Origin of the sequence: Pseudomonas serboccidentalis (assembly GCF_028830055.1) — a bacterium.
Taxonomy (GTDB): Bacteria; Pseudomonadota; Gammaproteobacteria; order Pseudomonadales; family Pseudomonadaceae; genus Aquipseudomonas; species Aquipseudomonas serboccidentalis.
Map to the genome: position 1 here is coordinate 2828302 of NZ_CP101655.1, position 57671 is coordinate 2885972.

The 57671-nt window shown below is 61.7% G+C and carries 50 protein-coding genes and 1 tRNA gene (2 of these 51 only partly in view); 27 read left to right on the forward strand and 24 right to left on the reverse strand.

What is annotated here, in order from left to right:
- Both mpl and NN484_RS12905 read right to left on the reverse strand, forming a co-directional pair.
- Positions 1 to 222, reverse strand: the start of a protein-coding gene (gene mpl, locus NN484_RS12900; RefSeq protein ID WP_274659231.1) for a UDP-N-acetylmuramate:L-alanyl-gamma-D-glutamyl-meso-diaminopimelate ligase. The gene continues 1128 nt to the left of window position 1, outside the view; the window shows 222 of its 1350 coding nt (coding positions 1-222); its start codon is at positions 220 to 222; its stop codon lies off the left edge, out of view.
- Positions 223 to 417: 195 nt separating this feature from the next.
- Entirely contained in the window at positions 418 to 2328 is a 1911-nt protein-coding gene (locus NN484_RS12905; RefSeq protein WP_274659232.1) for a sigma-54-dependent Fis family transcriptional regulator, read from the reverse strand.
- 392 nt (positions 2329 to 2720) lie between these two features.
- Here NN484_RS12905 and exaC point away from each other — a divergent pair, with 392 nt between their 5' ends.
- The 10 genes from exaC (at position 2721) to NN484_RS12955 (ending at position 15061) form a co-directional block, all read left to right on the forward strand.
- A complete protein-coding gene (gene exaC, locus NN484_RS12910) occupies positions 2721 to 4241 on the forward strand; it encodes an acetaldehyde dehydrogenase ExaC (protein WP_123448265.1) in 1521 nt (506 codons plus the stop codon).
- Between the two features lie 278 nt (positions 4242 to 4519).
- Entirely contained in the window at positions 4520 to 5890 is a 1371-nt protein-coding gene (gene eat, locus NN484_RS12915) for an ethanolamine permease (protein WP_127651217.1), read from the forward strand.
- 177 nt (positions 5891 to 6067) lie between these two features.
- The gene (locus tag NN484_RS12920) at positions 6068 to 7462 is read left to right on the forward strand and encodes an ethanolamine ammonia-lyase subunit EutB (RefSeq protein WP_274659233.1); all 1395 of its coding nucleotides are present in this window, start codon (positions 6068 to 6070) and stop codon (positions 7460 to 7462) included.
- A gap of 5 nt (positions 7463 to 7467) precedes the next feature.
- Positions 7468 to 8292, forward strand: a complete 825-nt coding sequence (eutC, locus tag NN484_RS12925; RefSeq protein WP_274659234.1) for an ethanolamine ammonia-lyase subunit EutC — start codon at positions 7468 to 7470, stop codon at positions 8290 to 8292.
- 115 nt (positions 8293 to 8407) lie between these two features.
- A complete protein-coding gene (locus NN484_RS12930; protein ID WP_127651220.1) occupies positions 8408 to 8869 on the forward strand; it encodes a GNAT family N-acetyltransferase in 462 nt (153 codons plus the stop codon).
- A gap of 310 nt (positions 8870 to 9179) precedes the next feature.
- The gene (locus tag NN484_RS12935; protein WP_215502223.1) at positions 9180 to 9830 is read left to right on the forward strand and encodes a DedA family protein; all 651 of its coding nucleotides are present in this window, start codon (positions 9180 to 9182) and stop codon (positions 9828 to 9830) included.
- Positions 9831 to 9834: 4 nt separating this feature from the next.
- Positions 9835 to 10647 (forward strand): M90 family metallopeptidase, encoded by an 813-nt coding sequence (locus tag NN484_RS12940; RefSeq protein WP_274659235.1) that lies wholly within the window; start codon positions 9835 to 9837, stop codon positions 10645 to 10647.
- Positions 10648 to 10759: 112 nt separating this feature from the next.
- Entirely contained in the window at positions 10760 to 11287 is a 528-nt protein-coding gene (gene ppa / locus NN484_RS12945) for an inorganic diphosphatase (protein ID WP_008052339.1), read from the forward strand.
- Positions 11288 to 11506: 219 nt separating this feature from the next.
- Positions 11507 to 12253 carry a S24 family peptidase gene (locus NN484_RS12950; RefSeq protein WP_127651222.1) on the forward strand — a complete coding sequence of 249 codons (747 nt, stop codon included), beginning with the start codon at positions 11507 to 11509 and terminating at the stop codon, positions 12251 to 12253.
- Between the two features lie 1251 nt (positions 12254 to 13504).
- Positions 13505 to 15061, forward strand: coding sequence for a methyl-accepting chemotaxis protein (locus tag NN484_RS12955; RefSeq protein ID WP_127651223.1), 1557 nt, complete (start codon positions 13505 to 13507; stop codon positions 15059 to 15061).
- Between the two features lie 60 nt (positions 15062 to 15121).
- On the opposite strand, the gene NN484_RS12960 is transcribed toward NN484_RS12955, so the two are convergent.
- The 5 genes from NN484_RS12960 to NN484_RS12980 are packed head-to-tail and all read right to left on the reverse strand — an operon-like array spanning position 15122 to position 23919.
- On the reverse strand, positions 15122 to 15934 hold the full coding sequence (locus NN484_RS12960) for a YfaP family protein (protein ID WP_274659236.1): 813 nt from the start codon (positions 15932 to 15934) through the stop codon (positions 15122 to 15124).
- Between the two features lie 3 nt (positions 15935 to 15937).
- Complete coding sequence (locus NN484_RS12965; protein WP_274659237.1) at positions 15938 to 17557, reverse strand: DUF2300 domain-containing protein; 1620 nt, start codon at positions 17555 to 17557, stop codon at positions 15938 to 15940.
- 1 nt (position 17558) lies between these two features.
- Positions 17559 to 22133, reverse strand: a complete 4575-nt coding sequence (locus NN484_RS12970; RefSeq protein ID WP_274659238.1) for an alpha-2-macroglobulin family protein — start codon at positions 22131 to 22133, stop codon at positions 17559 to 17561.
- Positions 22130 to 22780 (reverse strand): DUF1175 domain-containing protein, encoded by a 651-nt coding sequence (locus tag NN484_RS12975; RefSeq protein ID WP_095122135.1) that lies wholly within the window; start codon positions 22778 to 22780, stop codon positions 22130 to 22132. The genes NN484_RS12970 and NN484_RS12975 overlap by 4 nt, the downstream gene beginning before the upstream one ends.
- Complete coding sequence (locus NN484_RS12980) at positions 22765 to 23919, reverse strand: DUF2138 family protein (RefSeq protein ID WP_274659239.1); 1155 nt, start codon at positions 23917 to 23919, stop codon at positions 22765 to 22767. The genes NN484_RS12975 and NN484_RS12980 overlap by 16 nt, the downstream gene beginning before the upstream one ends.
- Here NN484_RS12980 and NN484_RS12985 point away from each other — a divergent pair.
- Together NN484_RS12985 and NN484_RS12990 are read left to right on the forward strand one after the other, a co-directional pair.
- A tRNA-OTHER gene (locus NN484_RS12985) sits at positions 23890 to 23978 on the forward strand. The genes NN484_RS12980 and NN484_RS12985 overlap by 30 nt on opposite strands.
- Before the next feature lie 151 nt (positions 23979 to 24129).
- Positions 24130 to 24327 (forward strand): hypothetical protein, encoded by a 198-nt coding sequence (locus NN484_RS12990; RefSeq protein WP_215502230.1) that lies wholly within the window; start codon positions 24130 to 24132, stop codon positions 24325 to 24327.
- Between the two features lie 188 nt (positions 24328 to 24515).
- Here the strand turns inward: NN484_RS12990 and NN484_RS12995 are convergent, their stop codons facing one another.
- Positions 24516 to 25307, reverse strand: coding sequence for a YfaP family protein (locus NN484_RS12995; RefSeq protein WP_215502231.1), 792 nt, complete (start codon positions 25305 to 25307; stop codon positions 24516 to 24518).
- 278 nt (positions 25308 to 25585) lie between these two features.
- Here NN484_RS12995 and NN484_RS13000 point away from each other — a divergent pair, with 278 nt between their 5' ends.
- From NN484_RS13000 to NN484_RS13020, 5 genes are all read left to right on the forward strand, one after another.
- Positions 25586 to 26731 carry a Fic family protein gene (locus tag NN484_RS13000; protein ID WP_274659240.1) on the forward strand — a complete coding sequence of 382 codons (1146 nt, stop codon included), beginning with the start codon at positions 25586 to 25588 and terminating at the stop codon, positions 26729 to 26731.
- Positions 26732 to 26843: 112 nt separating this feature from the next.
- Positions 26844 to 27086: an exodeoxyribonuclease VII small subunit gene (locus tag NN484_RS13005; RefSeq protein ID WP_003228627.1), complete on the forward strand. Its 243-nt coding sequence runs from the start codon at positions 26844 to 26846 to the stop codon at positions 27084 to 27086.
- The gene (gene ispA / locus NN484_RS13010; protein WP_215502233.1) at positions 27083 to 27970 is read left to right on the forward strand and encodes a (2E,6E)-farnesyl diphosphate synthase; all 888 of its coding nucleotides are present in this window, start codon (positions 27083 to 27085) and stop codon (positions 27968 to 27970) included. Before NN484_RS13005 ends, ispA begins: the two co-directional genes overlap by 4 nt.
- 91 nt (positions 27971 to 28061) lie before the next feature.
- Positions 28062 to 29960, forward strand: coding sequence for a 1-deoxy-D-xylulose-5-phosphate synthase (gene dxs / locus NN484_RS13015; protein ID WP_215502234.1), 1899 nt, complete (start codon positions 28062 to 28064; stop codon positions 29958 to 29960).
- Positions 29961 to 30102: 142 nt separating this feature from the next.
- Positions 30103 to 31989, forward strand: a complete 1887-nt coding sequence (locus NN484_RS13020) for a TonB-dependent receptor domain-containing protein (protein WP_215502235.1) — start codon at positions 30103 to 30105, stop codon at positions 31987 to 31989.
- A 114-nt stretch (positions 31990 to 32103) separates the two neighbouring features.
- Here NN484_RS13020 and NN484_RS13025 read toward each other — a convergent pair whose 3' ends face one another.
- The 12 genes from NN484_RS13025 to nrdR form a co-directional block, all read right to left on the reverse strand.
- On the reverse strand, positions 32104 to 32904 hold the full coding sequence (locus NN484_RS13025; protein WP_215502236.1) for a cobalamin-binding protein: 801 nt from the start codon (positions 32902 to 32904) through the stop codon (positions 32104 to 32106).
- Positions 32904 to 33323 carry an MFS transporter gene (locus tag NN484_RS13030; protein WP_127651235.1) on the reverse strand — a complete coding sequence of 140 codons (420 nt, stop codon included), beginning with the start codon at positions 33321 to 33323 and terminating at the stop codon, positions 32904 to 32906. Before NN484_RS13030 ends, NN484_RS13025 begins: the two co-directional genes overlap by 1 nt.
- Complete coding sequence (gene ribA / locus NN484_RS13035; RefSeq protein ID WP_127651236.1) at positions 33320 to 33937, reverse strand: GTP cyclohydrolase II; 618 nt, start codon at positions 33935 to 33937, stop codon at positions 33320 to 33322. Before ribA ends, NN484_RS13030 begins: the two co-directional genes overlap by 4 nt.
- 222 nt (positions 33938 to 34159) lie before the next feature.
- Entirely contained in the window at positions 34160 to 34912 is a 753-nt protein-coding gene (locus tag NN484_RS13040; protein WP_215502237.1) for a substrate-binding periplasmic protein, read from the reverse strand.
- Positions 34913 to 34946: 34 nt separating this feature from the next.
- On the reverse strand, positions 34947 to 35450 hold the full coding sequence (locus tag NN484_RS13045; protein ID WP_003228639.1) for a phosphatidylglycerophosphatase A family protein: 504 nt from the start codon (positions 35448 to 35450) through the stop codon (positions 34947 to 34949).
- Positions 35447 to 36412 (reverse strand): thiamine-phosphate kinase, encoded by a 966-nt coding sequence (gene thiL, locus NN484_RS13050; protein ID WP_215502238.1) that lies wholly within the window; start codon positions 36410 to 36412, stop codon positions 35447 to 35449. Before thiL ends, NN484_RS13045 begins: the two co-directional genes overlap by 4 nt.
- Before the next feature lie 26 nt (positions 36413 to 36438).
- Positions 36439 to 36939, reverse strand: a complete 501-nt coding sequence (nusB, locus tag NN484_RS13055; protein ID WP_102354581.1) for a transcription antitermination factor NusB — start codon at positions 36937 to 36939, stop codon at positions 36439 to 36441.
- Positions 36936 to 37412, reverse strand: coding sequence for a 6,7-dimethyl-8-ribityllumazine synthase (gene ribH, locus NN484_RS13060; protein WP_003228649.1), 477 nt, complete (start codon positions 37410 to 37412; stop codon positions 36936 to 36938). The genes nusB and ribH overlap by 4 nt, the downstream gene beginning before the upstream one ends.
- A 234-nt stretch (positions 37413 to 37646) precedes the next feature.
- Positions 37647 to 38738, reverse strand: a complete 1092-nt coding sequence (ribBA, locus tag NN484_RS13065; RefSeq protein WP_007966103.1) for a bifunctional 3,4-dihydroxy-2-butanone-4-phosphate synthase/GTP cyclohydrolase II — start codon at positions 38736 to 38738, stop codon at positions 37647 to 37649.
- Between the two features lie 31 nt (positions 38739 to 38769).
- Positions 38770 to 39435, reverse strand: coding sequence for a riboflavin synthase (locus tag NN484_RS13070; protein WP_127651240.1), 666 nt, complete (start codon positions 39433 to 39435; stop codon positions 38770 to 38772).
- 47 nt (positions 39436 to 39482) lie between these two features.
- On the reverse strand, positions 39483 to 40616 hold the full coding sequence (ribD, locus tag NN484_RS13075) for a bifunctional diaminohydroxyphosphoribosylaminopyrimidine deaminase/5-amino-6-(5-phosphoribosylamino)uracil reductase RibD (protein WP_215502239.1): 1134 nt from the start codon (positions 40614 to 40616) through the stop codon (positions 39483 to 39485).
- Positions 40613 to 41077: a transcriptional regulator NrdR gene (gene nrdR, locus NN484_RS13080; RefSeq protein WP_007910946.1), complete on the reverse strand. Its 465-nt coding sequence runs from the start codon at positions 41075 to 41077 to the stop codon at positions 40613 to 40615. Before nrdR ends, ribD begins: the two co-directional genes overlap by 4 nt.
- Before the next feature lie 127 nt (positions 41078 to 41204).
- On the opposite strand from nrdR, the gene NN484_RS13085 reads away from it, so the two are divergent.
- From NN484_RS13085 to trxA, 3 genes are all read left to right on the forward strand, one after another.
- Positions 41205 to 41669 (forward strand): YbaY family lipoprotein, encoded by a 465-nt coding sequence (locus NN484_RS13085; RefSeq protein WP_127651242.1) that lies wholly within the window; start codon positions 41205 to 41207, stop codon positions 41667 to 41669.
- On the forward strand, positions 41666 to 42322 hold the full coding sequence (locus NN484_RS13090) for a class I SAM-dependent methyltransferase (RefSeq protein WP_215502240.1): 657 nt from the start codon (positions 41666 to 41668) through the stop codon (positions 42320 to 42322). The genes NN484_RS13085 and NN484_RS13090 overlap by 4 nt, the downstream gene beginning before the upstream one ends.
- Positions 42323 to 42424: 102 nt before the next feature.
- Positions 42425 to 43297: a thioredoxin gene (gene trxA / locus NN484_RS13095; protein ID WP_215502241.1), complete on the forward strand. Its 873-nt coding sequence runs from the start codon at positions 42425 to 42427 to the stop codon at positions 43295 to 43297.
- A gap of 110 nt (positions 43298 to 43407) precedes the next feature.
- Here trxA and NN484_RS13100 read toward each other — a convergent pair whose 3' ends face one another.
- Positions 43408 to 43767 carry a hypothetical protein gene (locus NN484_RS13100; RefSeq protein WP_215502242.1) on the reverse strand — a complete coding sequence of 120 codons (360 nt, stop codon included), beginning with the start codon at positions 43765 to 43767 and terminating at the stop codon, positions 43408 to 43410.
- A gap of 135 nt (positions 43768 to 43902) precedes the next feature.
- Here NN484_RS13100 and NN484_RS13105 point away from each other — a divergent pair, with 135 nt between their 5' ends.
- The 5 genes from NN484_RS13105 (at position 43903) to NN484_RS13125 (ending at position 48045) form a co-directional block, all read left to right on the forward strand.
- Complete coding sequence (locus NN484_RS13105; protein ID WP_215502243.1) at positions 43903 to 44505, forward strand: DUF2796 domain-containing protein; 603 nt, start codon at positions 43903 to 43905, stop codon at positions 44503 to 44505.
- 136 nt (positions 44506 to 44641) lie between these two features.
- The gene (locus tag NN484_RS13110) at positions 44642 to 45352 is read left to right on the forward strand and encodes an ABC transporter ATP-binding protein (RefSeq protein WP_127651247.1); all 711 of its coding nucleotides are present in this window, start codon (positions 44642 to 44644) and stop codon (positions 45350 to 45352) included.
- Between the two features lies 1 nt (position 45353).
- Positions 45354 to 46619: an ABC transporter permease gene (locus NN484_RS13115; protein ID WP_215502244.1), complete on the forward strand. Its 1266-nt coding sequence runs from the start codon at positions 45354 to 45356 to the stop codon at positions 46617 to 46619.
- A gap of 11 nt (positions 46620 to 46630) precedes the next feature.
- Positions 46631 to 47149 (forward strand): DUF3299 domain-containing protein, encoded by a 519-nt coding sequence (locus NN484_RS13120; protein ID WP_047296927.1) that lies wholly within the window; start codon positions 46631 to 46633, stop codon positions 47147 to 47149.
- 197 nt (positions 47150 to 47346) lie between these two features.
- Positions 47347 to 48045, forward strand: coding sequence for an OmpW/AlkL family protein (locus tag NN484_RS13125; RefSeq protein ID WP_127651249.1), 699 nt, complete (start codon positions 47347 to 47349; stop codon positions 48043 to 48045).
- Positions 48046 to 48235: 190 nt separating this feature from the next.
- Here NN484_RS13125 and NN484_RS13130 read toward each other — a convergent pair whose 3' ends face one another.
- Together NN484_RS13130 and NN484_RS13135 are read right to left on the reverse strand one after the other, a co-directional pair.
- Positions 48236 to 49165, reverse strand: coding sequence for an NAD-dependent epimerase/dehydratase family protein (locus tag NN484_RS13130; RefSeq protein WP_215502246.1), 930 nt, complete (start codon positions 49163 to 49165; stop codon positions 48236 to 48238).
- On the reverse strand, positions 49158 to 50042 hold the full coding sequence (locus NN484_RS13135) for a sugar nucleotide-binding protein (protein ID WP_127651251.1): 885 nt from the start codon (positions 50040 to 50042) through the stop codon (positions 49158 to 49160). Before NN484_RS13135 ends, NN484_RS13130 begins: the two co-directional genes overlap by 8 nt.
- Before the next feature lie 326 nt (positions 50043 to 50368).
- Here NN484_RS13135 and NN484_RS13140 point away from each other — a divergent pair, with 326 nt between their 5' ends.
- A complete protein-coding gene (locus NN484_RS13140; protein WP_274659241.1) occupies positions 50369 to 54670 on the forward strand; it encodes a DEAD/DEAH box helicase in 4302 nt (1433 codons plus the stop codon).
- 116 nt (positions 54671 to 54786) lie between these two features.
- Here the strand turns inward: NN484_RS13140 and NN484_RS13145 are convergent, their stop codons facing one another.
- Entirely contained in the window at positions 54787 to 56886 is a 2100-nt protein-coding gene (locus tag NN484_RS13145) for a mechanosensitive ion channel family protein (RefSeq protein ID WP_274659242.1), read from the reverse strand.
- 277 nt (positions 56887 to 57163) lie between these two features.
- Here NN484_RS13145 and NN484_RS13150 point away from each other — a divergent pair, with 277 nt between their 5' ends.
- Positions 57164 to 57671 carry the start of an MFS transporter gene (locus NN484_RS13150; protein ID WP_274659243.1) on the forward strand. The gene runs 695 nt beyond the window's last position, so only the first 508 of its 1203 coding nucleotides appear in the window; it begins with the start codon at positions 57164 to 57166; the stop codon falls past the right edge of the window.

Consider the following 57671-nt stretch of genomic DNA (forward strand, 5'->3'; position numbering starts at 1 on the left):
GCCGCGGGACATGGCGTTGCCGATCACCACCAGATCCGGCGCCGGATCGAGCTGGGCCGGGTCGTAGCCTTGGGTCAGTTGAATGCCCTGGGCCTCAAGCTGCGTGCTCATCGGCGGATAGACGTTGGCGTCGGAACCGGTCACGTGATGGCCCAACTCTTTGGCCAGAACCGCCATCGAGCCCATGAAAGTCCCGCAGATACCCAGAATATGAATGTGCATAGTCGACCTCGTAAAACATGGCCGCAGGTTAGCGTAGGGAGGGGAAAATCGCACTCTTTAGCTGACACCATCACCCACCACCACGATCACTACCCCACCTGTAGGAGCTGACGAGTGCAACGAGGCTGCGATCTTTTGATCCTATAAAGAACAAGATCAAAAGATCGCAGCCTTCGGCAGCTCCTACAGGGGGATTTATCCGGTTCGGGCGATGCCGTGTTTGCGCAGCTTTCTGTAGAGGGTGTTGCGGCTCACGCCCAGTTGCTCGGCGGTGTGAGTCATGTGCCAGCGCGTGCGTTCAAGAGTATTGAGCAACGCCAATCGTTCGGCATCCTCGAGAGGTTGCTCGCAGGGAATGGATTCCACCGCTGGCGGCCGCACCTGACGAATCATCGCTGGCAGATCCTCCAGCCCGATCCGCCCGTCATCGCACAACGCCGCCAGCGTACGCAGGACATTGCGCAACTGCCGCACGTTGCCCGGCCAACTGAAGGCCAGCAACGCCTGGCGCGCCGGTTCGTCGATGACGATCACCTCCCCGCCCGCCTCTTCGGCCAGCAGGAAATCCAGCAACTGCGATTTGTCACTGCGCTCGCGCAACGCCGGTAGCGCGACTTCGAGACCGTTGAGCCGGTAATACAGATCTTCGCGGAAGCTGCCGTCTTCGACCCGCTCCAGCAGATTGCGGTGCGTGGCGCTGATGATCCGCACGTTGACCGCCTCCGGCTCGCCGCCGATCGGCACCACTTGTCGGTCTTCCAGCACCCGCAACAAACGGGTCTGCAGCGCCAGCGGCATGTCACCGATTTCATCGAGGAACAAGGTGCCGCCATCGGCCTGCTGCAACTTGCCGCGCATGCCGTCCTTGCGCGCGCCGGTGAAACTGCCGCCGCGATAACCGAACAGTTCGCTCTCGATCAGGCTCTCGGGAATCGCCGCGCAGTTGAGGGCGACGAAGGCTTTGTTGGCGCGCTGGCTGGCGTGATGCACAGCCTTGGCGAAGGCTTCCTTACCGGAGCCGGTCTCGCCGTTGATCAGCAGCGGCACGTCGCGCTCGAACACACGCAACGCCTTGCGAAAATCCGCTTGCAGCGCCGCGTCACCGAGGCAAATGCCCGCCAATGGTTGCGCCCGAGCCACAACCGGGGCCGGCGTAATCGGCAGCGGTTTGCGCGATTCACCACGCAGCAAGGCAAACAGATGCCGCCCGTCGCGGGTGCGCAACGGCCAACTGGCGCTGGCATTGGCGCTGGCGCGGCCGAGCAGTTCGTCCAGCGAGCAATCGAAAAACGCTTCCACCGGTTTGCCCAGCAAGCCACCGCGAATATGCCCCAGCAGGTTCAGCGCACTCTGGTTGACCGCGCTGATCCGCCCTTCTCCGTCAAACGCCAGCAGCCCTTCGCTGAACAGGCCGACGGATTCGGCCTGCAAGTGAAAACGCAGCAACCACTGGTTATCGAAGCAACGCAGGAAATAGCAGCTCTCGATCATCTTCGCCGACAGGTTGACCAGCGCCATGGTGTGGAACTGGCTCTGCCGCGAGACATCGTGGCGCGCCGAGGACACGTCGAGCACCGCGAGCAATTCGCCGTGCGGGTCGAACACCGGACTCGCCGAGCAGGTCAGGCCGGTGTGACGGCCGCGAAAGTGTTCGTCCTGGTGAATGGTCAGCGCCTGGCGCTCGACCAGGCAGGTGCCGATGCCATTGGTGCCTTCGCAGGCTTCGCTCCAGTCGGCGCCGAGCCAGAGGCCGGCACGTTCGAAAATCTTGCGTTCGGCTGGTGCGGTGACGCAGTTGAGAATCACCCCGCGCGCGTCAGTCAGCAGCACCGCGTGGCCGGCGCCGGACAGTTGTTGATGCAGGCTGCTCATTTCATTGCCGGCAATCTGCAACACCTGTTGCAGGCGCTCGCGGCTTTCGAGGACGCGCCCGTGTTCGAGCACGGTGGGCGCCATGGCAAGCGCCGGGTCGAGGTGATAGTCCTCAAGACAACGCAGCCACGAACGGGCAATCGACGGATCGGCACCGGGCCCGTGCAGGTGCGGCTTGCCCTGGGTCACGGTGAGCACCTGTTGGGCATGGCGACTCAAATGGTTGTCGTGCATTTCTTATTATTCTCCCCGAAAGGTCGACGCAAACCTCGTGTAGGAGCTGCCGCAGGCTGCGATCTTTTGATCTTGATCTGCAAGAAAGCAAAATCAAAAGATCGCAGCCTGCGGCAGCTCCTACAGGGTTTCTGTTGGCTGAGGATCCTCCAGGCCGGCCGGCATTGCAATGCTGGCAAGACCGGCCGGTCACAGGCTGTGCCAAAAGCGGTACAAACTGTCACCCCCTCTGTACCGAAACCATCACAGGCATCACCCGCCCGTCCGACAAAAAATCCGCAAGGCCTTGATTTGCCTGACCTGCACGGCAGTGGCCCGACCTTTGCTCTACGCTTATAGCAAGCGCACTTGCGCGTTTCTCTAATAAGTACAAAGCCAAGGAGAACATCATCATGCGTTACGCTCACCCCGGTACTGAAGGCGCCAAAGTCTCGTTCAAGAGCAAGTACGGTAACTACATCGGCGGCGAGTTCGTCGCGCCTGTCAAAGGTCAGTACTTCACCAATACCTCGCCAGTGAATGGCCAACCGATTGCCGAATTCCCCCGTTCCACTGCCGAAGACATCGACAAGGCACTGGACGCCGCCCACGCCGCCGCCGACGCGTGGGGCGCGACCTCTGTGCAGGCGCGCTCGCTGATCCTGCTGAAAATCGCCGACCGCATCGAAGAAAACCTCGAACTGCTGGCGATCACCGAAACCTGGGACAACGGCAAAGCCATCCGCGAAACCCTCAACGCCGACATCCCGCTGGCCGCCGACCATTTCCGCTACTTCGCCGGCTGCCTGCGCGCCCAGGAAGGCAGCGCTGCCGAAATCGACGGCAACACCGTGGCCTATCACATCCATGAACCACTGGGCGTGGTCGGTCAGATCATCCCGTGGAACTTCCCGCTGCTGATGGCCGCGTGGAAACTCGCCCCGGCGCTGGCTGCCGGCAACTGCGTGGTGCTCAAACCTGCCGAGCAAACCCCGCTGGGCATCTGCGTCCTGATGGAGCTGATCGGTGATCTGCTGCCACCGGGCGTGCTCAACGTGGTGCAGGGCTTCGGCAAAGAAGCCGGCGAAGCGCTGGCCACCAGCAAACGCATCGCCAAGATCGCTTTCACCGGCTCGACCCCGGTCGGCTCGCACATCATGAAATGCGCGGCCGAGAACATCATTCCGTCCACCGTGGAGCTGGGCGGCAAGTCGCCGAACATCTTCTTCGAAGACATCATGCAGGCCGAACCGAGCTTCATCGAGAAAGCGGCCGAAGGTCTCGTGCTGGCGTTCTTCAACCAGGGCGAAGTGTGCACCTGCCCGTCCCGCGCACTGGTGCAGGAGTCGATCTACGACGAATTCATGCAAGCGGTGATGAAGAAAGTCAGCCAGATCAAACGCGGCGATCCGCTAGACACCGACACCATGGTCGGCGCCCAGGCGTCCGAGCAGCAGTTCGACAAGATCCTGTCGTACCTGGAAATCGCCAAGGGCGAAGGTGCCGAACTGCTGACCGGCGGCAAGGTGGAAAAACTCGAGGGCAGTCTGGCGACCGGCTATTACATCCAGCCGACCCTGCTCAAGGGCACCAACAAAATGCGCGTGTTCCAGGAAGAAATCTTCGGCCCGGTGGTGAGCATCACCACCTTCAAGGACGAAGCCGAAGCCCTGGCGATTGCCAACGACACCGAGTTCGGTCTCGGTGCCGGCCTGTGGACCCGCGACATCAACCGCGCCTACCGCATGGGTCGCGCGATCAAGGCCGGTCGCGTGTGGACCAACTGCTACCACCTGTACCCGGCGCATGCCGCGTTCGGCGGGTACAAGAAGTCCGGCGTCGGCCGTGAAACCCACAAGATGATGCTCGACCACTATCAGCAAACCAAAAACCTGCTGGTGAGCTACGACATCAATCCGTTGGGCTTCTTCTAAAACCCTGGGGCGACACTGATGTTTCGGTGTTGCCCTATCGACCGCTATCGCGAGCAGGCTCGCTCCTGCAATTGCACCGCATCCCTCCTGTAGGAGTGAGCCTGCTCGCGATTGGCGTCCTCAATGACACAACACAAGGCCTGGCCGCGCTGGCACGGCCCTTGCGTACCCGTCATTCAGGTTTGCGCGAAAACTGCCGCTGCGTGAACAGCATCCATCCACCCAACCACTGCACCCGAAAGTCCAACAGATCGAACAATAAAAAACAGAGAGGACTTATGACTTCCACCACACAGCTCAAACCCACACTCGGCACCCTGCACCTCTGGGGCATTGCCGTCGGCCTGGTGATTTCCGGCGAATACTTCGGCTGGAGTTACGGCTGGGGCACGGCGGGTACCCTCGGCTTTCTGGTCACGGCGCTGATGGTCGCGACCATGTACACCTGTTTCATCTTCAGCTTTACCGAACTGACCACCGCGATTCCCCACGCGGGCGGGCCGTTTGCCTACAGCCGTCGGGCGTTCGGCGAGAAAGGCGGGTTGATCGCCGGCATCGCCACCCTGATCGAATTCGTTTTCGCCCCACCGGCCATCGCCATGGCGATCGGCGCCTACCTCAACGTGCAGTACCCGGAGCTTGATCCGAAGGTGGCAGCGGTCGGCGCGTACTTCGTGTTCATGACCCTGAACATCCTCGGCGTCAGCATTGCTGCGACCTTTGAGTTGGTGGTCACCGTGCTGGCGGTCGCCGAGCTGCTGGTGTTCATGGGCGTGGTCGCACCGGGCTTCAGCTTCAGCAATTTCGTGCTCAATGGCTGGTCGGGTTCCAACGAGTTCACCCTGGGTTCGATCCCCGGAATCTTTGCGGCGATCCCGTTCGCGATCTGGTTCTTCCTCGCCATCGAAGGCGCGGCCATGGCGGCCGAAGAAGCCAAGGACCCGAAACGCACGATTCCCAAGGCTTACGTCAGCGGCATCCTGACCCTGGTGTTCCTCGCCATCGGCGTGATGGTGATGGCCGGCGGCGTCGGCGACTGGCGCCAACTGTCGAACATCAACGATCCGCTGCCGCAGGCCATGAAAGCGGTGGTCGGCAACAACTCATCATGGATGCACATGCTGGTGTGGATCGGCCTGTTCGGCCTGGTGGCGAGTTTCCACGGGATCATCCTCGGCTATTCGCGCCAATTCTTCGCCCTCGCCCGCGCCGGTTATCTGCCGAAGAGCCTGGCCAAGTTGTCGCGTTTCCAGACCCCGCATCGGGCGATTCTGGCCGGTGGCGTGATCGGCATCGCGGCGATCTACAGCGATGGTCTGGTCAATCTTCAGGGCATGACCCTGACCGCCGCGATGATCACCATGTCGGTGTTCGGCGCGATCGTGATGTACATCATCAGCATGCTCAGCCTGTTCAAACTGCGCAAAACCGAACCGAACCTGGAACGCACCTTCCGCGCCCCGGGCTACCCGGTGGTGCCGGCAATTGCGCTGTTCCTGGCGGTGGTGTGCCTGGTGGCGATGGCGTGGTTCAACACGCTGATCGGTTGTGTGTTCCTGGGCTTCATGGCCGCTGGCTATCTGTACTTCCAGCTGACCGCCAAGCAACGCGCCGAAGCCCCGGCAGACGCTATGCTCGAAGGTATCTAGTTGCACCGGCACCGGGCCTTTCGCCCGGTGCCCGCTATATAGAAGTGCACGCTGCCTCCTGTAGGAGCTGCCGAAGGCTGCGATCTTTTGATCCTGCATTTTCAAGATCAAGATCAAAAGATCGCAGCCTTCGGCAGCTCCTGCGAGGATGTATCAATTATTGGAGGACACCGCCCCATGGCCGCATTTGCCCATTCCGTCGGCGCCCAGACCTACCGCTTCGACAGCCTCAAGGACGTCATGGCCAAGGCCAGCCCGGCGCGCTCCGGGGACTTCCTGGCCGGCGTCGCCGCGCTCAATGACGGCGAGCGCGTGGCCGCACAAATGGCGCTGGCCGACATCCCGCTCACGCATTTCTTGCAGGAAGCGCTGATTCCCTACGAAGCCGATGAAGTCACCCGACTGATCATCGACACCCATGACAAACAAGCCTTTGCCGTGGTCAGCCACCTCACTGTCGGCGGTTTTCGCGACTGGCTGCTCAGTGATGCGGCCGACGAAACCAGCCTGCGCGCGCTCGCCCCCGGCCTGACCCCGGAAATGGTCGCCGCCGTGTCGAAGATCATGCGCGTGCAGGATCTGGTGCTGGTGGCGCAGAAGATCCGCGTGGTCACCAAATTTCGCGGCACCCTTGGCCTGCGCGGACGCCTGTCGACCCGCCTGCAACCGAATCACCCCACCGACGAGCCATCCGGCATCGCCGCGAGCATTCTCGACGGACTGCTGTACGGCAACGGCGACGCGATGATCGGCATCAACCCGGCCACCGACAGCATTGCCTCGATCTGCGCGATGCTGGAAATGCTCGACGCGATCATTCAGCGCTACGACATCCCGACCCAGGCCTGCGTGCTGACCCACGTCACCACCTCGATCGAGGCAATCAACCGCGGCGTGCCGCTGGATCTGGTGTTTCAGTCGATTGCCGGCACCGAAGCGGCCAACGCCAGTTTCGGCATCAACCTGAATGTCTTGCAGGAAGGTTATGACGCAGGGCTGAGCCTCAAACGCGGCACCCTCGGGCAGAATTTGATGTATTTCGAGACGGGTCAGGGCAGCGCGCTGTCGGCCAACGCGCATCACGGTGTCGACCAGCAGACCTGCGAAACCCGGGCCTACGCCGTGGCGCGGCATTTCAAGCCGTTCCTGGTGAACACCGTGGTCGGTTTCATCGGCCCGGAATATTTATACAACGGCAAACAGATCATCCGCGCCGGCCTCGAAGACCATTTCTGCGGCAAGTTGCTCGGCGTGCCGATGGGTTGCGACATCTGTTACACCAACCATGCCGAAGCCGACCAGGATGACATGGACACCCTGCTGACGTTGCTCGGTGTAGCCGGGATCAACTTCATCATGGGCATCCCCGGCTCCGACGACATCATGCTCAATTACCAGACCACCTCGTTCCACGACGCGCTCTATGCGCGCCAGACCCTGGGCCTGAAACCGGGGCCGGAGTTCGAGCAATGGCTGGCGAACATGGGCATCTTCACCCAGGCGGACGGCAAGGTTCGCTTTGGCAACAACCTGCCGCCGGCCTTCCGCCAGGCGTTGGCGCAACTGGGATGAATGTTATGGAAAAACCGCCTGTCGATCCGCAAAACCCGTGGCTGGAGCTGCGCCGCCTGACGCCGGCGCGCATCGCCCTCGGCCGCACCGGCACCAGCCTGCCGACCCGCGCCCAACTGGATTTCCAGTTCGCCCACGCCCAGGCACGGGACGCGGTGCATCTGCCGTTCGATCATGCCGGGCTGAGCGCGCAACTGAGCGAACGCGGGCGCCAGAGCCTGTTGCTGCATAGCGCGGCGACGGATCGCAACAGCTACCTGCAACGGCCGGATCTGGGGCGCAAGCTCAGCGAAGACTCCGCGAAAATCCTTCGGGATTACGCAACAGCACATCCGGGCGGCGTCGATCTGGCGATTGTGGTGGCGGACGGTCTGTCGGCGCTGGCGGTGCATCGGCATACCTTGCCGTTTCTGACCCGTCTGGAGGAGCAGATGAGCGCCGACGGCTGGTCGCTTGCCCCCGTGGTACTGGTGGAACAGGGGCGGGTCGCCGTCGGTGACGAAATCGGCCAGTTGCTTGGCGCAAAAATGGTGGTGATGCTGATCGGAGAGCGTCCGGGCCTCAGCTCGCCCGACAGCCTGGGTTTATATTTCACCTACAATCCAAAGGTCGGACTGACCGATGCCTACCGCAATTGCATTTCCAACGTACGGCTTGAGGGCTTGAGTTACGGCATGGCGGCGCATCGCTTGCTGTATCTGATGCGCGAAGCCTGCCGGCGGCAGTTGTCGGGGGTCAATCTGAAGGACGAAGCACAGGTTCAGACGCTGGAGTCGGACGCAGGTGCGGACATGAAGGGAAACTTCCTACTCGATCCGCCCACAACCTGAACCGTTTCCGCATTGCGTTTCTGCGCTGCTTTCAGGCAGGATCGATGCACGGCCGCCAGGGTTTCCCATCGCCGTCAGAGCAGTTGAAGACAGCCACTTGAAGACGAGACCTATCATGCGGATTATTCAAGCGACCCTCGAACACCTGGATTTGCTGACCCCGTTGTTCGTCAAATATCGCGAGTTCTACGGTTCCCTGCCTTACCCGGATTCCTCCCGCGCGTTTCTCGAAAAACGCCTGCGACGCAAGGAATCGGTGATTTATCTGGCCCTGCCCGACGATGACGACAAGAAGCTGATGGGCTTCTGCCAGCTGTACCCAAGCTTTTCCTCGCTGTCGCTCAAACGCGTGTGGATCCTCAACGACATCTATGTCGCCGAAGACGCCCGCCGCCAGCTGGTGGCTGACAACCTGATCCGCACCGCAAAGAAAATGGCCAAGGAAACCCAGGCCGTGCGCATGCGCGTCTCCACCAGCAGCAACAACGAAGTGGCGCAGAAAACCTACGAATCCATCGGCTTCAGGGAAGACACCGAGTTCAAGAACTACGTGTTGCCGATCAGCGACGAGCTCTGAACCCAAAGATCGCAGCCTTCGGCAGCTCCTACATCGGAATGCGTTGCCCTGTAGGAGCTGCCGAAGGCTGCGATCTTTTTGCTTTTGCTTGGCGCTCGACCGAGTGTTGCCTCCCTCATCAAGCTCAACGCCCGCCTGACAAATACTCACACCCCGACATTCCCCGCTACAAAACCAACGCGCTTTTCACCTCTCAGACCGTATAATCCCGAGCTTTCCGGCTTGTAAGAAAAACTACACCCAGCTGTAGGCTTACACTCGAATCATCCGCACAGGCCTGCCGAGTCGGGCCGTCACCACAGGTGCCCCCATGGATTTCAACCCGCTCGACCTTATCCTGCATCTCGACGTGTACCTCGATTTGCTGGTGACCAACTACGGGCCGTGGATCTACGCGATTCTGTTCGCTGTCATCTTCTGTGAAACCGGGCTGGTGGTGATGCCGTTCCTGCCGGGCGATTCGCTGTTGTTCATTGCCGGTGCCGTGGCGGCGGGCGGTGGCATGGATCCGGTGCTGTTGGCCGGTCTGTTGATGCTCGCGGCCATCCTCGGCGACAGCACCAACTATGTGATTGGTCGAACGGCGGGCGAAAAACTCTTCAGCAATCCGAACTCGAAAATCTTCCGTCGCGACTACCTGCAAAAAACTCACGATTTCTACGACAAGCACGGCGGCAAAACCGTGACCCTGGCGCGTTTCCTGCCGATCATCCGCACGTTTGCACCGTTCGTCGCCGGCGTCGGGAAGATGCCGTACCCGCGTTTCTTCGCGTTTAGCGTGTTCGGCACCGTCCTGTGGGTTGGCGGTCTGGTGACGTTGGGGTACTTCTTTGGCAACGTGCCATTCATCAAGAAGAACCTGTCGCTGCTGGTCGTCGGCATCATCCTGCTGTCGCTGGTGCCGATGATCATCGGCGTGGTGCGCAGCCGTTTTGGCGGCGCCAAAGCCGAAACCCACTGAGCCGATGTGGTCACTGAGCGCCTGGCGTCGCCGGCGCATCCTGGCCAGGCACCCGATTGCCGACGAACTGTGGCAACGGGTGCGCCACCATCTGAGTTTCCTTGACGGCATCAGCGTCGCCGAAGACCTGTGGCTGCGTGAAGCCTGTGTGCTGTTTCTCGATGACAAACACCTGACCGCCCTGCCCGGCGTCGAACTGCACCAGGAACAACGCCTGCTGCTCGCCGCGCAGGCCCAGTTGCCGCTGCTCAATCTGGGCGACTTGAACTGGTATCAGGGCTTTCACGAAATCATCCTCTACCCTGACGACTTCCTCAGCCCGCAACGCCATCGCGATGCCAGCGGGGTCGAGCACGAATGGGACGGCGAACACAGCGGCGAAGCCTGGCAACAGGGGCCGATCATCCTCGCCTGGCCGGGGGTGATGGCCAGTGGTGGCTGGGAAGGCTACAACCTGGTGATCCACGAACTGGCACACAAGCTCGACATGCTCAACGGCGACGCCAACGGCCTGCCACCGCTGCACGCCGACATGCGCGTCAGCGACTGGGCCGCGGTCATGCAACACGCCTACGACGACCTCAACCGCCAGCTCGACCGCGATCCCGACGTCGAAACCGCCATCGACCCGTACGCCGCCGAAAACCCGGCCGAGTTCTTCGCGGTCACCAGCGAATACTTCTTCAGTGCCCCGGATCTGCTGCACGAGGCTTATCCACAGGTCTACTTGCAACTGAAGCTTTTCTACCGGCAGGATCCGTTGGGCAGGCTGCGGCAACTTCAGGCCACAGACCCGGTCTATCAGGCGCAGGAGTAAGCGCTGCACGACTTCTGGTACGTGGCGTCGGCGTAGGAATGTGCCTATAATCGCCGCCACTTTTTGGTCAATCCGGCCAAGTGTTTTTGGTCAACTACGGGGGCAACGCCCAATGAGCTACAGCAAGATTCCGGCTGGCAAAGACCTGCCGAACGACATCTACGTCGCGATCGAGATCCCGGCCAACCACGCGCCGATCAAATACGAAATCGACAAAGACAGCGATTGCCTGTTCGTTGACCGTTTCATGGCCACCCCAATGTTCTACCCGGCCAACTACGGTTACATCCCGAACACTCTGGCTGACGACGGTGATCCCCTCGACGTGCTGGTTGTGACCCCTTACCCGGTTGCTCCAGGCTCGGTGATCCGCGCGCGTCCAGTCGGCATCCTGAACATGACCGACGACGGCGGCGGCGATGCCAAAGTCATCGCAGTCCCACACGACAAGCTGTCCCAGCTGTACGTCGACGTGAAGGAATACACCGACCTGCCGCCACTGCTGATTCAGCAGATCGAGCACTTCTTCGCGAACTACAAAGATCTCGAAAAAGGCAAGTGGGTCAAGATCGAAGGCTGGGCTGGCGCTGACGCCGCTCGCGACGCGATCACCAAGTCGGTTGCTGCCTACAAGGGCTAAGCTGCACGACCTGCGATACGCTTGAAAAAACCCGGTTGATCCGGGTTTTTTTTCGCCCCGGAAAAGCGGCTTAAACAGCGTGTTTACGACGGACTACAGAAAAGTTTGAAGGTGTGTAATTTCCCACAAGCACGTCTTACATCCAGTCGCAAAATACAGCCGTTTTTTGAACACCCAGTTTATTCAAACCGCTCTAGCGCGCCCGTAGACTCCGTGTTTATGAGAAAGAACACTAGCGGTCCAAGATTCAAGGCACTCCTGGAAGCAGCGAACATCACCACCACCGGATTCGCAAAGTTCTGGGGCACGGAAGCCCAAAACATTCATAACTGGTACACCCGGGGTGTCCCGGCGTATCGCATGGAGGAAGTCTCGCGCCTGCTGTCGGTCAACAGCGACTGGCTGAAAACCGGCGAAGGCACCAAAGAGTCACCCCGCCTGCAAACCCCTGCCAGCAACGGCGACACCTTCGACGCCCAGGCCATCCGTGGCGTCTACACGGTCATCGATCCCAACGACATCGAACTGCCGTTCTTCAAGGAAACACCGCTCACCACCGGCGCCGGCAAAACCCACGTCATCCTCGACCCCGAGCACACCATCCGCCTGCCCCGCGCCCACCTCGACCAACTGGAAATCCGCCACACCGACGCCATCTGCGCGCACATGATCGGCAACAGCATGGGCGAACGCATCGAAGACGGTTCCATCGTCGGCATCGACCGCGGCCTGACCCAAGTGGTCGACGGCGAAATCTACGCCATCGAACACGACGGCATGCTGCGCATCAAATACCTGCACCGCATGCCCGGCAACGCCCTGCGCCTGCGCAGCCACAACAGCGCCGAACACCCGGACGAAATCTTCCGCGCGGCGCAGATCGATGAGCAGCGAATACATATTCTGGGCTGGGTATTCTGGTGGTCTACCCTGGGCAAACGCCGACCGGTGGTTCCGTTTCTTTGACCCCCTCCCGAGCCGCGCCCTCCCCTGTAGGAGTGAGCCTGCTTGCGATGAGGCCCTCATAATCGGTACAAATCTCGAATTTGTTCGACTGAGATCGCTCTAAACCGCACTTCAGGCTGGGAATCCCCAACAAAACTCAGTATCCTGCGCCCCACATTTGCGCATCGACCCGCTCTCGCGGCTCAGATGACGCCTGACGCGGCAGACCAACATCTGACCAAGTCCCACAGCCGGACGCAGATCCGGGTGTACGTTTTGAAGGCTGACGCGGTTTACCAAAAATAAACCAAGCCAGTCCCCGAGAAGCCGGCCACAAGCCGGCTTTTTAATGCCCGCAGAAAACCAGGCCAGATGCTTCTGACGATCAAAATCTGCTGGCGTACCCCCCCGATCCGTCGCATCGATAAATTAACGCGAAGTACAACCAGCATGGGTTTGTTACTTGGCTGACCGCGCTGAAACGAATCAGGCAAATCCCCATCGCGGGTCAACTTTTAAAAAGTCACCGCCCATCCAGATTGCCCGCAAACAAGAATAAGTCCTGTGAATAACCGAAACTAAAAACACTCAATATTTATAAACCCTCTTAGCCATTAGTCGAATACTGGCCCGTTGACACCAGCGATTATAGTACCCACCACAAAAGCCAATCCGACCACCAGTTAGTTTTGGAACTAAAATGTCTTTGAGCCAATACCCGCTGGGTACGATACCAATAGATGAGAAACTACTGCAATTACTCCACGCCATAGACAGTGCGCGCATCGCTTGGAAAACTACAGTCAATCAAATAAATGCAGCATGTGATGACGTGTGGCTAGCTCGAATGTGGGAAGTGGAAAAGCTCGAAGGCCACTACAGAGCCTGTCAGGATCAACTGTTTTTTTACCTGAAGCAGCTGGTTCACATCTAATCGTTACAGCAGCTGATTCCGCAGGAAAGTCCGCGAATCCGGGCTATCCAGATCACGACAACTCTGCCTATTCGACTAAAGAATGAGGCATGTTGTTTTATCTTCCTTTGATGTCTTTGGCCAACCGCCGAAGAGCGCTCACAACTCAGGCGGGCTTTAAGCTGTAACCTTTCAGTTACCCGACATCATGTAGCAGCGACGCTGAATATTTTTCTGACCAACAGATTAAAAATTACTCGCCCCACAATTAATAGCAGCCGCAAAGTTAAAGATTCACGACTCAGGGTCGACATCAGAACACCAAGATCAATCTAAACCCATCATTACCTGGAGTCCTTATGTTCGGCTGGATCAGCGATATCCGTGTCAGCGCTAAACTTAGTCTGGGGTTTGGACTGGTATTAGGACTTACGTTGTTAATCGCAGCCTCCGGCTGGTATGCGGTTAACGCACTGACCGAGCGTGGCATCAAGATCGAAAAGATTGCTCAAGTCAGTAATTACACGAAAGACTTGCGAATCATTCGTTTACGCATAGGTGGCAATCCTCAACCGGATGCCTATCGCCCCTTGCAGCAAACGCTGGATAGCCTGCTGGCCCACCTGACCAGTATCAAAGGAGAATTCATCGTACCGGTAGATCACGAGCTGATTCAGCAACAGATCAGCGCAGCGACGGAATATGGACAACTGCTGCAAGAACTGGTCAGGCCCAACATTGATCAGGCCCCCATGTTCAAACGAATGGGGCAGTTGGGCGATCAGTTGCTCGACACCACGCAAAAACTCATTGATTCGCAAAACGCCAAGCGCGCGACCGATGCCGAGTCCGCCAAAACCCTGCTGAGCCTTGTAGCCGCCCTGGCTTTGCTGCTCGGCACACTGGCGGCATGGGTGATTACTCGACAGATCGTCACCCCGCTACGCGGCACACTTGAGGCGGTCAATCGCATTGCCGAAGGTGATTTAAGCCACCAGGTTCAGGTTGATCGGCGTGATGAGTTGGGCCTGTTGCAATCGGGTCTACACCGGATGACGCTCAACCTGCATGAACTGATCGACGGTATTCGGGCCGGTGTCATCCAGGTAGCAAGCGCTGCCGAACAGCTATCGGCCATTACCGAGCAAACGAATACAGGCGTGAACAATCAGAAAGTCGAGACTGATCACGTTGCCACTGCAATGAACGAAATGACCGCCACCGTGCAAAACGTCGCACGCAATGCCGAAGAGGCGTCGGCTGCCGCCACTGTCGCAGATCAGCAAGCCTGCGAGGGGGAGCAGATCGTCGGTGATGCCATCGCTCAGATCAAACGTCTGGCGGAAGAACTCAACCGCTCGGCAGAGGCTGTACGCCACCTTCAGGAACAAAGCGACAAAATTGGCGGTGTGCTGGATGTGATCAAGGCCGTAGCCCAGCAAACCAACTTGCTGGCGCTCAATGCCGCCATTGAAGCGGCTCGCGCAGGAGAGGCAGGTCGCGGTTTCGCAGTGGTTGCCGATGAGGTGCGTAATCTGGCCTTGCGCACCCAGCGCTCCACTGAAGAAATTGAAAATCTGGTCGCCGGTGTGCAAAGCGGCACTCACGCCGTCGCTTCAGGCATGGACAGCAGCCTGCTGCTGAGCGAAAGCAGCGTGGACTTTACCCATCGCGCCGTCAACGCCTTGGAAAACATCACCGCCAAGGTATCCATTATCCAGTCGATGAATCAGCAGATCGCCACCGCGGCGGATCAGCAAAGTGCCGTAACCGAGGAAATCAATCGCAGCGTAATCAACGTTCGCGACATTTCAGATCAGACGGCAAGTACCTGTGAAGAAACCGCGTCGTCGAGTATTGAACTGGCGCGGCTGGGGCATGAGCTGGAAGGTCTGGTTGGCCGTTTCAAAGTATGAGCCCTAGGCAGGCGCTGCCCGCTCCTGGCGGCGCCCGACCTCACTCCGTCGAGAGTAAATTCACGGATAGCTGAACGACTTCACCAACGTCAACTCCCCCACCGCCCGCATCGGCACGATAAACGTCTCCATCTTCTCGCTTGGCGTACCTTCCTCGGTAATCACCGTCACCTGCGCCGTGGTCAGCGGCTGCACAGCCTCATCGTCGCCCTCGTCATCCCCGCGATACCCACCGCCGAAGTAGTTCACATACACCAGATACTGGCCCTTGATCGGCGCCGGCATGGCGAAGATTTCCGGGCCGTAGCCGGTGGTGACGTCGACGTCGAGCGCTGCGCCGTTGGGGGCGGTGCGGTCGCCGTACCAGATGTGGGCGCCGTCGGGGGTAATCAGGTGCAGGTCGAGATCGGTGCCGTCGCTGTCCCAGGCCAGCAGTACGCGCAGTTTCGCCGGGGTGGCGCCGCCGCTGGCGTTGAGGAACTGGGTGCGGTGGCGCTGCTGGCCGTCGGGGCTACGCACTTCGACGCTGTTGCTGCCGTTGGGGAAGGAGAACGGGCGGTCGAAACGGCCGCTGTCATCGATTTTCAGCGGCATGCTGACGCCATTGACGATCAGTCGGCCGGGTTCCTTGCTCTTGGGGGTGGCTTTGATTTCGCCGCTGATGCGCGCGGTGTTGGCCTGGCCGACCGGGGTGTTCACCGAGGAGGCCGGGTAGTTGACGGTCTGGCGGAAGTTTTCGCCTTCGCCCTGGGCCGCGCCGGTGCGCCAGCCGCCGACCGGGGTGTCGAGTTTGACGCTGTCGGCGGCCATTGCCATCGGCAATGCATTGAACGCGCAGAGCAACAGCAAGACCTGTGGATAACGGAGTGTCATGGTCTATTCCAGCAAGAGGTGACGGGCGAGCCCTTCGATGTAGGTTTCATCCTGGCCATTGGGATGTGCTTCAAAGGCCAGGTGCAGGTATTCATGAGTCAGGTCGAGGCGATCCTGCAGCGTCAGCACGCCGCGCACGTATATACGCTGGCGTTCGCGATCGACAAACGGACGGCCGAAAGCCAGTTTGCACACGGCGAACGTGCTGACTTCGTTGTAGCCGGTTTCGCTTTCCAGCGTCGGACGCCAGCCGCGACGCTGCTTTTGCAGCCAGTCCTGGGCAGCGGGCAGCGCTTCGCAGGAGGCCACCGGGTTGTCCCAGCGACTGAGGCTCGCGCGTGGATAGGCGTGCAGCAGAATCGCGTCGTAGCGCTGGCCGGCGTTGGCTTGTTCAACGGCTTGTTGCCAGGCAAGTTTGTCCGGGCCGGGTTGATCGGAGTGATAGGTGACCGTGCTACCGGCCAGCACCAGATCCGCCGTCCACGCCGCGATGCTGCGCGACTCCGCCGAGGCCGGGCGCGGGGCGACACGCTGACGGTTGCTGCTGTCGTCGATGCTCAGGCAATCGCCGTTGCGCGTGGCGTTTTGCAGCAGATACGTGCGGATCGCCACGGCCAGTGCCTTGGCGGCTTCAGCGGGTTCAGGCTTGGCTTCGCGCTCAAGGACGCGGGCGACGTATTCTTCGCGATCGAGTCTTGCGACCAGTTTGTCGTTGAGCAGAAACAATTCGCCGGCGCTGTGGATATCCAGCGCATTGCCGTTGGCGAATTCGACGCGGTAGTCGCCCTGCAGCGGGCCGGACGTCACCACCCGCTCGCCCGCCAAAACCCGCGTCAACGGATAGCGCGAGAACAGCCCGACCTCGACACAACGCCCCGCCTCGGCCGGCCATGCCGCCGGCAACACCGTCGCCAGTGCCTGGCCGTAATGACGCAGAACCATCTGACTGGTGCCGCGCCCACCGGCCCAGATCGGCGAACCGTCCACCGTCCAACCGGCGAAACCGCCCTGCCGCGATTGCGGATCCTGATCGGCGAGCCAGCTCCAGGTCTTCACCCGCAAGCGCCCGCCCAGCTCGCCGACGACATTGCCGTCCGCCGCGTTCAACACGACGTCGAGCAATACGCGGCGCATCTGATCCTGCGCCGGCAGCAACGACAACACCTTCAGCAAGTCAGCCACGGAAACCCGAGTTGCCGGTTGCACGGTTGGCAAATCCAGCAACCACGACGGCGCCTGCCGCTCCTGCCAATAGGTTCGCCAATCGCCAGCATTTATACCCAACCGCGTCGGTTCAAAGTACAACCCGCAGGATTTCACCAACGCCTGATCCCGCTCGATCTTGCCACCCGCCGAGCAGCAATAAATCTCATCCTTGGACTGCCCGCGACATTCATACGCCGGCTCGCGAGCACCGGTATCCACCAGCCATGCGTACACGAACAATTTCCACAGGCTGCCCAGCGGCGTATCCAGCGTCGACGGTAATGGCTCGCGCGCGATCAGTTGCGTGTGATTCAACGACAACAACTCGCCCTTGTACGCCAGCCGCAACGGTTCATCCTGCGCCGTCGCCAGCGCAGGCATCACACACATCAGCAGCCACAGCAGCGGCCGGTTCATGTCAGTTGACCGTGACCTGACCGAGGGCGGCTTTCGCTTCCTGGGCCTGATGCTGCGGCGCGTAGACCTGAGTGAAACGTACCGGCGGCAGGTTGAACTGGCCCTTCTGCGAGAAACGCACCAGATGGCGCAGACGCAATTCGCCGCTCAGTGCATCCACCGGCACCGCGTAGGCCAGTTGCCCCGGTTCGAAGCGCGCCTTCTCCAGCGCGGTCGGTTCGGTGCCGTCCTTGCCCTGCAACTTGATGCCCCAGGTGGTGCGCTCGACATCGGCTCCCGGTGGCAGCGGCACTTCGAGCATGCCGTAGCGCAGCGGTTTCGGTGCCTTGCTGGTGAGGATCACTTCGTCCAGGTACAGGCTGTCGCTGGACAGCGGCTTGCTGCCGACCGGCTCCAGTTTGAAGGTGAACGCTTCGTCGCCCGGCACCAGTCGCGACAGACGCCGGGTGATGGTCACGGCCATTGGGTCGACGGCCGGTTGCTGGGTCTGGAAGCTCAGCGCCGCCCGCAGCGGGCGCTCCTGAGTACCGGACACCGACAACATACTCGGCACCGGTGTCGCGCCCTGCCAAGTCCAGAACATCTCGCCGGTCGCGCCGTAGTTTTTCTTCCAGCCCTCACCCGGCATCAGCGCGATGGTCGGCGACGCCTGTGCGATGCTGCGTTGCAACCAGCTCAGCGCCAAGGCGCGTTCGAGGGTCGATTGTTGTGGCAGCAGACGTTGCAGCAGCGCGGTCGCACGGGCCTGATCGAACGGTTGCAGCGACAGGTTCAGCGCCTCGGCAAACGGCTGCGAACTGACCGCCAGACGCTGTTGCGCCGCGCCAACCTGACGATTGAACGCCTCCGAGAACGCGACTTTCGACTGCGTGGCCAACGAAGCGGTCAACACCCGCGCCGCCGCCAGACCGAGCGCCGAATCCGGGTCGCTCATCACCAGGCTGTCTGCGCCATCGTCCATCAGGGTTTCCGCGTTGCCTTCACCGGCCTTGGCCAGATCGTCCATCAAACCGCTGAGCAAGGTGTTCACCGGCAGGTGCATTTGCTTGGCGAACGACAGGATCAGCGCCCGTTGCAGCAGCGGCGTGTTCGGCGCTTGCTTGGCGTAGACCTCCAGCACTCGCTGCCAATGCTCCGGCGGCAAGGTCAGGTCCAGCACCTGACTGGCGTTCCAGTCGGCGTAGTAGGCGTAAGCGGTAAGGAAGGCATCCGGCTCACCGTCGTAACCCCACCAGGTGAAGCTCGCCGACGGCCCGGCCATTTGCACCAGACGCAGGCGGCTGTTCTGCATGATCAGGCGCAAGCGATCGCGGATCTGCGGGCTCGACGCCAGCGACGGATAAGCGATGCTCAGCGGCAGCAAACGGCTGGCCGTCTGCTCGACGCCGCCGTACGGATAGCTCAGCAGATCATCGAGGGCAGAGCGGAACAGCGCTTGCGGACTGTCATCCAGACGCAGGCGAATGTCGGTGGCGTCGGCCGGCAGGCTCAACGGGGTATCGCCGCTGGCGACGTCGAGGCTTTGGGTTTGCGTCACTTGCCAGCCGTCACCGGTAGCGCTCAGGCGCACGACCAAGGCGTCAGCGGTTTTACCGTCCTGCACCAGTTCGGCGGTCCACTCACCCGAGGCCAGGGCGAACGCTGGCAGCGGCACGTAGTTGATGCCGTTGTTCAGGGTCACCGGCAGGCGTTGTTCGGCGCCCGCGTAATGGGTGACCAGCTCAGCCTTGACCGGTTTCCCAGCCTGGCTGAAGGCGAACACCCCGAGCTGCGGCTGATCGCCTTTGCGGAATTTGCTCGGCCCGCTCCACTTCAGGTACAGCGGTTTTTCCGAACGCACGAACTGTTTCTTCTGCCCGACCTGCCCGTCATCGGCGATGGCCCGGGCGGTGATGCGCCAGCGGGTCAGCGAGTCCGGCATCTTGAAGGTGAAACGGGTTTTGCCGTCGGCGCCTGTGAGCAACTCCGGCTGCCATGCGGCGGTGTCGACGTCTTCACGACGCGGACGCTCCAGCACCTTCACCCCACGCTCGCTGCGGTTGGCCTTGCCCGGCGCGCCGGGGCTGCCCGGCAGTGCCACGTCGTAACTGATGAACGACAGGCTGGCGCTGGTGCGCACGTTGTTGCGCCGAGGGTGATAGAAGAACTGGTCGATGGTCGGCGCGACCTCCGGTTGCAGTGCATAGACCATTTCATCGACGACGCTGACGGTCAGGTGCGCCGGCACCGCTTTGCCGGCGAACTGCGTGGTCAGGTCGACGGTGACCGTATCACCCGGTTGATACACCGCTTTGTCGGTGCTGATCGCCACGTCGATTTGCGGGGCAATCACCTTGATCCCGGCGTTCTGGAAGCTGTACTGACCACCCTTGGTGTAGAGCACCGAGAAGGTCAGGTTCGGCGCGAAGCTGTCCTTCACCGGAATGCGCGCGCGGTATTGGGTGTCGCTGAGTTTTTCCAGTTTCAGCCAGTCGCCGCCCTTGCCCAGCAGCGCGGTGGCTTCAACCTTGTCGCGCTCCAGCGACAGCAGTGCATCGCTGACTGGCTCAGGGAAGGTGATCAGCGCCAGCGCTTCATCGCCGGCCTTGTACTCGGGTTTGTCTAGGACGATTTCCACAGTGCCCGGCACCGCTTTGACGCCGTCGCCGGTGACCGAATGGCCGGTAGCGCCAAGGACGCGACCGTGCTGATCTTTCAGCGTCAGGTTGTAAGTACCCGGACGTTCGAAGGCCATGCTGAAGCCCTTGTCAGTCGCCGCCAGTTTGCCTTCGCCAGTGCTCTGGTCTTCCAGACGCACCCAGCTGTAGCTACTCGGGGTGACCGCTTTGCTCTGCTCGCTGCCACCCTCGTTGGCGTAGCTGAACGCGACTTTGTCCTTGACCGCGCTGAAGCGTTGCGGCGCACTCAGGCGGAAGCTCGCGGCGCCACGGTCGATGAGGATTTCCTTGGTGGTCTTGACCCGATACGCTGCGCCATCGCTGGCAAACACGGTGAGCATGTAGCGACTCGGTTTGTCGGCGGCCGGCAGGTCGAGGGTCGCGTTGCCCTTGCTGTCGGTGGTCAGTTCGGTGCTGCTCAGCTCTACCGGGAATTGCCCGAGGTATTGCAGCTCGTTGTCGACCATCGACAGTTGCTGGGCGCGCAGGCTCAGGGTCAGTTTGGCGTTGGCCACCGGTTTGCCGTCCGGGTAGAGCAGCACCAGACTGCCCTTCACCGGCTCGCCTGTGCGGTAATCCTGCTTGGCCAGATTCAGCGAGATTTCGAAGTGCGGCTTGATGTATTCCGCGACGCGGAAGGCACTGCTGTAGGCCTGATCCTTGTAGTTGAAACGAATCTCGTAACCACCGGCCACGGCGTTATCCGGCAACTGGAACCGGCCTTGAGTGCCGGCCTTCGAGTCGAGTTTCAGGTCAAGGTGCTGCAGCTCGGTGCCGGTGGCGTCGAGCACGCTGACCGTGACATCTGCCGCACCGGGCAACACCGAATCCCGAGCATTCTTGAACTCGCGACCAACGATCTTCAGCGACACCCAGTCACCCGGGCGATACAGCGGCCGGTCGGTGAACGCGTAGAGTTTGGTGTCGTAGATTTCGCTGTCGTAATAGAAGTTCTCGGAGACGAACACCCCGCCCTCTTCGTCTTCGCCGATCACGAACGAACGCTCGGGGCTGACGTGTTTCAGGCGCAGCAAACCATCGGCATCGGTGGCACCGCTGCTCATCACGCCGAGGCCGTCGGTCCACAGCACATTGACCTTCGGCACCGAACTGCCTTCGTGTTTGCGCGCCGCCCACACCAGCAATTCATCACCGGCAATCTTGCTCACCGCCACCGTGTTGGAGACGAAGACCATGGTGGTCGCGCGGTACTTGCCGATCAGCGCCTCGACCAGGTACAGGCCCGGTTTCAGGTTGCCCAACGGGATGTACACGTTGCCCGGGGCAACGCTGACGAACTCGCTGGAAGACCCGGCCAGATTGACCCCGGCCGGCGGCTGGATCGGTTTGGCCTGCCACAGCGGATAGCGGAACTGGCTGACCACCGGCAGACCCGGGATCAAGGCAAATTGCGGCTGCGCGTCGTACGGAGTCGGCGCGGCGATGGCGTTGCCCATCTTCAGTTCCGGCACTTCCTCGGTGACTTGCTTGCGCGACTCGTAGGAGAACGCGCGCTGCATCACCCGACGGGATTTGCGGTACCAGTTGTCCCACAGGTACGCGAGGGTGTTGGACAGACCTTCGCCCTTGAACTGGCCGTCGCTGACCACACGGTGCAAGTTCTTCTGGCGCTTGAGGAAATCCAGCGGCTTGTCGATGCGGTACACGCGGATGTCGGCGCCGCCATAGGGTTCCATGCGAAAGCGACGGTAGTCGCGGCCCGGTGCTTCGAGGCGCACCATCGCCTGCTCGTCCGCCGCGAAACTGCTGTCGGCCAGCAGGAAGAAGCTTTCACCGGTGACCGGCGTGTAGCCGCTCGGCTCCACCGAATCTTCAGCGTTGACGGTCGCCAATGGCAGCAACAGCGCCAGCAGCACAGATACTCGGGAGCAGATACGCAACATGCGGGCACCGGTCATTGGGAGAGAAAGTTCAGTCGATAGACGCCGATGAAGTTGGGGTTGGCTGCGTCGGGTATCCATCGGGTGTCCTTCCATGTCATGAGTTGCTGCAGGCTTGCCGAACGCATGCCGTTGTCAGTGGGGGTGGTCGTGCCGGTGTGATAGGCGATGTAGCGGCCCATCCAGATCATCAGGTGCTGGTCGTCGCCCTGATCGAAAAACATCAGGTCGCCGGGGCGTGCCTGGGACACGTCGCGGCTGACCAGATGGCTGTTGAACTGAATCAGTTTGATCGCGTTGACGTACGGCCCGACCTTGCCGCCGCCCTGCTGCCATTGCTGGGCGAGCTTGCGCTGCTCATCGCTCAGCGACAGCTCCGGCGGCAGGTAGCGATTGGACAGACCATTGCTGCGCAGCCACTTGTCGTCGTGGACTTTCAGCGCTTCGTTGGCGGCGAAACGTACCAGTCCGGCACAGTCTTGCTGATACCAACGCGGGCTCGGGCCCTGACTCAGTTGCTCTTGAGCAATGCGCACAAACCAGGCGCGAAACACCTGGGATTGCGCCGGATCCAGGGCTGGCGCTTCAACGGCTCGGGCGCCCGCGCTCAGTAACAGCGCGAGCAAGCCGAGGCTGCGGATCAGTGTCGTCACAGCGCTTTCCATTCCAGCGGCAGCCACTGCCAGTGGCCATCAGGCTCGCTGCCTTCAGGCAAAGTCAGGGCATATTTACCGTAGCCGCCAAGGGTGCGCAGTTTCGGGATCAGGTAGGTTTGCGCGGCGTTGTAGAACACCGGTTCCATGTCCTGCGGCAGGCTGTCGAGGGTTTCCTGCTGCATCAGTTGCGCCATAGAGTCCGGGCCGAAATAGATCGGCATCAGCACGTCTTTGGGCAACACGTCAGCCATCGGCGGGAAGCGTTTGTCGAGGGTGCCGAGGGCCTTGTCGACCAGTTTGTCGTCGAGGGAAAACAGCAGCGTCGAACCGTGACGCGCGAGGCTGACTTTCATGAAAGCGCGGCCACTGATGGCGTCCGGGTTTTCGGCAGTCTTCGCCGCGTACGGGCCAAAGTTCGAGCTGACCTGACGCTGCCAGACATGGTTTTGGCCTTCTTGCTTCTCAACCACCGGAAAGACTTTTTCGTCGACGTTGGCCTCGAAGGCACCCACCATCGAGCCGAACAGTTTGCCCAGGTCGCCGTCGAGTTTGCTGCTGTCCTCGTCCTTCAGGCTGGCGACCAGCAAGGGTGTGTACAACCGCGAATCGGCGTACCAGCACAAGCCCGCCGCGCCGGCCACGTGTTCGGTGAGGGTCTGCGCCACCGCCTCTTCAGCGCCGAGTTTCACCAACAATGGTTTCTGCGGTTCGGCTGCCACCGGCAGGGTCACGCAGGCACTGGCGCCCAGCGGCATGGCTTGCCACACCGGTTTGAAATCGAAGTCCGGTTGGTTATCCAGCTCATCCATGGCGAGGAAGCTGTGCCAGCCCTTGTCGTCCATGTCGAAGCGCAGCCCGGCAAAGTTCGGGATAAAGCGCTGATAACCCATGGCGAGGACGCTGGAATTGACCGACAGACGCTGTTTGACGTCCGGCGCCTTGGCCGGGAGCCCGAAGGCCTCGGGGAACAGTTTGTCGCCGTTGAGCAGGGCCGCCAGCGCTTGGGGCGAAACATGCCCGGACTCTTCGGACTCGCCGTTGGCCGGGTCGTAATACTTGTTCGGGTTGGACAGCACCACCAGTTTGTCGCCGCGCGAAGCAAACAGCAGCGATTTGCTGGCGTTGTAGCTGAGCTGGTACAGCGGCACTTCGTCGCTGCCGACTTTCAGGCTGCCGAAGACGCTGAGCTGCGAATCGTCCAGCGCCACTTTCGCCAGCGGTTCGAGCAGTTTCGCCAACCCGCCGCGATCCATCACCAGCAGGAAATCCTTGAGCCGACCGTCGGCACCGCGCCACAGCGCGACGTCGGCCGGTTGATCGAAAAGCTGCTCGATCAGGCTGTCCTGCAGCTTCAGGTCATGCTCGTAGATGATCCGTCGCAGGCTGCCGATCAGGCCGAGGCGGTCGGCGTGAGTTTCGTAATAGAAGACGAAATCTTCGGTCAGCGTGGCCTTGAGGAACGGCACCGTCAGCAGGTCCTTGGGCAACTGGCTCAGGGACCGGGTTTCCAGCAGCGCGTCCGGACGGCTCAGGCCGAGCTTGTCACTGGCAAGTAGAGCCGCCGGCAACTTGGGTTTGTGCAGCAGCCAGCCGAGACCTCCGGCCGCGCCGGCCACCAGGACCAGACCGATCAGCAGCGCCGGCCAGCGCCGGGAAGGTTGGCCGGCAGGTGTCGGGACGGCCGGAGAAGCAGCGTTATCACTCATGTTCACAAAACCCGAAGTTCATCCGTGGTGCGGGATGCTTAATAGTTGAAAGTCTTGACCAGCAGCAGATCACCGATTGCCCGCAGGGGCACGATGAACGTTTCGCGTTTTTCGTCGACGGTGTTTTCGTTGAGCACCAGCGTGATTTGCGAGGTGATGACCTCGTTCTGGTTGCTGGTCTCCTCGAAGTTATAGCCGCCGTTTCCGAAGTTGCCCCAATAGTTGACGTAAACCAGATAAGTGCCGTGCAGCGGCGCGGTCATGGTGAACATTTCCGGGCCGGGGCCATCGACGCCGTCCGGGTCCAGGCCGCCGCCATTGCTCAGCGCCGGCCGCGCCCAGAACGCATGCTGACCGTCGGGCGTGACAATGTGCAGATCGAGCTCGGCTTTTGGATCGTCCCATCCCAAGACAAGACGAATTCGCGCCGGCGTGCGTAGATTATTTGCTTCATAAAATTGCACGCGCTTGAGCGACTGGCCCTCGGCGCTGCGCACTTCGACACTGTTGGAGCCGGCGCCGAACGCATACGGCCGGGCGAAACGCCCAGCGTCGTCGGTGTACAGATTCAATGGATTGCCGTTGACCGCCAGCGTGTGCGGCCCGCGCTGATTGCCGATGGCCTTGAGCTGGCCCTGGATCATCGTGCGATTGCGCTGGATACCGCGATCGATCGGCGGCGTGGGATAGGCGACTTGCGGGTTTTCACTGCGATCGAGCAGGCCGTGGTAACGCCAGCCGCCCGACGGCTCGGACAGTTCAGCGGTCGGCGCCGCCAGCAGCGCAGGCGCGCAGGCCAGGCCGATCAGCAGCAAAAGAAATGAACGCATGTAATGCCTCCTGCCATGCCTGAACGAAACCTTGCACCCGATCCTCGGTACTTCACAGCGATGAAAACTGCGTTTCGTCTGAAAGACCCGTGACTATGGGGTCGTAGAAGGCGCGAAGATTAGCGATTCGGCAGTTTTTTAACAATCGGATACATGTGCTATTGCTGTAGGAATCAAGCCAACGCGGTGGACGGTGAGCCGAATAGGCGTCATATTCGGCTCACAAAATGAGCCGAATAGCTTTTCTATTCGGCTCACGGACTCAAGGCAGGCAACGAATGGCAACTCACTGGATCTGGCAGCAGCCCGATTGGCCCGACTTCAACTGGCAGGCAGAACGCCTGACGCCGTTGTTGCGCGAGTGTGTACAGGCACAAGGTCAGTTGATGGGGATGGCCGGTTCAGTAGGTGACTCTTTGGGGGCTCAAACCGAACTGGACGCCCTTTTGCAGAATATCGTGACGTCTTCGGCCATCGAAGGCGAGCAACTGAATGTCGGCTCCGTGCGGTCATCTTTGGCGCGACGTTTGGGCCTGGAGTTGATCGACGGCGATAAAGTCAGCCAACGCAGTGAAGGTCTGGCGCAGCTTATGCTGGATGTCACCCGTCGATTTGCCGAACCGTTGACGCTGGAACGCCTTCTGGAATGGCACCAATGGCTGTTTCCCGATCAAGAGGCCGACCTTACTGCACGCCGCATGCATGTGGGTGCACTACGCGGTGACGAGCCTATGCAGGTGGTATCGGGTCGCATTGATCGTCCAACGGTTCATTTCGAGGCGCCACCTCGCCAAGGTCTTGAGCAGCAGCTCGAGCAATTTCTCCAATGGTTCGAGGCCAGCCAGCATCAGACAGCACTGGACCCGATGCTACGCGCGGGCATCGCCCATTTCTGGTTTGTCACTTTGCATCCGTTCGACGATGGTAACGGCCGTCTGACCCGCACCATCACTGATCTGGCGCTGGCACAGGGCGAAGCGCAAGCCATCCGTTTCTACGCCATGTCGGCGAGCATTCTGGATGATCGGTCCGGCTACTATCGGATTCTGGAATCGAGCCAGAAAGCCACACTGGATATCACTGAATGGCTCACATGGTTTCTGCAAACGTTGCTAAGCAGCTTGCAACAAGCCATCACTCGAATCGAAAGCGTGCTGGGCAAGACGCGTTTCTGGCAGGCGCACCGCGAGTCCGAACTCTCGGCGGAACAGGTCAAAGTGCTTAACCGTCTGCTCGACGGCGGTGAGCGGGGCTTTGAGCACGGTATTAGCGCCGGGCAATATCAAGCTGCGGCGAAAGTGTCAAAGGCCACGGCGACCCGACATCTTGCGGAGTTGCTGGAGAAAGGTTGCCTGCAACGCTTGCCGGGAGGTGGTCGTAGTACCCGCTATCAGGTCAACTATCCCGACAGAACTACACATTAATCTCACTCAACACACAGCCATTCTTACCCTTGCGGGGTGAGCCGCTCATTTGCCCATAAACCCCCTATCTGCTAGTGTCGCGCCGGTTTAACGTCAACCGGAAATCGCCGCCATGGCCCGCAAAAAAGCTGCACTGGATTTCGAACAGTCCCTCGCCGACCTGCAAACATTGGTCGAGCGTCTGGAGAACGGTGAATTGTCGCTGGAAGACTCGCTGACCGCTTTCGAGCAGGGCATCGGCCTGACCCGTGACTGCCAGGCGGCGCTGGCCCAGGCCGAGCAGAAGGTGCAAGTGCTGCTGGAGCGCGATGGCGAACTCGCCGAGGAACCCTTCGACGCGGAACAGCCAGAATGATTGCAGCGTATTCGGCGACCAGTCAGGCGCGGGTCAATGCGGCACTGGAAATCCTCTTCAAGGCACCGCTGCCAGAGCTGTCGCGCCTGTATGAGGCGATGCACTACAGCGTGATGATCGGTGGCAAACGCGTGCGTCCGCTGCTGGCCTACGCGGCGTGCGAAGCACTTGGCGGCACGGCTGAGCAAGCCAATGGCGCGGCCTGCGCGGTTGAATTGATCCACGCTTATTCGCTGGTGCACGACGATCTGCCGGCGATGGACGACGACGATCTGCGTCGTGGCCAGCCAACCACCCACAAGAAATTCGACGAAGCCTGCGCGATCCTTGCCGGTGACGGTTTGCAGAGCCTGGCGTTCAGCGCCCTGCTCGACCCGCGCCTGAGCAGCCTCGACGCCGACATCCGTCTGCAACAGGTTACGGCACTGGCGCACGCGGCAGGCCCGGCAGGCATGGTCGGCGGTCAGGCCATCGACCTCGGTTCGGTCGGCCTGAAGCTTGATCAGCAAGCGCTGGAGCAGATGCACCGGCACAAGACCGGCGCGCTGATCGAAGTCAGCGTCAAGCTCGGCGCCCTGGCCAGCGGCCGTGCCGAGCAGGAAGAACTCAAGGCCCTGCAGACTTATGCACAGGCCATTGGCCTGGCATTTCAGGTCCAGGACGACATTCTCGACGTCGAAAGCGATACCGAAACCCTCGGCAAACGCCAGGGCGCCGACATCGCCCGCGACAAACCGACCTACCCGGCCCTGCTGGGGCTGGACGCGGCCAAGGCCTACGCCTTGGAGCTACGCGATCAGGCGCTGCACGCGCTGCGACCGTTTGACGCGGCAGCCGAGCCTTTGCGCGACCTGGCCCGGTATATCGTCGAGCGGCATAACTGAACGCCAACCTGCCAAAAAAGACCAACGCGTGGGCAGGGGGCGATGCATCAGGTAAACTGCCGCATCTTTTATACCTATAACGATTCGCCTGATGCCCACGACGTTTCATGAGATTCCCCGCAAGCGCCCGACCACGCCCCTGCTCGACCGCGCGAACACGCCGGACGGCCTGCGCCGGTTAGGCGAAGCCGAGCTGGAAACCCTGGCCGATGAGTTGCGCCTGGAATTGCTCTACACGGTCGGTCAGACCGGTGGGCATTTCGGTGCCGGCCTGGGCGTCATCGAGCTGACCATCGCGTTGCATTACGTCTTCGACACCCCGGATGACCGGCTGGTGTGGGACGTGGGTCATCAGGCGTACCCGCACAAGATCCTCACCGGTCGTCGCCAGCGCATGGAAACCCTGCGCCAGAAGGACGGCATCGCCGCCTTCCCGCGTCGCTCCGAGAGCGAGTACGACACCTTTGGCGTCGGCCACTCCAGCACCTCGATCAGCGCAGCGCTGGGCATGGCGATTGCCGCCCGCCTGCAAAACAGCGATCGCAAGGCGATTGCCGTGATCGGTGACGGCGCGCTGACCGCCGGCATGGCCTTCGAGGCGCTGAACCACGCGCCGGAAGTGAACGCCAACATGCTGGTGATCCTCAACGACAACGACATGTCGATCTCGCGCAACGTCGGTGGCCTGTCGAATTATCTGGCGAAGATCCTTTCCAGCCGCACCTACGCAAGCATGCGTGAGGGCAGCAAGAAAGTCCTGTCGCGCCTGCCCGGCGCCTGGGAAATCGCCCGTCGCACCGAAGAATACGCCAAGGGCATGCTGGTTCCCGGCACCTTGTTCGAAGAGCTGGGCTGGAACTACATCGGCCCGATCGACGGCCACGACCTGCCGACCCTGATCGCCACCCTGCGCAACATGCGCGATCTGAAAGGCCCGCAATTCCTGCACATCGTTACCAAGAAAGGCAAAGGCTTCGCTCCGGCGGAAGTCGACCCGATCGGTTACCACGCGATCACCAAGCTTGAACCGGTCGACGCCCCGGCCGCTGCGCCGAAGAAGGCGGGCGGGCCGAAGTATTCGGCGGTGTTCGGCGAATGGCTGTGCGACATGGCTGCGGCTGACCCACGTCTGGTGGGCATTACCCCGGCAATGAAGGAAGGCTCGGACCTGGTCGCGTTCAGCGAACGCTTCCCGCTGCGCTATTTCGACGTGGCGATTGCCGAGCAGCACGCCGTGACGTTCGCCGCCGGCATGGCCTGCGAAGGTGCCAAGCCAGTTGTGGCGATTTACTCGACGTTCCTGCAGCGCGGTTACGACCAGTTGGTGCACGACGTCGCCGTGCAGAACCTCGACGTGCTGTTCGCCATCGACCGTGCCGGTCTGGTGGGCGAAGACGGCCCGACCCACGCCGGCAGCTTCGATCTGTCGTACCTGCGCTGCATCCCGGGCATGGTCATCATGACCCCAAGCGATGAAAACGAACTGCGCAAGATGCTCACCACCGGCCACCTGTACAACGGCCCGGCGGCGGTGCGTTACCCACGCGGCACCGGCCCGAACGCGACCATCGACAAAGACCTCGAACCGATCGAAATCGGCAAAGGCGTCGTCCGTCGTCAGGGCAGCAAAGTGGCCTTGCTGGTGTTCGGCGTGCAATTGACCGAAGCCCTGAAAGTCGCCGAGAAGCTCGACGCGACCGTGGTCGACATGCGTTTCGTCAAACCGCTGGATGAACAGCTGGTGCGCGAGATCGCCGGCAGCCACGAGCTGCTGGTGACCATCGAAGAGAACGCGATCATGGGCGGCGCCGGTGGTGCGGTCAGCGAATTTCTCGCACGCGAGAATATCCTCAAGTCGATGCTGCACCTGGGCTTGCCGGACGTTTACGTCGAACATGCGAAACCCGCGCAAATGTTGGCCGAGTGCGGGCTGGACGAGGCCGGAATCGAGGCGGCGATTCGCGAGCGCCTGGCGTTGCTCAACCGCTGACACTGCCCCCCTGTAGGAGCTGCCGAAGGCTGCGATCTTTTGATCCTGATCGTCGGCAGCTCCAGACCTTTCTCAAAAGCAAAATCAAAAGATCGCAGCCTTCGGTAGCTCCTACAGGTTTTTGCATAAACCATGGATTGCCATGAACCTCTCCCGCCTCGCCCTGCCCTTCCTGCTGCTGCCAGCCGTCAGCGCCCTCGCCGATACCTTCGAACGCGACGAAGCCCTGAAGCTGCCGGACACGCTGATCAGCGCCAACCGTCAGGTCGAAGCGCGCAACGACAGCAGCGCCGCCAATACCGTGTTCACCCGAGAAGACATCGACCGCCTGCAACCGAGCAGCGTCACCGACCTGCTGCAACGGGTGCCCGGCGTGCAAGTGGCGCAGGCGGGTGGGCGCGGCAGTCTGCCGGGGATCTACATTCGCGGCACACAGTCGGCGCAGAGTCTGGTGCTGGTCGACGGCCAGCGTATCGGCAGCTCGACCTCCGGCGACAGCAACCTGCAGCACCTGAACATCGACCAGATCGAGCGAGTGGAAGTGCTACGCGGTTCACGCTCGGTGATTTACGGCAGCGATGCGATTGGCGGGGTGATCCAGATCTTCAGCCGGCGCGGCACTGAGCAAGGCCTGCAGCCGCGCCTGCACGTCGGTTTCGGCAGCCATCAGACCTGGGAGCGCAGCCTCGGGCTGTCAGGGGGAGATGACAAAACCCGCTTCAACCTCGGCGCCAGCCTCGATGACACCGCCGGCCTCGACCGCACTCACGAGTCCTACCCCAGCGACAGCGATCACGATGTCTACCGCAACCAATCCATCAGCCTGAGCCTCAGCCATGCGCTGACCGATGACATCGAAGTCGGCGCCAATCTGCTGGATAACCGTGGCAAAAGCGAGTTCGACAACCCGTTCGGCCGCTTCGACATGACGACCTTCGAGTCGGTGCAACAGCAGCCTTACAGCGACTTCAACGTCAGCAGTGTCAGCAGCTACGTCGATGCCCGGGTCAACGACGTCTGGAAAACTCGCGTCGAGTTTGGCCACAGCGAGAACCGCGAGAAAACTCTCGACAAGCTCAGCGACGAGCGCACGGTGTTCAACACTTACCGCGATTCGGTGAACTGGCAGAACGACGTGACCCTGGATGCGCGCAACAGCCTGATCCTCGGCGGCGACTGGTACGAAGACCGGGTCAATAGCAGCACCGCGTTCAACGAGGACAGCCGCTGGAACCGCGCTGCGTTCATCCAGCATCGTTATCAGGCCGACAGTTTCTCCACGGAACTGGGCCTGCGCCACGACGACAACCAGCAGTTCGGCGGCCAGAACACCTGGAGCGGCACCTTTACCCTGCCGCTGAACCCGGACAACGATCTGCTGCTGAGCTACAGCGAAGGCTTTCGCGCGCCGACCTTCAACGACCTGTATTACCCGGACTTCAGCAACCCGGACCTGAAGCCGGAAACCTCGAAAAGTTACGAACTGCAATGGCGCAGCCAGTTGAGCGACACCAGCCGCCTGGAAGCGTCGATTTACCGTACGGATCTGGAAGACGCGATCATCTTCGGCAGCAACTCACGTCCGGAGAACGTTGCCTCGGCGCGGATCAACGGTTTCGAAGCCGCGCTGAAACAGGAACTGTTCGGCTGGCAGAGCAACCTTGGGGTTTCGATCATCGATCCGCGTGATCGCGATACCGGGCGCACTTTGGCACGTCGTGCGCGGCGCACGTTGAGTTGGGATCTCGATCGCCAGTTTGACCAAGTCAGCCTCGGCGCCAGCTGGCAGGCGGTCAGTAGCAGTTATGACGACCTGAAAAACGAGCAGCCGCTGGGTGGTTATGCGCTGTTCGGTTTGCGCAGCAGTTGGGCGCTGAACCGCGAGATCAAACTGGATCTGAAGCTGGATAATCTGCTGGACAAGGGATACAGCCGCGCGCTGTACAGCTATGACGGCAGCCAGTATGGCTATCGAGAGGAAGGTCGGGCATGGGTATTTGGCGTCACCTGGACCCCGGACATCCACTGATTTCAACTGTAGGAGCTGCCAAAGGCTGCGATCTTTTGATCTTGCTTGTGGCTGACTTGGAGTCGCCGAAGATCAAGATCAAAAGATCGCAGCCTTCGGCAGCTCCTACAGAGGTCAGAGGTGTGGCTGAATGAGTTGGCATAACTTGGCGGTCGCCTCGATCATCTGTCCGCTTGGGCGCTCCAGGCCTTTATCCGTGACCAACAGCAACTGCCCTGTCCTCACCGCATCGACCTGCGGCCAAGCTTTCCAAGCATCGAGCTGGGCCTGATCTCCCGCCAGAATCACCTCGGGATTACGTTGCAACACCGCCTCGATACTGACCTGCGGCGCCGGCAAGCTCAGGTCGGCGAATACGTTGCGCGCGCCGCACACTTCAAGCGCATCGCTGATGATCTGCCCGCCGCCGACGGTGTACAGCGGCTTGTCCCAGACCTGGTAGAACACTTTCAGCGGCACATCCCGGCGATAGCGCTGGCGCAGGTCGTCGAGTTTGCTGCGCAACTGCGCCGCCAGTTTCACCCCTCGCGCAGGTCGCCCCAGTCGCGTGGCAATGGTTTCAATCTGCGCAGACAGTTGTTCGAGATTGTGCGGTTCGGCAACGTAAGTCGGAATATTCAGGCGTTTGAGTTGATCGCGTTGCGCCGGGCCAACACTACCCGGCCACAGCAGCAATAAATCCGGCTTGAGGCTGAGCAGGCGCTCCATGTCCAACTGACCGTAACGCCCTACGGATGGCACTTCCTTGAGCGCTGCAGGACGCTCGCCAGCATCCAGCACGCCAACCAGTAGATCAGCCGAGTCCAGCTCAACGACGATTTCAGACAGGGACGGCGCGAGACTCACCACCCGCAGGCTCGCCAGCACCGGGCCGGCGCAGGCCAGCAGCAGAACCGCCAGCCACAGACGACGCATCAGCCGAGTTGACGCGGGATGCGATAGAGGTAGAACAGCACGGCCGTGGACAACGCCAGCAGCATCAAGGGCACCGCTTCGAGGCCGACGAACACTGCCAATGCACCGATCCAGGCTGGCAATGCGGCCGCGAGGAATGCGTTACGACGCTGGGCCGCCAAGGCAATCCAGGCCGCCGGTTCGTCAGGGGTATCGAGGGCTTTTTGCGTGGCGATCAGCGCATGTTTGTAACGGCCGAAAAACTTCAGGCTGACGAACATCGAAGCCACGCCGGCAATGAACATCGGCATTGCCAGCACCGGCAGAATGCCTTCGCCCTGGCCGAACAGACCATTGAGGACGAACAGTGGCACCAGTGCCAGCGCCAGGTATTTCCACCAGGCAACGGCCAGACGGCGTCGCACCTGACCGCGGGTCACGCCCGGTCTGCCTCGCCCTGATGCTCGTTGCCCATCATGTGGTCGAGCTTGCTGGCCTTGGTCGCCAGGTACAGTTTGTTGTGCGGGTTGTGGCCGGTGTGCAGCGGCACACGCTCGGCGACAACGATGCCCATGTCGGTCAGGGCTTTGACCTTGCGCGGGTTGTTGGTCATCAGGCGCAGGGACTTCACGCCCAGATGCTCCAGCATCGGCAGGCACATGGCGTAATCGCGCTGGTCGGCGGCAAAGCCCAGACGCTCGTTGGCTTCCACGGTGTCGGCGCCGCCGTCCTGCAACTCGTAGGCGCGGATCTTGTTCAGCAGACCGATGCCGCGCCCTTCCTGGCGCAGGTACAGCAGCACGCCACGGCCTTCGCGGGCGATGGCCTTGAGCGCCGCTTCGAGTTGCGAGCCGCAGTCGCAGCGCTGGCTGAACAGGGCATCACCGGTCAGGCACTCGGAGTGCAACCGGCCGAGAACCGGGGCACCGTCGTCAATTTCACCCAGGCTCAGCACAACGTGCTCGCGGCCGGTGGCTTCATCGAGAAAACCGTGCATGGTGAATTGCGCAAAAGGCGTTGGCAGCTTGGAAGCGGCGACAAAAACGACAGGCACCGGTGTGCTCCTGATCTAAAAAGTCTGAAGATTCGCAGGCCGGCATTGTAACAGCAGGTGCCTGCAGACGCTTAGGCTGAATTGTCGGGCATAACGATCAAAAAGTTAGATAACAACCCGGTCGACATAGATTCCTGTACGAGCTGTCGAGTGAAACGAGGCTGCGATCTTTGATCTGCTTTTTCAGAATCAAGATCAAAAGATCGCAGCGTGCCGCAGCTCCTACAGGGGATTCGCCGCTCCCGTAGCGAACGGATACGGCTGCTTCCACTTCTCGAAAACAGGCTTCAGCTCGCCGCTCTTCACCAACTGCTCCATGCGCTTGTCGAACAACGCCATCAGCGTGCGTGCTTGCGGGGTATCGGCGAAGCACAGGTACAGCGGCAGCTCGGCGATATGAGTCTTGCGAAACTGCGCAGGATCCTTGGCCCTGTCTGCCACGTAATCGATTTCGGTCAGCGCGTCGATGTAATAGTCGGCGCGGTTGTGGGTGAGCATCGACAGGATCCCGGTACGCCGGATGACTTCATTGTAGTTGCGCACATTGGGCAGATAGTTCTGATAGTCGTAACCGCGAACCCAGGCCAGTCGATAGCTGCCAAGCGTTTCCAGGGTCGGTAGCGGACTGCTCGCCAGGCCCAGGGCGTAGATGTGATCGGTGTCGAAATTCCAGCGCGGATACAGCAGGCTACTGTCCTCGTCACGATAGGAGCCGACGCAGGCGTCGACTTCGCCGCGCTCTGCCAGCCCGACCGAGCGGGTATATGGCTCGCTGCGAATGTCGAGTTTCACCCCGGCGGGCTCGAACACCTTGCGCAGCACGTCCCAGCCCAGGCCATGACCGTCGGCAGCGGTGTAGTCTGCCCATTCTTCGCTGGCCAGGTGGATGACCGACGGCGGGTGCGCAGCTTCCTGCGCACTGGCGACAGCGCCCAGCACGGTCATAAACACCAGCGCCAGCCAGCGTCGAGCCATCCCTAGTCTCCTCACTTAACCCTGACCATCCGGATCAGGCGAAAATCCACACCAGCCCCTGCATCGCCAACCAGGCGAACACGCCGGCCAGCACGTCGTCGAGCATGATGCCGACGCCACCGTGGACATGCCGGTCGATCCAGCGGATCGGCCATGGCTTGAGAATGTCGAAGAAACGGAACATCAGGAAACCGGCCAGCAACCAGTACCAGCCTTCCGGCACCAGCCACAGGGTGATCCACATCCCGACCATCTCGTCCCAGACGATGCCTTCGTGGTCGTGGACCCGCAGATCGTCGGCGACCTTGCCGCACAGCCAGAAGCCGAACAGCATGGTGATCCCGAGCATCAGCCAGTAACCCCAGTCGGGCAGCATCTGCCACAACGGGATAAAGGGTAGCGCAACTAACGAACCCCACGTGCCCGGCGCTTTCGGCAGGGTGCCGGAACCGAAGCCGAACGCGAGGAAATGCCAGGGATTGCGCCAGACCGACGGCGGAACGAATTCGGCCGGAACCTGTTTCGGGTGATCTGTCACGGTGTCTCCTGAAAATGTTGATAACCCCGGATTTGCGGGGTGATGTCATGTCCTTCGCGATCCAGCAGCACCACACCCTGGCCCTGCGCTACCCGCCCGATCACATGGATCGGCCAGCCATCGGCGAGCAACGCCGGCAACTCGACGGACGGTAACGTGAAGGCCAGCACGTAGTCATCGCCGCCGCTCAACGCCGCCCGTTCCGCGCCACGCTGACCGAGAAACGCCACCAAAGCGTTCGACAACGGTACGCGCTCGCGTTCAACCTCAAGCCGCACCTGTGACGCCAGAGCGATATGCCCGCAGTCGGCGAGCAGGCCGTCGGAGATATCCAGCGCCGAAGTGGCTTTGCCACGCAACGCCTGACCGAGCGCCAATTGCGGCTGCGGCGACCAGTAATGATCGAGCAATGGCTGGGCGATGTCCGGTTCGGCTTCGCGCTGGCCGAGCACCAGCGGCAAGGCCCCGGCGGCGTTGCCCAGCTCACCGCCGACACACAGCAGATCCCCCGGTTGCGCACCGCTGCGCGTCAACGCCTGGCCGGCCGGGACGCGACCGAACACCGTGACCGTCAGGCTCAACGGCCCACGCGTGGTGTCGCCGCCGACCAGCGCCACGCCGCAGCTTTGCGCCATGCGGTTCAAACCGCGGGCATAGGCTTGCAGCCAATCGGCTGTCACCGTCGGCACCGTCAGGGCAAGGGTAAAGGCTAGGGGCGTGGCGCCCATGGCGGCCAGGTCGCTGACCGCAACGGCCAGCGAGCGCTGACCGAGCAGAAACGGATCGCAGGGATCGGCGAAATGCACGCCGGCCACCAGCGTATCGGTGGAAATCGCCAGCTGTTCCCCGGGGGGAACCGCCAGCAAGGCGCAGTCGTCGCCGATCCCCAGTGCAACGCCCTCGCCGCCCTGCGCACAAGGCGCGGCGGCGAAGAAATTGCGGATCAGCTCAAATTCGCCCATGGCTGAGAAAAGTGCTCAAGCGCCAATCAGCGCTTGAACGCCTTCACTTCAGCTTCACGCAGGCGCGGAGCCAGCTTGTCGAGTACGCCGTTGACGAACTTGTGGCCGTCGGTCGAACCGAAAACTTTCGCCAGTTCGATACCTTCGTTGATCACAACGCGGTACGGCACGTCGACGCGCTTGAGCAGTTCCCAGGTGGACAGGCGCAGAACCGCCAGTTCAACCGGATCCAGCTCTTCGATTTCGATGTCCAGACAAGGCTTGAGCGCGGTGTCGATTTCGCTTTTGAACTGAGGAACCCCGTGCAGGATCTCGCGGAAGTAGGCGCCATCGACATCGGTGAAATCGTTATCGACCCGGAACTGCGCTTCGATCTCGTTCAGCGACTGCTTGGCCATGTGCCATTGGTACAGGGCCTGAGTCGCGAGCTGACGGGCTTCGCGGCGCTTGACGCTTTTCGATGGCTTGCCGGCGGCCGCAGGTTTTGGATCGCGCGGGTTGAAACGATCGCTTTCGTCGCTAATCACTTGGCCTCCAACTGCGCCAGCAGGCTGACCATTTCCAGAGCGGACAGGGCAGCTTCAGCACCTTTGTTACCGGCCTTGGTGCCGGAACGTTCGATGGCTTGCTCGATGGAATCAACGGTCAGGACGCCGAAAGCGACCGGTACGCCGAATTCCATGGACACCTGGGCCAGGCCCTTGGTGCACTCGCCTGCCACGTATTCGAAGTGCGGGGTGCCGCCACGAATGACCGCGCCGAGGGCGATGATGGCTGCGAACTCACCTTTCTGGGCGACTTTCTGCGCAACCAGCGGGATTTCGAAGGCGCCAGGTGCGCGGATGATGGTGATGTCGCTTTCGCTCACGCCGTGGCGAACCAGGGCATCAACTGCACCGCTGACCAGGCTTTCAACCACGAAGCTGTTGAAACGGCCCACTACCAGAGCGTAGCGGCCTTTAGGGGCGATGAAGGTACCTTCGATGGTCTTCAGGGTCATTCGTCAGATCTCTTAAAGAGCCGGGACGCGTCTCGTACGCATCCCTCAGTGATATTAGCCACGATTTCATGGCCGGAAACCCCGCATTGCTGCTCAATGACGAACCTGTGGCGAGGGAGTTTGCGCCCCGCTGGGCAGCGTAGCGGCCCCTTTGGTGGGCGCTGCGCACCCAAGCGGGAGCAAGCTCCCTCGCCACAATCGATCTACGTCAACAATGCCGAATTCACCGGGTCATTATTCGGAGGGCACGTATTCTACAACTTCCAGATCGAAACCGGATATCGCATTAAATTTCATCGGTGCCGACATCAGGCGCATTTTGCGCACACCGAGGTCGCGCAGGATCTGCGAACCGGCACCGACGATGCTGTAGGTGGTCGGTTTTTTCACCGCCGCCTGATCAGCGGTTTCGCGGATGTGCGCCAGCAGCACGTCGCCGTCCAGCGGGTGACCGAGCAACAACACCACACCACTGCCGGCCTCGGCGACCGCGGCCATCGCGGCGCGCAGGCTCCAGCGGCCCGGTTGCTTGACCATCAGCAGGTCACGCAGCGGGTCCATGTTGTGCACACGAACCAGGGTCGGTTCTTCGGCGCAAACCGTGCCCAGCGTGAGGGCCATGTGCACGTCGCCTTCCACCGAATCACGATAGGTCACCAGGTTGAATTGGCCCAGTTCGCTGTCCAGCGGCTGCTCGGCAATCCGCTGAACGGTACGTTCGTGGATCATCCGGTAGTGAATCAGGTCGGCGATGGTGCCGATCTTGATGTTGTGTTCGGCCGCGAACGCTTCCAGCTCGGCGCGACGGGACATGGTGCCGTCGTCGTTCATCACTTCGCAGATCACACCGCTGGGCTCAAAACCGGCCATGCGCGCCAGGTCGCAGGCGGCTTCGGTGTGACCGGCGCGGGCCAGGGTGCCACCGGCCTGGGCCATCAGCGGGAAGATGTGGCCCGGGCTGACAATGTCTTCAGCCTTGGCGTCTTTGGCGGCAGCCGCTTGCACGGTGCGCGCACGGTCGGCGGCGGAGATCCCGGTGGTGACACCTTCGGCAGCTTCGATCGACACGGTGAACTTGGTGCCGAAACCGGAACCGTTGCGTGGCGCCATCAATGGCAGCTTCAACAGTTCACAGCGCTCGCGGCTCATCGGCATGCAGATCAGGCCGCGGGCGTGCTTGGCCATGAAGTTGATGTGCTCGGCCTTGCAGCATTCGGCGGCCATGATCAGGTCGCCTTCGTTCTCGCGGTCTTCGTCATCCATGAGGATGACCATCTTGCCTTGGCGGATGTCTTCAACCAGTTCTTCGATGCTATTGAGCGCCACAAGGCACCCCCCTTCTTTCGAATTTAGAGCTTCAGGATTTGAGGTAGCCGTTTTGGGCCAGAAAGCTTTCAGTGATCGTGCCACCCGATGCAGGCTCTGCGGCCTTGTCACCCATAAGCAGGCGCTCCAGATAACGCGCCAGCAAGTCGACTTCCAGGTTCACCCGGCGGCCCGGCTTGTAGGACGCCATGATGGTTTCGCTCAGGGTGTGCGGAATGATCGTCAGCAGGAATTCGGCGCCATCGACCGCGTTCACGGTGAGGCTGGTGCCGTCGACAGTGATCGAGCCTTTATGGGCGATGTACTTGGCCAGCTCCTTCGGCGCGCGGATACGAAATTCCACGGCGCGAGCATTGTCGCTGCGCGAGACCACTTCGCCGACACCGTCGACGTGACCGCTGACCAAATGCCCGCCGAGACGGGTGGTCGGGGTCAGGGCCTTTTCCAGATTGACCGGGCTGCCGCTTTTCAGGTCATTCATGGCGGTGCAGTCAAGGGTTTCGCGGCTGACGTCGGCGGCGAAGCCGTTGCCCGGCAGTTCAACCGCCGTCAGGCACACGCCGTTGACCGCGATGCTGTCGCCGAGTTTGACGTCGCTCAGGTCGAGCTTGCCGGTTTCGACGTGTACCCGCACATCACCGCCCTTGGGGGTCAGTGCACGGATACTGCCGATGGATTCGATGATGCCGGTAAACATGGGGTTCTCCTTGAGAACGAAGCCAGCGCTAAGGCGATGGCCGGGAATTATACGCTCGCCGAAAGGACCGGCGTCGCAGTGACTCGCCAGTCATCGCCAACCGCGCGGATTTCAGTGATTTTCAGCTGCGCAGCATCCTTCATATAGGTCAGCGGCCAGTCCAGCAGCGGACGCGCCGTGGAGCCGAGGAACTTGCCGGCGATGAAGATCACGAACTCGTCGACCAGACCGAGCTGCGCAAACGCACCGGCCAGACGCGGGCCAGCCTCGACCAGCACTTCGTTGACGCCACGGTTGGCCAGTTCGATGAGCAACTGATGCAGATCGACCTGACCGTCATCACCCGGCACGATCAGGCATTCCGGGCCGTTGGCATATTGCTCTTCAACCGCCATGCAGGTGGCGACCAGCGCCGGCCCGGCCTTGAAGAACGGCGCATCCAGCGGCACCCGCAGGCGCCCGTCGATCAGCACCCGCAGCGGCGGACGGCTCATGGCCAGGGCAGTTTGCTCGGCATCCAGGCCCAACTCGTCGGCACGCACGGTCAGGCGAGCACCGTCGGCCAGCACGGTGTCGGCGCCGGTCAGCACCACACTGGCCTGCGCGCGCAGACGCTGCACGGCCGAACGGGCGGCCGGGCCGGTGATCCATTGGCTCTCGCCGCTTTCCATCGCTGTGCGACCGTCGAGACTCATCGCCAGCTTGACCCGCACGAACGGCAAGCCGTGCTCCATGCGTTTCAGAAAACCTTGATTGAGCTTGCGTGCCTCGGCTTCCAGCACGCCGCTTTGCGTGGCGATGCCGGCATCGGTCAGCCGCTGCAAACCACGCCCGGCCACCTGCGGGTTCGGATCGCGCATCGCGGCGACCACCCGGCCCACCCCGGCATTCACCAGCGCATCGGCGCACGGCGGCGTGCGGCCATGGTGGCTGCACGGCTCAAGGGTGACGTAAGCCGTCGCGCCCCGGGCCAGTTCACCGGCGGCGCGCAGGGCGTGGACTTCGGCGTGGGGTTCGCCGGCACGCTCGTGGAAGCCTTCGCCGACAATCTGCCCGTCGCGCACGATCACGCAGCCCACCCGAGGATTGGGGTGCGTGGTGTAGTGGCCCTTGCGCGCCAGCTCCAGCGCGCGCGCCATGAAATGCGCGTCGAGGATGGCCTGCTCGGCGGCGCTAGTCATTCTTTCACCGGTTCGCGGGCGAGGCGGTCGATCTCTTCGCGGAACTCGTTGAGGTCCTGAAAGCGCTTGTACACCGAAGCGAAGCGGATATAGGCGACCTCATCGAGCTTTTGCAGTTCGGCCATCACCAGTTCGCCGACCACGAGAGATTTGACCTCGCGCTCGCCGGTGGCGCGCAGCTTGTGCTTGATGTGGACCAGAGAGGATTCGAGGCGCTCGACGCTCACCGGACGTTTCTCCAGGGCGCGTTGCATGCCGGCGCGGAGTTTTTCTTCGTCGAACGGTTGGCGGCTGCCGTCGGTTTTGATCAGGCGCGGCAACACCAGTTCGGCCGTCTCGAACGTCGTGAAACGTTCGCCGCAGGCCAGGCATTCACGCCGGCGGCGCACCTGTTCGCCCTCGGCGACCAGACGCGAGTCAATGACCTTGGTGTCGTTGGCACCGCAGAAGGGACAGTGCATGGTGGCTGGCAACAAAAAAAGGGAGGGCCATGGTAGCGCATCCCGGTGGCAAGACAAGCCATAGGGTTTGCGGTATACAGACTGCCATGATCGTTTGATCCATGGATTTCATTTTCTGGAGCTGCCAATGCCGCTACGACCGCTCGTTTTGCTCAGTCTTTTCGCCCTGCTGGTGGCCTGCGGCAGCGACAAGCCCAAGCCGCAACCGCCGACACCAGGGCCTGCGCCGCAACAGGCGCAGAAAAAAGCCCGGGAGGCCGCCGACCTGGGCCCGCTGCCAGCCTATCAACGTGAACTGAGCGGCACTTTGCAAGGTGTACCGACCGGTGCCGAAGTCGAACTGGCGCTGCTGGTAATCGACGAAAAGTCGCGTCCGCAGCAATTGCTCGCCAGTTCCAGCCTGATCGGTAACAACCAGACCCTGCCGTTTCGCCTGCGCTTCAACCCCGAGGCATTTCCGGCCGGCGCGCGAGTTGAGTTGCGCGGACGTGCCACGCAGTCGGGCCAGTTGATCCTGCACCTGCCGTCACAAACCATCACCCAGCCGACCACACAGGCGCTGGGCCAGCTGCAATTTGTCAAAGCACCATGACGGCACCGCTCGACCTGCAACAGGCGTTAGGTGAATTGCTCGGTGATGCGCGGCTCAAGGCCTGTGCATTGCCGGGCACCGATTTGCAGCTGTGGCTGATCGACGGCGACAACATGCACCGTGAGTTCAGCCCCGACGAAACCCGCCGCATCCTCCATGAGCCGCCGTATTGGAGCTTCTGCTGGGCCAGCGGTCTGGCGGTGGCGCGTTATCTGGCCGAATTCCCGGAATGGGTGCGCGGCAAGCGGGTGCTGGATTTCGGCGCGGGTTCAGGCATTGCCGGGATTGCCGCGGTGAAGGCTGGTGCGCTGGAGGTGGTGGCCTGTGATCTCGATCCACTGGCGATTGCCGCGTGCCAGGCCAATGCCCGGCTCAACAAGGTGCAAATGAGTTATTCGACGGACTTCTTCGCCGAGGCCGATCGCTTCGATCTGATCCTGGTGGCGGACGTGCTGTACGACCGCGAGAACCTGCCGCTGCTCGATGCGTTCCTCAGCCGTGGCCGTGAAGCGCTGGTGGCGGATTCGCGGGTTCGGGATTTTCGTCATCCATTGTACGAGCGGATCGAAATGCTCGAGGCGATGACCTTGCCGGATCTGGCGGAGCCGGAAGAGTTTCGGCATGTGAGCCTGTATCACGCGCGGCGTAATTGAAATGCTTAAAAGATCGCAGCCTTCGGCAGCTCCTACAGTGGGAATGCGATCTTTTGCGCCACCCCTTATAGTGCGTTCATTGACGCTTAAAAGAGATCCCCCATGAGTCAGCAAACGCCGTACATCTTCGACGCCACGACTGCCGATTTCGACCAGTCGGTGATCGAGGCTTCCTTCAACAAACCGGTGCTGGTGGATTTCTGGGCCGAGTGGTGTGCACCGTGCAAGGCGCTGATGCCGATGCTGCAGGGCATTGCCGAGAGCTATCAGGGCGAACTGCTGCTGGCCAAGGTCAACTGCGACATCGAGCAGGACATCGTTGCCCGCTTCGGCATTCGCAGCCTGCCGACCGTAGTGCTGTTCAAGGACGGTCAACCGGTCGACGGTTTTGCCGGTGCGCAGCCGGAATCCGCCGTGCGTGCCCTGCTCGAACCGCATGTGCAGATGCCGCCGCCAGCCGCCTCCGATCCGTTCGAACAGGCTCAGGCGCTGTTCGATGAAGGGCGTTTCGCCGATGCCGAAGCGGCTCTGGTGGTGATGCTCACCGAAGACAACAGCAACGCCAAGGCGCTGATTCTCTACGCCCGCTGCCTGACCGAGCGCGGCGAGTTGGGCGAAGCGCAAACCGTACTCGACGCGGTCAAGAGCGATGAGCACAAGGCTGCATTGGCCGGGGCCAAGGCGCAGATCAAGTTCCTCGGTCTGGCCCGTGACTTGCCGGATGCTGCCGACCTCAAGGCGCGTCTTGCACAGAATCCACAGGACGACGAGGCGGTGTATCAACTGGCGATCCAGCAACTGGCGCGTCAGCAATACGAGGCGGCGCTGGAGGCCTTGCTCAAGCTGTTCATCCGCAATCGCAGCTACGGCGAAGGTCTGCCGCACAAGACCCTGCTGCAAGTGTTCGAACTGCTGGGCAACGATCACCCGTTGGTAACCGCTTACCGCCGTAAGGTGTTCGCCGCGCTTTATTAAGATCAAAAGATCGCAGCCTGCGGCAGCTCCTACAGGTTCAGTGTTCATCCGTAAAACGGGTGACGCATCGACTCATATAGGAGCTGCCGCAGGCTGCGATCTTTTGCGGCTCACTCGACCCAGCTGTAGAGCGGCGTATCCCCGCTGCTCACCACTTTCACCTGCGAACTGTGGCGCAAGCGCACCAGCAGCCGTTTGCCCGCCGCCGCGCTGCCGGTCAAACCCTCAAGCTGCTCCAGCAGGTCCGGCCCGCTGAGCTTTCCGGCCTTGCGCAACAGGTCCTGCGCGACTTGCCACACTGCATCGTCCTGATTCTGCGGTTTCGCTGTTGGCGTCAGCGATGCCGCTGGCGACTGCTCGCTCTGCGACTGCGCCCCCAGCGCTGCGCCGAGCTTCGCCCAATCGCTGTCATCCAGCTCCACCGTCAAATCCACCGGCATCGCGCCAACGGTTCCGCGTATCCGCAACATCTGCTTTGCTCCTGCACTTTTCTGACCTGCATGCTCCCACGGGACTTGTGCAACGCCAAGCAGGCGGGCAAACTCTGCGCACTTTCGTTATAAGATTACATAACAAACTCTTCACTTTACTTTCCGGAGACCGCCATGCGTCGTCTGCTGCTCGCTTTGCCGTTTGCCCTGTTGCCGCTGGCCATCGCCCACGCCGCCGATGAACACGATCATGACCACGAGCACGGCAGCCTCGGCGCCCATGAACATGGTGTCGGTCGCCTGAACGCCGCACTCGACGGCCAGACTCTGGAGCTGGAACTGGAAAGCCCGGCGATGAACCTGGTCGGCTTCGAACACGCTGCCACCACCGACGCCGACAAGGCCAAGGTCGTGGCCGCTCGCACGAAACTGGAAAACCCGCTGGCACTGTTCAACCTGCCGGCCGCAGCCGGTTGCAAAGTGGCCAGCCAGGAACTGGAAAGCCCGCTGTTCGGCGACAAGCCGGATGCTGACGAGCATGACGATGATGATCACGACGAAGATGCCAAGGGCGGTGAAGCGCATCACCACGATCACAGCGAAATCCACGCGCACTATCAATTCAGCTGCGCGACCCCGGGTGCGCTGAAGACCCTCGACCTCGCGAACATTTTCAAGACCTTCCCGGCGACCCAGAAAATTCAGGTACAACTGATCAGCGCCAGTGGCCAGCAAGGTACCGAAGTGACGGCCAAGGCCGCTGCCCTGAAATTCTGATTGTCTGAAAAATCTCCTGTAGGAGCTGCCGAAGGCTGCGATCTTTTGATCCTGATCTTTTTAGAAGCAAGATCAAAAGATCGCAGCCTTCGGCAGCTCCTACAGGGGTTCTGTGTACAACCATGAAACTGGTGCCATGACCCAAGCACTCATCGAACTGTCCGACCTGGGCTTTAACTGGCCCGGTCACCCGCCGCTGCTGGACATCCCGGCGTTTCGCCTGGAGCCGGGCGAAACCCTGTTCCTCAAAGGCCCCAGCGGCAGTGGCAAGACCACCCTGCTCGGCCTGCTCGGCGGCGTGCAGAAACCCGGACGCGGCAGCATTCGCCTGCTCGGCCAGGAACTGACCGAACTGGGTGCCGGCGCCCGCGACCGCTTTCGTGTCGATCACACCGGCTACATCTTTCAGCAGTTCAACCTGCTGCCGTTTCTCTCGGTACGCGAGAACGTCGAGTTGCCCTGCCACTTCTCCAAACTGCGTGCCGAACGGGCGAAACAGCGCCACGGCAGCGTTGATCAAGCCGCCGCCACCCTCCTCGCGCACTTGGGTTTGAAGGATGAAAGCATCCTCAGCCGTCGCGCAGATTCGTTGTCGATCGGCCAGCAACAGCGTGTTGCTGCCGCCCGCGCCTTGATCGGCCAACCGGAACTGGTGATCGCCGACGAGCCGACCTCGGCGCTGGATTACGACGCCCGGGAAAACTTCATTCGCCTGTTGTTCGCCGAATGCCGCGAGGCCGGATCGAGCCTGTTGTTCGTCAGCCACGACCAGAGCCTTGCGCCGCTGTTCGACCGTCATCTGTCCCTGGCCGAGCTCAATCGCGCCGCCACGTCTGCCGAGGTCTGAGATGTATCTGTTTCGTCTGGCCATGGCCAGCCTGGCCAACCGCCGTTTCACCGCCCTGCTCACCGCGTTCGCCATTGCCCTGTCGGTGTGCCTGCTGCTCGCCGTCGAGCGCGTACGCACCGAGGCCAAAGCCAGTTTCGCCAGCACCATCAGCGGCACCGACCTGATCGTCGGCGCCCGCTCCGGTTCGGTGAACCTGCTGCTGTACTCGGTGTTCCGCATCGGCAACGCGACCAACAACATCCGCTGGGACAGCTTCGAACACTTCGCCAGCAACCCGAAAGTGAAGTGGGCGATCCCGATGTCCCTCGGCGACTCGCATCGCGGCTACCGGGTGATGGGCACCACCGAGGCGTATTTCGAGCATTACCAGTACGGCCGCCAGCAGCATCTGGAACTGGCCGATGGCCGGGCGTTTGCCACCGACCCGTTCGAAGTGGTGCTCGGCGCCGAAGTGGCCGATGCGCTGCACTACAAGCTCGGCGACAAACTGGTGCTGGCCCATGGCGTGGCGGCGATCAGTCTGGTCAAACACGATGACAAACCGTTCACCGTGGTCGGCATTCTCAAGCGCACCGGTACGCCGGTAGACCGCACGCTGCACATCAGCCTCGGCGGCATGGAAGCGATTCACATCGACTGGCACAACGGCGTGCCGGCCCGGGGCAATGGGCGGATCAGTGCCGATCAGGCGCGCAACATGGACCTGACGCCACAGGCGATCACCGCGTTCATGCTCGGCCTCAACAGCAAGATTTCCACCTTCGCCCTGCAACGCGAAATCAACGAATACCGTGGCGAACCGATGCTGGCAATCCTCCCGGGCGTGGCCTTGCAAGAGTTGTGGAGCCTGATGAGCACCGCTGAAAAAGCGCTGTTCGTGGTCTCTCTGTTCGTGGTGCTGACCGGGTTGATCGGCATGCTCACGGCGATTCTCACCAGCCTCAACGAGCGTCGCCGGGAGATGGCAATTCTGCGCTCGGTCGGTGCGCGGCCGTGGCACATCGCAAGCCTGCTGGTGCTGGAAGCCTTCGCCCTGGCGTTGACCGGGGTGATCGCCGGGCTGGCGTTGCTGTACATCGGCATCGCCGCCGCGCAGGGTTATGTGCAAGCCAATTACGGGCTGTATCTGCCGCTGGCATGGCCGAGCGAGTATGAATGGACGCTGCTCGGTGGCATTCTGGCAGCCGCGCTGCTGATGGGCAGCGTGCCGGCCTGGCGCGCGTATCGCCAATCATTGGCCGATGGCCTGTCGATCCGTTTATGAGGATGTTCACCATGCCCCGCGCCGTGCTTGCGCTGCTGTTGCTGGTTGCCCTGCCCGTGTGGGCAGCGGCGCCGAAAGACCTGACCTGGTCGGAGATGATCCCGCCGGACGCTGCGCCGGAAGTGCCGAACATGACGCCGTTGCACGACCTGTCGAAGATGGGCGACGCGCTCTCGGCCGAGTCCGCGCCGGCCGCCAAGCAGGACATGCCCAACGCGCCGGTGGTGCAGAGCCTCGACGGCCAGAACATTCGCCTGCCGGGGTACATCGTGCCGCTGGAAGTCAACGAAGAGGGGCGCACCACGGACTTCCTGCTGGTGCCGTACTTCGGCGCCTGCATCCACGTACCGCCACCGCCGTCGAACCAGATCGTGCATGTGAAAAGCGAGCTGGGCGTGAAGCTCGACGAGCTGTATCAGCCGTACTGGGTCGAGGGACCGTTACAGGTCAAGGCGTCCACCAGCGAACTGGCCGATGCCGGGTATCAGATGGCGGCGGACAAGATCTATGTGTATGAGCTGCCGGAATAATTCCCGGCAGTTTTTAAAGTCAAAAGATCGCAGCCTTCGGCAGCGCCTACAGGGGGATCGCATTTCAACTGTAGGCGCTGCCGAAGGCTGCGATCTTTTGGGGCCATCACTGTTTCATTGAGCTGAGTCAACAGACCGTATCAGTCGGCTTCGTACCATAGGACATCAGACATCTTTAACGTCCTTCTGGAGCTCCCATGAACAAGTCCTTGCTCAGCGCTTCGCTGTTTGCATTCGCGCTCGCAGCCCCGCTCGCCCACGCCCACGAAGCCGGCGACATCATCGTTCGCGCCGGTGCGATCACCGTCAACCCGAAGGCCGACAGCTCCAGCGTCAAGGTCGATCAGGGTCCGTTGAGTGGCACCAACCTGGGCGGCAAGGCGACCATGAGCAGCGACACCCAACTGGGTCTGAACTTCGCTTACATGCTGACCAACAACATCGGTATCGAGTTGCTGGCAGCTTCCCCGTTCGAGCATGACGTCAAACTCAAAGGCACCGCACTGCCAGCCGCCAACGGCAAACTCGGCACCCTGAAACACCTGCCGCCAACCCTCAGCGTCGTGTACTACCCGCTGGATGCGAAGTCGCCATTCCAGCCGTACATCGGCGGCGGCATCAACTACACCTGGATCTACGACGAACACGTCGGCAGCGAAGCCCAGTCCAACGGCTTCAGCAACTTCAAGGCGAAAAACTCCTGGGGCCTGGCCTGGCAGGTTGGTGCCGACTACATGCTGACCGACAACATCATGCTCAACGCCCAAGTGCGCTACATCGACATCGACACCCGCGCCACCGTCGAGAACAACGCCGTGGCTCCGGGCACCCGTGCCAAAGTGAATGTTGATGTCGATCCATTTGTGTACATGGTGGGTCTGGGCTACAAGTTCTAAGGCAGATCGACAAAGAACGTTCACGTGGTGGTGAACCTGGCTATTGCAGTGAGAGTAAATAACTGTGGTGAGAGGGCTTGCCCCCTCGCCACAAGTCTCTTGTCTGCAGGAAGTATGTCGCCATCAGAGCGATTTCCGGCCACAAAAAAAGGCGTCCGCTCTGGACGCCTTTTTTTGTGGCAATAGGAACTTAGCGTCCCAGCAATCGCGCCAGCCCCACGCGCATCGGCGTCGGCTCTGGCAGCTTGAAGCGCTCGAGCAAACGAGCGTTGTTCGCCCGCGAATGACGGATGTCACCGGAGCGCGCCGGGCCGTAGCTGATCGGGGGCAGTTCGCCGACCACTTCCTGCAGCGCTTGCAGCATCTGCTTGAGGTTCATCGCCTGATTCCAGCCGACGTTCATCGCGCCGACCTCCACTTCAGGCTTTTCGATCGCCTGCACCAGCACATCGACCAGATCCTCGACGTAGAGGAAATCACGCGTCTGCTCGCCGTCGCCGAAGACGGTGATCGGCAGGCCTTTCTGCGCCCGCTCGCTGAAGATGCTGATGACCCCGGAGTACGGCGAGGATGGATCCTGGCGCGGGCCGAAGATGTTGAAGAAACGGAAGATCACCGGTTCCAGACCATGCTGGCGACGGTAGAAATCGAAATAATGTTCGCCGGCCAGCTTGTCTGAGGCATACGGGGTCAGCGGGGCCTTTGGCGTGTCCTCGTCAATGGACTCGCCTTCGCCGTTGTTGCCGTATACAGCCGCGCTCGATGCGTAGAGCACGCGCTTGACCCCGACCTGGCGCATGGCTTCGCAGACATTCAAGGTGCCGATGAAATTGCTCTGGTGAGTCTTCACCGGGTCATCCACCGAAGCCTGAACCGAAGCCACTGCCGCCAGATGCGCCACCGCGCTGCAGCCTTGCATCGCCTGCGCGACCAGCGCGGCGTCGGCGACGTCACCGACGATCAGCTCGACCTTCGGGTTGTCCAGTGGCAGGTTGGCGCGTTTGCCGGTCGACAGATCATCGAGAATCCGCACCGAGTGACCCGCGGCGAGCAACGCATCCGTCAGGTGCGAGCCGATGAAACCGGCGCCGCCGGTGATTAAAACAGGGCCTTCAGCCATGACGATAAAACCTATCCAGTAAAGCCGGGAGCGCAGCGCGCCAGGCGCGGGGCTTGATCCCGAAAGTGTGCAGAATTTTCTTGCAGGCGAGCACCGCGTGCTGCGGCTCCTCGGCGGCGTCTGGCCGTGCGGCATGCGCCTGGGCGGTGGGTGCTTCGATCGCCAGCGGATGCAGGTTGCGCGCTTCGCTCAGAATCGCCTGACCGAGGGCCAACGGCGTGGTCGCCTCGTGGCCGGCGTAATGGTACGTGCCCCACAGCGGCGCCGCGCAATCGAGTTGCTTGAGCACCGAAATGATCACTCGCGCGGCATCATCCACCGGGGTCGGGTTGCCCCGGCGATCATCGGCCATCAGCAACTCGTCCGGCTGTTCGGCGCGGGCGAGGAAGCGCCCGAGAGTGCCGTCAGGGCTGTCATCGAGCAGCCAGCCGAAACGCAACAGCACGTGCTGCGGGCAAGTGGCCCGAACACTTTGTTCGATGCGCCACAGCGCCTGACCGCGCAGGCCCAGCGGCACCGGCTCGTCTTTTTCGCTGTAGGCGGTTGCCCGCGAACCGTCGAACACTCGGTAACTGGACGGCTGCACGAGGATGATGTTGTGGTGCTGGCACAGCTCGGCCAGCCGCTCGATGGCGCGTTCCTGGCCGGCCAGACGGCTTTCGCTGACGGTTTCGGCCTGAAACCAGTCGAAATAGTAGGCGAGGTTGATCAACGCATCCGGACGGGTGTCGTCGAGCAGTTGCGTCAGGCTCGCGGCGTCCCAGCCGTCTTCTGGCGGGCGGGGGGCGAGGAAACCGATGTCTTCCTCTGCACCGAGGCGAATCAGCGCCTGCCCAAGGGCATTTCCGCCGCCCAGTAACATAAGGCGCATTCGCATAGAGTCAGCAGGCCCAGTCTGATTGGAACGATGGCTTTAGCGACGGCCGGTATGGCGCCGTCGTCGATAATTGCCGGAATCGTTGCATTTTGCGGGTTTAGTGCGCAACCGTCACCCGTAAAGTGTAGATCGCCGGGATTCACCCGGTTTCCTGTGGCGAGGGGCTTGCCCCCGTCCGGCTGTGAAGCCGTCGTAAACATTGATAGGCGAAAGGGTCGAAAAGCGGGGCCGCTTCGCGCCCCGACGGGGGCAAGCCCCCTCGCCACAGGGTTATCAGCCGGTCTGGAAAACTTGCATCTTCGGATGACCACCCGCATAACTTAAGCATGAATCTGCCCATCCCCAAGGACGCCGCCCTGGCAGGCTTCCACCCCGCCGTCAGCGCCTGGTTCAGCAGCACCTTCCCGACGGTCACCGCCGCTCAGGCCCGCGCGTGGCCGTTGATCCGCCAGCGCCGCTCGACGCTGATCGCCGCGCCCACCGGTTCCGGCAAAACCCTTACCGCGTTCCTCGCCGTGCTCGACGACCTCGTCCACCGTGGCCTGGAAAACCCCGACGGCCTGCCAGACGAGACCCTGGTGGTCTACGTTTCGCCGCTCAAGGCGTTGTCCAACGACATCCGCATCAACCTGCAGAACCCGCTGGCGGGGATCACCGAGCAGTTGCGCCAGATGGGCCAGCCCGAATTGCAGATCACCACGGCCGTGCGCACCGGCGACACCCCGCAAAAAGAGCGCGTCGCCATGCGCAAAAGCGCGCCGCACATTCTGGTGACCACCCCGGAATCGCTGTACGTGCTGCTCGGCTCCGAGTCCGGACGCAAAATGCTCGGCACCACACGCACGGTGATCGTCGACGAAATCCATGCGATCGCCGCCAGCAAGCGCGGCAGCCACCTGGCGCTGAGCCTCGAACGCTTGCAGGCCCTGTGCGCCGAACCGCTGACCCGCATCGGTTTGTCCGCCACGCAAAAACCCATCGACGCCGTGGCGCGGTTTCTGGTCGGCACCGATCGGCCCTGCGAGATCATCGACATCGGCCACGCCCGCCCGCGGGACCTGGGCATTGAAGTGCCGCCGGTGCCGTTGTCAGCAGTGATGGCCAACGACGTCTGGGAACTGGTCTACGATCGCCTCGCCGAGTTTGCCCGCGAACACCGCACCACGCTGATTTTCGTCAACACCCGGCGTCTGGCCGAACGCTTGAGCCGCCACCTCAGCGAACGCCTGGGCAAACACGCAGTCGCCGCGCACCACGGCAGTCTGGCCAAGGAGTTTCGCCTCGACGCCGAACAGCGGCTCAAGCGTGGCGAACTGCAAGTGCTGATCGCCACCGCCTCGCTGGAATTGGGCATCGATATCGGCGAAGTCGATCTGGTCTGTCAGATCGCCTCGCCGCGATCGATTGCCGGGTTTCTGCAAAGAGTGGGGCGTTCCGGACACCAGGTCGGTGGCACGCCCAAAGGTCGCTTGTTCGCCACCACCCGCGACGACCTGATCGAATGCGCCGCCCTGCTCGACTGCGTGCGCCGTGGCGAACTCGACACCCTGCACATTCCTGAAGCGCCGCTGGATGTACTGGCGCAGCAGATCATCGCCGAAGTCAGTTGCCAGGAATGGGCGGAAGACGCGCTGCTGACGACCTTCCGCAGAGCCTCGCCCTATCGCGAACTCGACGAAAAACACTATCAGGCGCTGCTGACCATGCTCGCCGAAGGCTACAACGGTCGCCAGGGCATCCGCAGCGCTTACCTGCATCGCGACGCCGTCAGCCGCACCCTGCGCGGCCGCCGTGGTGCGCAACTGACTGCCGTGACCAGCGGCGGCACCATCCCGGACAACGCCGACTACAGCGTGCTGCTGGAACCGCAGGGCCTGAACATTGGCAGCGTCAACGAAGACTTCGCCGTGGAAAGCATTGCTGGCGACGTGTTTCAACTCGGCAACACCTCCTATCGCATCCTGCGGGTGGAAACCGGCAAGGTGCGGGTCGAAGATGCCCTGGGCCAGCCGCCGACCATTCCGTTCTGGCTCGGCGAAGCCCCGGGGCGCAGCGATGAGTTGTCTTCGGCGGTGGCGCGCCTGCAAGCAACCCTCGACGAATTGCTCAGCAGCCGCCCCGGCGATCTGCAACCGGCGCTCGACTGGCTGACCGCAACCCTCGGCCTGAACCGCGCCAGCGCCGAACAACTGGTGGAGTATCTGTCCCGCGCACGCCTGACCCTCGGCGCCCTGCCCTCACAGGACACGCTGCTGATGGAGCGGTTTTTCGACGAGTCCGGCGGCACCCAGTTGATCATCCATTCACCGTTCGGCAGCCGCATCAACCGCGCCTGGGGCCTGGCGCTGCGCAAGCGTTTCTGCCGCACCTTCAACTTCGAATTGCAAGCCGCCGCCAGTGAAGATGCGATCGTCCTGTCGCTGTCCACCAGCCACAGTTTCGAACTTGATGACGTCTGGCGTTACCTGCACAGCAACAGCGCCGAGCACATCCTGATTCAAGCGATTCTGGACGCGCCATTGTTCGGCGTGCGCTGGCGCTGGAATGCCGGGGTGGCGCTGGCGTTGCCGCGGTTTACCGGCGGGCGCAAAGTCGCGCCGCAGTTGCAGCGGATGAAAAGCGAAGACCTGATCGCCAGCGTGTTTCCGGACCAGATCGCCTGCCTGGAAAACCTCGCCGGCGAACGGGAAGTCCCTGAACACCCGCTGGTGGAACAGACCCTCGACGACTGCCTGCACGAGGCCATGGACAGCGAAGGCTGGCTGCAGTTGCTGCGGCGCATGGAGCGTGGCGAAGTGCGTTTGCTCAGCCGCGATCTGCCGGCGCCGTCACCGCTGGCGGCAGAAATTCTCAGTGCGCGGCCGTACACCTTTCTCGACGACGCACCGCTGGAGGAACGCCGGACCCAAGCCGTGATCAACCGGCGCTGGAGCGATCCGCAATCCACCGATGACCTCGGTGCACTGGATGCCGATGCCATCGACGCCGTGCGCGAAGAGGCGTGGCCGACGCCGGCCAATGTCGATGAAATGCACGAGGCGCTGATGAGTCTGGCATGCGTCAGCGAGGCCGAAGTGCAGGCCAACCAGCCTTGGCGCGAGTGGCTGAACACACTGACTGACGGTGGCCGCGCCTGCTGTCTGATGATCGATCCACAACGTTGCCTGTGGCTGGCGCGAGAGCGCCTGACCTGCCTGTTGGCCCTTTATCCACAGGCCACGCTGCAACCGCAGCAGGAGGCCTTACCCGGTTTCAATGAACCCTGGACGTTCGATGAGGCCCTGGTCGAAATGATCCGCGCGCGGCTCGGCGCGTTTGGCCCGCTGCCGTTACCGGCGATTGCCGAGCCGCTGGCGCTGCCCACCGCGCAAGTCGCACAAGCCCTCGCGCAACTGGAGCGCGAAGGCTACGTGCTGCGTGGGCATTTCACCCCGGGCGTGGCGGTTGAAGAATGGTGCGAACGGCATCTGCTGGCGCGCATCCATCGCTACACGGTCAAGCGTTTGCGCCGGGAAATCGAGCCGGTGGCGTTGCAGGATTTCATGCGTTTTCTGTTCGATTGGCAGCACCTGTCCAACGCCACGCGCGGTCAGGGCAGCGCGGTGTTGCCAGCGATTGTCGGCCAGTTCGAAGGCTATCCGGCGGCGGCCTCCGCGTGGGACAGCGACATTCTCCCGGCGCGGCTCAAGGACTATTCACCGAGCTGGCTGGATGACCTGTGCCGCAACGGCAAACTGGTGTGGACGCGGCTCAGTGCCCGGCAGAAAGTCAGCGGTACGGCCCTGCGCAGTACACCGATTGTGCTGCTGCCACGTAGCCAGGTCGGATTGTGGAGTGCGCTGGCCGAGCAAACGCCGGTCAGTGAACTGTCGCCGAAAACCCGGAAGGTCCATGAAGCACTGAGTCAGCATGGCGCGCTGTTTTTCGATGAGTTGATCCACGAAGCGCACCTGTTGCGCACCGAGCTGGAAATCGCCTTGCAGGAACTGGTCGGTGCCGGCCTGGTGAACGCCGACAGCTTCGCCGGCCTGCGCGCGCTGATCACCCCGGCGAGCAAGCGCCAGCAACGCAGCAGTCGACGTGGACGCGGGGCGTTTGTCGGCGGTATGGACGATGCCGGACGCTGGGCGTTGTTGCGTCGAGGGCCACTGGTGGAGAACCACCAGAGCGTTTCGCCGGAAACCCTCGAACACGTCGCCATGACCTTGCTGCGGCGCTACGGCGTGGTGTTCTGGCGCCTGCTGGAACGCGAGGCGGATTGGCTGCCGAGCTGGCGTGAATTGCTGCGCACGTTTCATCGACTGGAGGCCCGTGGCGAGATTCGCGGCGGGCGCTTTGTCAGTGGTCTGGCGGGTGAACAATTTGCCTTGCCGGAGGCGATTCCATTGCTGCGTGAAGTACGGCGGCGGCCGCATGACGGCAGTTTGATCGCGGTGTGCGGGGTGGATCCGCTGAATCTGGCCGGGACGTTGTTGCCGGGGGTGAAAGTGCCGGCACTGGCGAGCAATCGGCTGGTGTATCGCGATGGTCTTCCGGCGGCGGCCGAGATTGCCGGCAAACAGCAGATCTGGCTGGAGCTGGACCAAGTATCCATGGAACAGGTGCGCGGCAAGCTGATCCGGCATTGATGTCGTCTGGACTGGCGCTATCGCGAGCAGGCTCACTCCTACAGGGGAAACGCATTCCAAATGTAGGAGTGAGCCTGCTCGCGATGAGGCCGGTACTCCCGATACAACATCGCGCGCTAGGTCCGCGACTCCTGCGGCAACACCACCGCCGAATGCTCCACAGGTGTTTTTTCCTGCCGCTTGGGCAACAAAACCTGCTGTGGATAAGTCTGCGCGAAATGCACCACCGGACTGTTATCCACAAGCTTTTTCAAACGCTGGTTGAACGCCCGGCTCACCGCATATTGCCCGCCCGACACGGTGCGGAATTGCGCCGTCAGCACCACGCCGTTCAAGTCCATCTTGTCCACCCCGAAGACATCCAGCGGCCCTTGCAGGTTGTACTTGAGAAACGGATCTTCGCGGATCGAATCGCCAGTCTCGCGGATCAGTTCGATGGCCTTGTCGACATCGGTGTCGTAAGTGAACTGCACCGAGAAAAACGCATAGGCAAACTGCCGCGACTGGTTGGTGACCGCCTTGATCTGGCCGAACGGCACCGAGTGCACAAAACCCTTGCCGTCACGCAGACGCAGGGTACGAATGGTCAGGCCTTCGACCGTGCCGGCGTGCCCGGAATCGAGCACCACCCAGTCGCCGATCGACAGGGTGTCTTCGATGATGATGAACAGCCCGGTGATCACGTCCTGCACCAGTTGCTGCGAACCGAAACCGATCGCCAGACCGACTACCCCGGCACCGGCCAGCAGTGGCGCGACGTTGATCCCCAGGTTGGCCATGGTGGTGATCGCGCAGATCACCACGAGGATGATTTTGATCGCGTTGCGCAGCAGCGGCAGGATGGTTTTCACCCGGGTGCTGGGCTGACGTGACGAGCGTTTGCTGACCGGTGGTTTCAGCGCTTCCTGAATCGCCGTGTCGAGCACCACCCACAACAGCCACGTCACCAGAAAGATCAGGCCGATGCTGCTCAGGGCGTTGCTGATCGCCCGGCCGACCGTGCTGCTCTGGGCGAAATCGAGCAGAGAAACGCCCCAGATCCGCCCGAGAATATCGATGAAGGCAATCGCGATGACGATCCGCAGCAAGGCGTGCAACAGGCTGAGGAAGCGTTCCTTATAGGCGCTGCTGCGCTGGATCGCTTCGGCCTTTCGCGACTTGAACACGTGCTGGAGGATGGTGCTCAGGAACACTGTGCCAATCAGCAGCACCGTGGTGAACAACGCGCAACGCAGCGCCTTCTGGTTGTCCTCGCCAATGCCGATCAGGTTGACCGCCGAGACCAGCACCATCAGCACGATCGGCCAGTACCACAGCCCGGAAAAAATCCGCAGCGACTCCTGCAGCGACGGTTGTTTCAGGCGCTGCGCCAGTGGCCGGTTACGAATCAGGTGCGCCACCGGCCGGCGCAGGCGAATCACCAGCAGGCCGAAAATGATCGAGGCGATCAGCCCGGTGAACACCGCGACACTGCTGGTGATGTTGCCACCTAACTGACGGGCGATCTGCGGGCTGGTCAACGCGTCACTCAGGGCGGCGAGGAAACCGATCAGGAACAGCGGTTTCGGACAGTAGTCGCGGATGATCCGCGCGGCAGGCCGTTTGTGCCCGACGTTGAACATCACCACCACGCACAACAACATCGAGGTGGAGAAAATGCCGCTGCTGGTGGCATACGCCAGACACAGCGCCAGCGCCCGGCCCACCGAGGCTTGCAGAAAGTGGCTGACGTACAGCGTCAGCGGCAGACAGATCAGCGCCGGCAGCGTGTACGGCAACAGGTAGCCGAGCAGGTCCTGGCTGCGCTGGCGGGTACGCAGCCAACGGCCCTGACTCAGACGCTTGGCCAGCAGGCTACCGAGTACCGTGAGCAGCGCAAAGGCGCCAAGCCACACCCCCGACAACATCAGGAAATCCCCGGCGACGCTCCAGCCCGAACGATCCGACGGCTGGTTGACCAGTTTGTCGACCTCGTCCGCCGCACGGTCGGCACGCAGGCGCCAGGCATCGACCAGATGTTCGTTGAGATCGAGTTTGTCCTGCACATCGTCGATGCTCGAACTGATCGCGCCGAGCAAACCGCCCTGCACAATCGGCTCGGGCTCGGCGGCCTGGGTGGTGGCGGCCGGCACGCCGGGCAACGCCGCGGCCTCCAGTTCACTGGAGCCGAGAAACAGCAGCACTCCCAGCACAATGGCGATCCTGAACTTGATCAAAACTCCGTTCTCCCTTGGCTGAACCTGTAAGGAACTGATCGGTGAATGGCGGACAAGTTCGGTTTTTGCCCTGAATGAATCCTCTCGCCATGCCTATGAATAAACACCCCCCTCGCCACAGCAAGCCAGCTCGCCACATTAAGCTCCCTCCCCACAGGTACTCGGCACAGCGGGATCTTTGCGCCAAAGGCAAATATCAAATGCCTCTCCCTCTATTTTTCCGCACAACCCAAACCCCGACACTGCGCTCCATTCAAACCTCTACCGGAGTGCTGTCATGCCCATTGCCTTGCTCGCGCTGACCCTCAGCGCATTCGCCATCGGGACGACCGAGTTCGTCATCGTTGGTCTGTTACCCACCATCGGCGCCGATCTGGGCGTCAGCCTGCCATCCGCCGGGCTGCTGGTCAGTCTGTATGCGCTGGGCGTCGCCATTGGCGCGCCGGTGCTGACCGCCCTCACCGGCAAAGTCCCGCGCAAACTGTTGCTGCTGTCGCTGATGGTGCTGTTCACCCTCGGCAACCTGCTGGCCTGGCTGGCGCCGAGTTATGAATCGCTGGTGCTGGCGCGGATCGTCACGGGCCTGGCGCACGGGGTGTTCTTCTCCATCGGCTCAACCATCGCCACCAGCCTGGTGCCCAAGGAAAAAGCCGCCAGCGCGATTGCGATCATGTTCACCGGGCTCACCGTGGCCCTGGTCACCGGCGTGCCGCTGGGCACGTTCATCGGCCAGCATTTCGGCTGGCGTGAAACCTTCCTCGCCGTCTCGGCGCTGGGTGTGATCG

What these genes read in the sequence shown, in the direction of transcription:
- NN484_RS13100 (WP_215502242.1), bottom strand. Translation starts at nt 43,767, where the DNA reads ATGTTGCGGATACGCGGAACCGTTGGCGCGATGCCGGTGGATTTGACG.
- NN484_RS12930 (WP_127651220.1), top strand. Translation starts at nt 8,408, where the DNA reads ATGCGGATTATTCAAGCGACCCTCGAACACCTGGATTTGCTGACCCCG.
- NN484_RS12990 (WP_215502230.1), top strand. Translation starts at nt 24,130, where the DNA reads ATGCTCGTAGATGATCCGTCGCAGGCTGCCGATCAGGCCGAGGCGGTC.
- NN484_RS13020 (WP_215502235.1), top strand. Translation starts at nt 30,103, where the DNA reads ATGAACCTCTCCCGCCTCGCCCTGCCCTTCCTGCTGCTGCCAGCCGTC.
- nrdR (WP_007910946.1), bottom strand. Translation starts at nt 41,077, where the DNA reads ATGCACTGTCCCTTCTGCGGTGCCAACGACACCAAGGTCATTGACTCG.
- NN484_RS13140 (WP_274659241.1), top strand. Translation starts at nt 50,369, where the DNA reads ATGAATCTGCCCATCCCCAAGGACGCCGCCCTGGCAGGCTTCCACCCC.
- NN484_RS12995 (WP_215502231.1), bottom strand. Translation starts at nt 25,307, where the DNA reads ATGCGTTCATTTCTTTTGCTGCTGATCGGCCTGGCCTGCGCGCCTGCG.
- NN484_RS12960 (WP_274659236.1), bottom strand. Translation starts at nt 15,934, where the DNA reads ATGACACTCCGTTATCCACAGGTCTTGCTGTTGCTCTGCGCGTTCAAT.
- ispA (WP_215502233.1), top strand. Translation starts at nt 27,083, where the DNA reads ATGATTGCAGCGTATTCGGCGACCAGTCAGGCGCGGGTCAATGCGGCA.
- NN484_RS13025 (WP_215502236.1), bottom strand. Translation starts at nt 32,904, where the DNA reads ATGCGTCGTCTGTGGCTGGCGGTTCTGCTGCTGGCCTGCGCCGGCCCG.
- dxs (WP_215502234.1), top strand. Translation starts at nt 28,062, where the DNA reads ATGCCCACGACGTTTCATGAGATTCCCCGCAAGCGCCCGACCACGCCC.
- eat (WP_127651217.1), top strand. Translation starts at nt 4,520, where the DNA reads ATGACTTCCACCACACAGCTCAAACCCACACTCGGCACCCTGCACCTC.
- NN484_RS13000 (WP_274659240.1), top strand. Translation starts at nt 25,586, where the DNA reads ATGGCAACTCACTGGATCTGGCAGCAGCCCGATTGGCCCGACTTCAAC.
- NN484_RS13085 (WP_127651242.1), top strand. Translation starts at nt 41,205, where the DNA reads ATGCCGCTACGACCGCTCGTTTTGCTCAGTCTTTTCGCCCTGCTGGTG.
- NN484_RS12940 (WP_274659235.1), top strand. Translation starts at nt 9,835, where the DNA reads ATGTGGTCACTGAGCGCCTGGCGTCGCCGGCGCATCCTGGCCAGGCAC.
- NN484_RS13115 (WP_215502244.1), top strand. Translation starts at nt 45,354, where the DNA reads ATGTATCTGTTTCGTCTGGCCATGGCCAGCCTGGCCAACCGCCGTTTC.
- NN484_RS13090 (WP_215502240.1), top strand. Translation starts at nt 41,666, where the DNA reads ATGACGGCACCGCTCGACCTGCAACAGGCGTTAGGTGAATTGCTCGGT.
- thiL (WP_215502238.1), bottom strand. Translation starts at nt 36,412, where the DNA reads ATGGGCGAATTTGAGCTGATCCGCAATTTCTTCGCCGCCGCGCCTTGT.
- NN484_RS12955 (WP_127651223.1), top strand. Translation starts at nt 13,505, where the DNA reads ATGTTCGGCTGGATCAGCGATATCCGTGTCAGCGCTAAACTTAGTCTG.
- ribH (WP_003228649.1), bottom strand. Translation starts at nt 37,412, where the DNA reads ATGACCCTGAAGACCATCGAAGGTACCTTCATCGCCCCTAAAGGCCGC.
- ppa (WP_008052339.1), top strand. Translation starts at nt 10,760, where the DNA reads ATGAGCTACAGCAAGATTCCGGCTGGCAAAGACCTGCCGAACGACATC.
- NN484_RS12950 (WP_127651222.1), top strand. Translation starts at nt 11,507, where the DNA reads ATGAGAAAGAACACTAGCGGTCCAAGATTCAAGGCACTCCTGGAAGCA.
- exaC (WP_123448265.1), top strand. Translation starts at nt 2,721, where the DNA reads ATGCGTTACGCTCACCCCGGTACTGAAGGCGCCAAAGTCTCGTTCAAG.
- NN484_RS13005 (WP_003228627.1), top strand. Translation starts at nt 26,844, where the DNA reads ATGGCCCGCAAAAAAGCTGCACTGGATTTCGAACAGTCCCTCGCCGAC.
- NN484_RS13120 (WP_047296927.1), top strand. Translation starts at nt 46,631, where the DNA reads ATGCCCCGCGCCGTGCTTGCGCTGCTGTTGCTGGTTGCCCTGCCCGTG.
- NN484_RS12905 (WP_274659232.1), bottom strand. Translation starts at nt 2,328, where the DNA reads ATGCACGACAACCATTTGAGTCGCCATGCCCAACAGGTGCTCACCGTG.
- NN484_RS12935 (WP_215502223.1), top strand. Translation starts at nt 9,180, where the DNA reads ATGGATTTCAACCCGCTCGACCTTATCCTGCATCTCGACGTGTACCTC.
- NN484_RS13125 (WP_127651249.1), top strand. Translation starts at nt 47,347, where the DNA reads ATGAACAAGTCCTTGCTCAGCGCTTCGCTGTTTGCATTCGCGCTCGCA.
- NN484_RS12920 (WP_274659233.1), top strand. Translation starts at nt 6,068, where the DNA reads ATGGCCGCATTTGCCCATTCCGTCGGCGCCCAGACCTACCGCTTCGAC.
- NN484_RS12970 (WP_274659238.1), bottom strand. Translation starts at nt 22,133, where the DNA reads ATGACCGGTGCCCGCATGTTGCGTATCTGCTCCCGAGTATCTGTGCTG.
- NN484_RS13070 (WP_127651240.1), bottom strand. Translation starts at nt 39,435, where the DNA reads ATGTTTACCGGCATCATCGAATCCATCGGCAGTATCCGTGCACTGACC.
- eutC (WP_274659234.1), top strand. Translation starts at nt 7,468, where the DNA reads ATGGAAAAACCGCCTGTCGATCCGCAAAACCCGTGGCTGGAGCTGCGC.
- trxA (WP_215502241.1), top strand. Translation starts at nt 42,425, where the DNA reads ATGAGTCAGCAAACGCCGTACATCTTCGACGCCACGACTGCCGATTTC.
- ribD (WP_215502239.1), bottom strand. Translation starts at nt 40,616, where the DNA reads ATGACTAGCGCCGCCGAGCAGGCCATCCTCGACGCGCATTTCATGGCG.
- NN484_RS13130 (WP_215502246.1), bottom strand. Translation starts at nt 49,165, where the DNA reads ATGGCTGAAGGCCCTGTTTTAATCACCGGCGGCGCCGGTTTCATCGGC.
- NN484_RS13110 (WP_127651247.1), top strand. Translation starts at nt 44,642, where the DNA reads ATGACCCAAGCACTCATCGAACTGTCCGACCTGGGCTTTAACTGGCCC.
- NN484_RS12975 (WP_095122135.1), bottom strand. Translation starts at nt 22,780, where the DNA reads ATGGAAAGCGCTGTGACGACACTGATCCGCAGCCTCGGCTTGCTCGCG.
- NN484_RS13135 (WP_127651251.1), bottom strand. Translation starts at nt 50,042, where the DNA reads ATGCGAATGCGCCTTATGTTACTGGGCGGCGGAAATGCCCTTGGGCAG.
- NN484_RS12965 (WP_274659237.1), bottom strand. Translation starts at nt 17,557, where the DNA reads ATGAACCGGCCGCTGCTGTGGCTGCTGATGTGTGTGATGCCTGCGCTG.
- NN484_RS13040 (WP_215502237.1), bottom strand. Translation starts at nt 34,912, where the DNA reads ATGGCTCGACGCTGGCTGGCGCTGGTGTTTATGACCGTGCTGGGCGCT.
- NN484_RS13105 (WP_215502243.1), top strand. Translation starts at nt 43,903, where the DNA reads ATGCGTCGTCTGCTGCTCGCTTTGCCGTTTGCCCTGTTGCCGCTGGCC.